Here is a 57,671-nt window from a genome sequence, read left to right as displayed (position 1 = left end):
AATATAAAACGATGTCATTTGTAGAAAGGCGGATAAGTCTGTCTTTCTTTTTTTGTTGTTCAAAATAATGGATGTCTGGATTCAAACAGACATCATTTTTTGCATGACTTCTTCCTGTTTACCTGTGGCATGGACAGATGTCCTACCAAAGTAATGGGAGGAAACTAAAGTGGAACAATTAACAGTGGAATTATCAAATGTCGAAGTTAGTTTTTTGGATCAACTCATCTTAGATATTCCAAAATTGTCGGTCCATCAATTTGACCGGATTGGTATTGTTGGAAAAAACGGTGCTGGAAAAAGCACATTATTAAAAGTGATAGCTGGAAAAATCACGCCAAATAAAGGAACGGTTCATCGCCTTGTTGAGTTTGGTTATTTCGGACAATTGACTCAACCAAATGAAACAGAAATTAGTTATGAATTATTGAGTAAATTAGCAGTTCCCGATGAAGATATCCAGCATTTAAGTGGTGGGGAACAAACAAGAATGAAATTAGCCCAATTATTTTCAACTTATTACGAAGGACTGCTTATTGATGAGCCAACAACTCATTTAGACCATTCTGGGATTGAGTTTTTAAAGGAGCAGTTGAAGTATTACTATGGTTCGCTTATTCTTGTTAGTCATGATCGGCAATTACTTGATGAGATCGTAACAAAAATTTGGGAAATTGAAGATGGACAAATCACGGAATACACGGGAAATTATTCGGACTATGTGAAGCAAAAACAATTGGAAAGACAGCAACACCAAGAAGAATATGAAAAATTTAAGAAAGAAAAAAAGCGTTTGTTAAAAGCTGCGGAAGAAAAAATGAAAAAGGCAGAGAGAGTTACCCAACCGAATAAAAAGCTTTCTAAAAGAGACGTAAAAGCCACAGCTAATCGAATGTATATGACAAAATCAAAAGACACAAGCCAAAAGTCTATACAAAGGGCGGCGAAAGCGATAGAAAAACGAGTCGAGCTATTGCCGGAAGTAAAAGCTCCACGAGATACAAAAACCCTTTATTTTCATCAGCCGGAAGCATTAAAGATGTATAATAATTTTCCGGTAATGGCGGATGAGCTAACATTAAAAGTTGCAAATAAAGTGCTTCTTAAAGATGTCAGTTTTCAATTTCCTTTAGGGAAAACGATTGCCATTACGGGGAAAAATGGATCGGGCAAGACATCATTACTAAACCACATATTAGATGACGGAGAAGGCATCATTCTTTCACCAAAAGTCGTCTTCGGTGTCTATCAACAAATGGCGTATCGATTTAAACAATCTGAAACGGTGCTAGAGTATATAAAAAATCGCAGCGATTATGAAGAAAGTAGAATTCGTGCTGTACTTCATGCAATGAATTTTACTGGGAATGATTTACGAAAAGATGTGCGTCATTTAAGTGGTGGAGAGGCAATCCGGTTAGTTTTGTGTCAACGGTTCTTGGGAACGTACAATGTCCTCGTCTTAGATGAACCAACCAACTTTTTAGATATAGACAGCATTGAAGCATTAGAAAATTTTCTCGCTTCCTATGAAGGGACAGTAATTTTGGTATCTCACGACCAGTGGTTTGTTGATCGTGTGGCTGATGTTGTGTATAAGATAGAGAAAGAACAACTTATTTTAGAAAAATGATTTATCGTAAACTCCGGAACAAGGATTTGGGTTCTTCCGGAGTTTTATTTTGATAGGGCGACTGAGAGATTAGACATTAATAAAGAGCTTCCTCATGCAAGTGATGAAAATCTATGATTATATGCCCATTAGCATCATCATAAATCATCTTTCGCCGTCTTAAATTTGAAAGTGTTCGACTAACTGTTTCACGACTTGACCCAATCATATTAGCTAATTCTTGATTCGTAAATGGTGTTGTGAGTAGTACATTTCCATTTTCTAATTTGTCACCATGGGATTGTGTGAGACGAAGTAAAAGTTTAATAATTTGTTCTCTTGTATCATTCATGATTTTTTCGCCAAGTCTTACTTGTAAATCAGCAATCAAACGGCTTTGCATCTGTAGGAGCTTCATACAAATTTCTGGGTGTTCAATTAACACGTTTTGGAAGTCTTTAATAGGTATATATAACAGCATAGCTTCTTCATAAACGACAGCATGAGCGGGATAATTTCCTTTCTCTAGAAAACCTTGATGTGGGAACATATCACCAGCTGTAAGCACATTGATAATTTGTTCTTTTCCATTGAGATCTGTTTTGTATATTTTAATTTTTCCCCAATTAATAAAGTATACATTTGTCATTGGTTCGTCTTGAAAAAATACATGTGTTCCCTTAGGTTGTGTGCGAAGCTTTGTCAAGGGGATAATAGGTTTTAATCCGGTATCGGAAACATCGTGAAAGATTTCAAATTTACGTAAAAGTTTTTCAACCATAGATTTGTTCATATGAAAAATTCCTTTCCAGAATCAAAAATAAAGGTTTAATGAAATGTCTTTATTTATATCATACCACGTTATATAAAAAGGATAAAAAGCAAGTGACAAAAATCACTGCGAAATAAAAATGGCTTGTTTACAATTAATACATGTCAAAAAAATCGGAGGGTATGACGTGTATAATCGAGATTATCATCAGAATCCGTTTATAGTTATCTGGGAACTTACAAGAGCATGCCAGCTGAAATGTCTTCATTGTCGTGCAGAGGCACAATATCATCGGCATCCACTTGAATTAACATTTGAAGAGGGTAAAAAATTGATTGATAATATTTATGATATGGCCAATCCCATGCTTGTATTCACAGGGGGAGATCCATTAGAGCGTCCTGACGTATTTGATATTGCCGAATATGCCATTAAAAAAGGTGTCCGTGTATCGATGACTCCTTCAGCAACACCCAATGTGACAAAAGAAGCAATAGAACGAGCGAAGAAAATTGGACTGGCTCGCTGGGCATTTAGTATTGATGGTCATTGTGCAGAAATTCACGACCATTTTCGAGGTACAATGGAATCATTTGATTTGACGATGAAGGCGATTGATTATTTACATGAACTTGAATTACCGCTTCAAATTAATACCGTGATTTCTAAATATAATTACAAATATTTAGATGAAATGGCGGAAATGGTAGAGAATTTAGGTTGTGTCCTATGGAGTGTATTCTTTCTCGTTCCAACAGGTAGAGGTAAAATGGATGATATGATTTCGCCTGTAGAGCATGAGCGAGTGTTACGATGGCTCTATCAATTATCAAAACGTGTTCCATTTGATATTAAAACAACTGCGGCCCAACATTATCGCCGCGTCGTGATACAAAGTAAAATGAGAGAAGATAAAGCAAAAAGTGATAAGAACCATATTTTTTATGAGGATGCTTTAATGCACGGAAAGACTGGTCAGATCGACGGGTTAGGGCGAGCACCTAAAGGAGTTAATGACGGAAATGGATTTGTATTTATTTCTCACACTGGCGATGTCTATCCGAGTGGTTTACTACCGATTAAGGCAGGAAATGTTCGCCACACACCCTTAGCAGAAATATACCGTGAATCAGAAGTATTTAAGAAATTACGAAATCCTGATAAATATAAAGGGAAATGTGGAATTTGTGAATTCCGCCATGTATGTGGTGGATCACGCTCAAGAGCATATAATGTAACAGGAGATTATATGGAAAGCGAACCATACTGTGTGTATATACCAAGAGCCATGCGCGAAAAGAAAAAGGCAGTGAAACAATAAATTAATGTGAAAACAAGTGAAGAGACGTGGTCTACTCACTTGTTTTATTTTTTAATCAGTTAGGTGAAAAGAGTATAAGGCTATGTTACATAATTCGTTTTATCTCTAAGTATGTGTAGAGTAGAAGGTTCTACTCCTCACTTATCTGCTATTTTTTGAAAGTCGTGCAGAGTGGAAGCGTCTATTCTTTACTTAATTCGCTCTTTCATCTTTAAAGGACAACCAGGTGTTGATAATGTCATCGTGACGCTCGTATGATTGTCTTCAACTTGAACATCATAGATTAATCCCCAATTCTGGATCAATGACTTCAAATAAGGCAGCTATAGCTTTTGATAGTAAAGACATCGCAAGAGCTCCATTAGCTCTGAAGTGATGTAAATCACATACAATATGTTCAAAGTGAATTGAATCATAGAATAAATGTGAGATGGCTCACTACAATGAAATTGCCCTCCCTTTATAATGAATTTAATAAAGTTAAGGAGGCTATGAACATGCGGGAAATCGAATTCGCAGTTAAAATCAATGCACCAGAAATAGAGCCCAGATTCCGTCACGCACATATTCTTGAACAGTTTGACCAGCTACCTTCAGGTCAATATATGGAATTAAAAAATGATCATGATCCAAAACCGCTTCACTACCAATTTATGATGGAAAGAAAAAATCAATTTACATGGGAGTATTTAGAAGATGGTCCAACGCAATGGCGAGTTGCCATTGGAAAAAAATAAATAACATAAAAAAGCGGATCATGAGCATTCATATGCATATGCAAATACCCCTTTTAGGCATTGCAGGGATGTTGATCTATCCATATTTAAAGGAAACATTTTCGCAGTTCTTTGAAAAATGGAATTATAACGGCATTCAAGGTATTTTACTATTTATGATTATCGTTATTTATTGGTTGTTTCCAAGAACAATGGATGAAGCTCTAGGTGTGTCTCATATTGAAATGTTTAAGTTTATTAGTTGGCCATTCTTAGCAGGAGTTCCATTAAGAGATAGTTGGGGGAAATTAAGCCAATTGGCTAAAGACATTTTTTTGTAGTCATTGGCACCATCTATACGGGAATGGGATTTCTCTATATATTTGCAGAGGATCAACTATGTAATAATTATTTAATTGTTGAGCAGCGGGCATTAGGTTGGGGTTTTTATTCATTGCTTTAAGTATCTTTCTTTACTTTGCTCAAGATAAATTAATTGATCATTCGAAGTATGAGTGATGAATATGATGATAAGAAGAAAAACAGTGGATTCTATCAAGTGCTTTGATATCCACTGTTCTTTTATCAGTTCCCGACAGAAGACTCCTACTTCAAGTGACTCGTAAGAGCACTAAGTGGTGGGTAGGTCAGTCATCGACTTGTAATAATTGTCGTAGTTCATTTGTTGCTTCTGGAGTCGATAAGAAGAGATCTGCCTCTTCAGAGTCGGTTTGAACGATAAACATAAACATACTTTTCTTATCTTGGTCACCTAACCAAAAATAAATGGCATGAGTCGGAAGGTCATCCTCATATTTTATGTATACATTATAATCAGGATCAGTTATCTTCCAATCATAGTCATCAGCTAATTTTTTTGCTGTAGTGATCGCTTTTTTAAATATTTGAATGGATTGTTTGTCAGTAAATGTGTAGAGGTAGTCATCTGTAAATTGTTCAGTATCTGTATATTTGGTTATGTTTACTTTAACGATCTCATCATCTAAGAGCGCCATCGTTTCTGATGTTGTTTCATCACAACCAATTAATAATGCCGAACAAAAGATAATGAACATAAATCCCCTTTTCATTCATTTTCACTCCTTTCTAATATATTACTTAACTCGAATTAAATACGCAATCATTTTTTTAAATTTTAATTATATTTGAACAACAAAAAAACCCCTGATATGATATCAGGGGCAAATAAAATATATGTTAAAAGAAATAGGGTCAATAAGAAAAAGATACTGTTTAATGAATTATTTGAAACATATTACAAGCGTTTGAATAAAATATTATTTTCCAAATGAATATGTTGGAATGTCATATCTTCAAGTTCGGCTAAACGAGCATAAGTCATACGATAAGAACCACATGCCTCCATAGGCGGTTCGAATCCATTTGTTATATCACGCATTTTCTTTAAAAAATCTCCTGTCACATCATGCTCGCCTTCCAGTTCTCCATTAGCGTCTCTAATTTGTTGGAGCAATTGTTCACTTGGTTCTTCTTCATATTTTTTAATTAACGGAAAGACTTCATTTTCTTCTTTTATTGAATGTTCTTCCATTTCAACTTTGAACTCATTATACACACGATGCAATTCTCGTAAATGAGGGTTGTTTGTGCCGTGAACTCGGAAAATCTTTGTAACAAATTCACCTAATGCCGGTAGCTCTTGCTTTAAATAGGCATGATGTGTATCGATAATATGATTGACAAGTTTTGATAATGGTACTTGCTCCCAATCAATAATGTCATGATCCTGTTTATTCCATTCTGTAAAAGCATGATTTAACTCAGATAAAATCGCTTCCTCATCAAGGTGACGTTCGTTAAATGTTTCTTTAAGCGGCTTACCACCACCACAGCAAAAATCAATACGATGTTTTTTAAACAAATCACTGGCCTGTGGAAATGTCTTCACAATATCTGCTGGTGTATGTTCAGCTGTAAATGTCATTTAGGTCCCCTCCATCCATGTTATAACATCATCATATTAAACATTTACGGAAAAGTCTGTGATTCATCTCACTATGTTTGAAAATTATTATTTAAACTTGACCTGCATCAATTTTTATTTTTAACAGAGACGATAAAATAAAGATAGAACAAAACAAGGAGGAATAAAACATGACAAAAGCAGTTTTTCAATTAGAACCGTTAACATGCCCAACCTGTGTTAAAAAAATAGAAACAGCATTAACAAATCAAGACGGTGTTGATATGGTAAAAGTACTCTTTAATTCAAGTAAAGTAAAAGCAGAGTTTGATGAAAAAGTCGTTGAACATGGTGAATTAGAAGCGCTAATCGAAAAGCTTGGATACGCTGTGAAAGGCACAAAAGTTTCGTAATTAAACAACTGGAGCTGTCCAACTCGCTATTTGACTGTTGGTCGCTCCAGTTTTTGTTTCTTATTGAAGCAAGTGGATTGAGCTGTACACTCGGCGCGAAATTGGGAAAATAGCCGAGATGTAACGAGTATGGCGCTCTCCCCGATGCGAACTCGGGGAAAAAGTGAAACCGCAACGAGTAAAGCTCTCTACCCGATGCGAACTCGGGGAAAAGTGAAACCGCAACGAGTAAAGCTTTCTACCCGATGCGAACTCATGGGAAAAGCGAAAACCGTAACGGGTAGAGCATCTTAAACACAAAACTTGACGATGGTCAATTCTTTATTTGCCAGGACCTTTTATGATAAAGATAGAAAGGAAGTGGTGAGGATGCAACTATTTATTAACAAATATAAAAACCAAATAACATTTATATCGTTTATCTTAATTGTATCAGCGTTTTTGATTGGTGGGGACTTTAAAAATAGCGCACTTATTTTAGCTACTGTGGTAGCGGGTGTTCCCATTGCTTTAAAGGCGTATCAGGCGCTAAAAATGAAAGCTTTTAGCATCGAATTACTCGTGACGATTGCTGTTATTGGGGCGCTTTTTATTCAAGAGTTTGTTGAATCTGCTGTTGTGACGTTTTTATTTATGTTTGGTGACTATTTAGAAGGACGCACATTAGAAAAAACACGTTCTTCCTTAAAAGAACTCGTTGATATGGCGCCACAGGAAGCGACTGTGATTCGAAATGGTGTCCATGCGACGATTCCTGCTGAAGAAGTTAATCAAGGTGAACAATTAATTGTTCATGCGGGTGGGAAGATTCCCGTTGATGGCGAAATTATTGCTGGTGAGGCTTCCATTAACGAAGCAGCAATTACAGGTGAATCAATCCCTGTCCGTAAAAAAATGAATGATGCTGTATTTAGTGGTACGATTGTCGATAGTGGTTATGTCGAATTGATTGCTGAAAAAGTAGGCGCTGATACGACTTTTGCTAAGATTATTGAGCTCGTTGAAGAGGCACAAGAATCTAAATCAAAAACCGAGAAGTTTCTAAATAAATTTGCGGCTATTTATACACCAGGTGTTGTCGGTTTATCGCTTCTCGTTTATCTATTAACGCGTGATTTGCACATAGCGATTACGTTTCTTGTTATAGCTTGTCCCGGGGCTCTCGTTATCGGTGCACCTGTGTCGAATGTTGTTGGGATTGGTAATGGGGCAAAACATGGTATATTGATTAAAGGTGGAGAAGTGATGGATAACTTCTCTAAAGTAGATACACTCGTATTTGATAAGACGGGAACATTAACGAAAGGTAAGCCAGAGGTAACAGACTATCACGTATTTGGAACAGAAGACCCAGAAGAATTATTCAAAGACATTGCACGGGCAGAATTAATTTCTGAACATCATTTAGGAAGAACGATTGTCCAGGAAGCGAAAAAACGAGGGCTAGATATATCAGGAGATGTAGATGAAGGCGAAGTAATTAAAGGAAACGGGATTAGAGCTACCGTTGATGGGCGATTATTTGTATTAGGCAACCGAAAATTGATGATGAAGGAAAACATTGCTATCACTCAAGAAATAGAAAACGTTGCCGTCGACAGAGAAAAGCAAGGGAATACGGCCATATTTGTAGCAGTAGAAGGTGAGATAAAAGCAATTATTTCTATCGCTGATGAGATTCGTGATGATGCCAAAGAAGCTATATCTGAAATGCGGCAAAATGGGGTCAAGAAAATCATTATGCTTACAGGGGATAATGAATATACAGCAAGACTTGTTGCTGAAAAATTAGGTTTAGATGCGTACTATGCCGAATTACTGCCGGAAGACAAAGTCGAATATGTAAAGCGATTAAAGGATGAAGGTCATGTAGTAGCCATGGCAGGTGATGGTGTTAATGATGCACCAGCGATAGCAACAGCTGATATCGGGGTTGCCATGGGTGAAGGTGGGACTGACATATCAATGGAAACAGCCGATGTCGTTTTAATGGCTGACCAATTAAAACAATTTTCTCATGCTTTTTCTTTATCAAAGGCAAGTATGCGTAATATGAAGCAAAATATTTGGATCGCTGTTGGGACCGTTGTACTCCTCTTGATTGGTGTATTAAAGGGTACCGTTCATTTAGCGTCGGGTATGTTTATCCATGAAGCAAGTGTGTTAATCGTTATTTTAAATGGGATGAGATTGATGACGTTTAAGCGTGATAAAAAGAAATTTAAAAATAGTAGTACGTTAGAAACGGATGAGGTCGTTCTATAAAGAAAAAGAGGTGTTTTTATGGGAGAAAAACATACTTGTTCATATCATGATCAAGAGGCATGTGTGTCGATCGTCCCGATATTTAATCATTTAGCTCAAGAACAGATGGATGAGATTATGCGTGTTGTTCAAAGTGTTTCTTTAAAAAAAGGAGAAATCTTATACCATGCTGAAGATGAATCGGATGCCTTGTATATTGTCCATCAAGGCCAAATAAAAATATATCGGTTGACAGAAGAAGGAAAAGAGCAACTCATTCGGATTCTGTTACCCGGCGATTTTACAGGGGAACTAGCATTATTTCAAGACTCGGTTCATGAGGCCTATGCTGAGGCAATGGTTGACACAGAGATATGTATGATTCAACGACAGAATTTGCATCAACTATTATTAAAATATCCGACAATTTCCCTGGAAATATTAAATGAATTTGCAAATAGACTAGAAACAGCTGAAAAACAAACGACTCGCTTCGCATCAGAAAAAGTAGAAACAAGAATCGCTCTTTTTCTTGCTGAATGTTTAGATCGACAAGGTGATGTGATGACTCCCGAGTTTGAACTTCCAATGAGTAAAAAGGATTTGGCGTCTTATTTAGGAACAACCCCTGAAACATTAAGTCGTAGATTCAGCCAATTTGAAGAAAAAGGCTATATTAAACAAAAAGGTCAAAGAAAAATAGAAATTCTGGATTTAGATGGTTTGCTGTTAGTGTAGTTTTAAATCGGACGGCGTTTCTTAGTGGTTATTTATACTTTGAGGATCTAGATAAACTAGAAGCGATTTGCTAAAAGAATCAATAACAGGACAAGGAATAATGATTCTCCTTGTCCCGTTAGCTATAAGGTTAAGTAATGATACTAATATTATTCGCTACCTTCGTGGCTAAATTGCCATCCCACTCCAAATTTGTCTGTTAGTTTCCCATAGCATTTACTCCAAAACGTTTCTTGTAGGTCCATCTCAACTGTGGCACCTTGTTTCATCTTATTAAAATAAGATTTAATTTCATCAATGTCTTTACTCACGACTGTCAAGCTAAAGTTATTACCTTGATTATAAGGCGTTCCTGGAAAAGTATCGGAAAACATCATTTCGGTACCATTGATATTTAGTCTCGTATGCATAACTAAATCTTTCGCTTCTTCTGGGAGTTTAAACTCAGGGTTTGGTGGTGCTTCTCCAAAAGTCATGATTTTTGGTTTTGCGGTTTGAAATGCATCAGCATAAAACATGACTGCTTCACGGCAATCGCCGTCAAACGTAAGATAAATATTAACAGACATTTGTTTCACTCCTTCATTTTTCACAAAGATATCGTTCATATTGTATACAACCGTATAAAAGTATAAACCAATTATTAGAATGCCAGTTCTAATTATATCTTATCATTTCATTACTGTTCTGGATAGCGCTCCTTTAAAAATGCTACTGACTGGGTAATTAACTTTTTCAAAATATCGATATCAATATCTGCCACCTTATTGATGTAAACACATGCTTTACCTGTTTTGTGCTTGCCGAAGTTCTTTAATAATGCTTCACGCTTAGAGTCTCCTGTTGCAAAATACAAGCTGAATCGTGCTTTTCGCGGGGAAAAGCCAACAAGTGGTGCCTCTCCTTCATGACCTGACTTATATTTATAATGATATTTTCCAAAACCGATAATACTTGGGCCCCACATTTTTGCTTCATAACCAGTCGTTTCTGTAAAAATGTCTAATAATTGATAGGCATCTTCTCGCTTTTTCGGACTTTCCACCGATTCAATAAACTCAATCACACTGTCATCTGTTTCTTTTGTTTTTAATTCATAGGCCACTAGCTATTCTCCTTTCTATTTGTCATACCTTATTTTTTGTATTACCAAATATAACCGTGTGAATTTGCAAAAGATTTTATCATATGCTTAGCAATCATGCCATACCGTTCGATTATATTCGTATATGAAATATTATATATTAAATCATTAAAATAAACAGATTAAATTATCTTTTTATCGTTCTAGGTAAAAATGAATCGTATGTTAAGATAGAACTAAATAAATTATAACGAATGACCACTCTGTATAAATAATGAAATTGAGGGTGATTTCATGTACATTTACCGGGCAGATGAAATTCGACAAATTGACCAACAAGCAGCAGAGCAAGGCTTTTCATTATTTTCGTTAATGGAAAATGCTGGTCGTGGATTATTTAATAAAATCATGCCATTGATTAAGAAAGATGACCGAATGATTGTTTTAAGTGGACGTGGAAATAATGGTGGTGACGGGATTGTGTTGAGCCGCTATCTACGTATGGCTGGTTACAACGTGTCACTCGTTTTCCCGCTTGGAAGACCGAAAAGCGAAACAGCTAAGCAACATTTGGATTATTACTTTATGCAAGATGAAAAGGTCGATGAATGGAACCCGAATCAAGTATACGATGTCATTATTGATTGTTTGTTAGGTATAGGGACGACATTACCATTAAGGGAGAATGTTAAACAAGTCGTTTCATGGAGTAACGAGCAAGATGCTTTACGCATTGCTGTCGATATCCCGACAGGCGTTCAAGCTGATCATGGACATGTTCCAGATGGAGAGGCGTTTTTAGCGGACTATTCGTTTTCATTACATGGCGTCAAACCATCAATATTTTTATTACCATCTGGAAAATACTTTGGCAAAACCGAGAGCGTGTCTATTGGGTTGAAGCAAGGCAGTGAATTATCAATCATAACGAAGAAAAGTGTCATTGAGTCATTTCCAAGCCGAGAGAAAGCAAGTCATAAAGGAACATTCGGTACGAGTCTAATTGTCGCTGGGACGGATCATATGCCTGGAAGTGCTGTTCTCACAGCAATTGGGGCGATACGATCAGGCACAGGAAAATTGGTAATGGCAACGACAGAGCGTGTGGCATCAGTTATTGCATCAACTGTACCAGAGGCGACCTATTTATTAAATGGCTTAGAACAAATCTGCCAAGGACATATTCCAGAAAAAATCGCTGCAGCCGGGATTGGGCCGGGACTTGAGTCACCAGAATCCGTCCAAAAAGCAACAGAAGTCTTAATGGAGAGTGGTATCCCACTCGTTGTTGATGCAGGCGCCATCCAACAGCGCAACATTTGGAATGCGAAAGGCCCTGTTATTTTAACCCCTCATCCAGGTGAATTTAGCCGGTTAACTGGATTATCAATTGAAGAGATCCAGGCAAATCGTATTGAACTTGCCTGTAACTATGCGATGCATCATCATGTGACCGTTGTATTAAAAGGAAACGATACAGTCATTGCCTTTCCAAATGGGGAAATATATATTAACCAAACAGGGAATAGTGGTTTAGCAAAAGGTGGAAGTGGTGATGTTCTAACTGGAATGATCGTCAGCATGCTTGCAACTCATGATAATTATCGAGATGCTGTAAAAAATGCGGTCTATATTCACGGCCTATGTGCTGATATAAGGAGAGAAACATATAGTGAAACGAGTATGGTTGCCAGTGATTTTCATCGTTTGTTGCCGTTAGCGTTACAGCGAATTGAAAGATATAAATAAACAAGCCAGGTTGCTAAATTATTGAGTTGCTCTCTTTTAGATAGAAAAATATTTTACATCTCTTAGAATAAACAAAATATTTGTGGGGGTGTGAAGTTGTGAAAATAGAAGATATTTATCATGAACTGCCTATTATCGAAACAGAACGGCTTTATTTAAGAAAAGTTACCGTGGCGGATTTGGATGATATGTATACTTATGGCTCAAATGAAAAAGTGGCTCAGTATGTTTTTTGGGAACGACATCAAACAAAAGCGGATACGAAAGCTTTTATTGAATATATATTGAAATGTTATGCCGCTCATCAAGTTGCCCCATGGGGAATTGAATACAAAGAAAATGGTCGGTTTATAGGTACGGCTGATTTTGTATGGTGGCAACCCCAACATCAAACAGCCGAGATTGGTTATGTTCTGTCTGAACCATATTTGGGAAAAGGAATCATGACTGAAGCGGTACATGCAATGGTGCGTTTTGGTTTTAAGCATATGGATTTAGTTCGTAATCAAGCAAAGTGTCTTGCTGAGAATATAGGTTCCGAACGTGTGATGCAGAAAAGTGGTATGACATTCGGGGGTACGTTAAGAAAAGCGATGTTCGTTAAAGGAAACCATCGTGATATCAAAATGTATAGCATCTTAAAAGAAGAATTTACTCCAAAAATTGTATAAATCGTAATTAACTCCAATTCTCATCTTATGCCGAGTAGGGGAGAATATTATTTGAAATAGAGCTCTTAAATGAGTCCTACTAGAAAAGTAGCTGCCTGTACTGCGCACGGAATCGCAATTCCCCATGACTCCGTGCAGAGTGGAAGTCTGTACTGCGCATGGAATCGCAATTCCCCATGACTCCGTGCAGATTGGAAGTCTGTACTGCGCATGGAATCGCAATTTCTCATGACTCCGTGCAGATTGGAAGTCTGTACTGCGCATGGAATCGTAATTTCTCCTGAATCCATGCAGAGTGGGAGTCTGTACTCCGTATGGAATCGTAATTTTTCCTGAATCCATGCGGAGTGGAAGCCTGCACTCCCCATGAAATCGTAATTTTCCATGAATCCATACAGAGTGGAAGTCTGTACTCCGCATGAAATCGTAATTTTCCATGAATCCATACAGAGTGGAAGCCTGCACTCCCCATGAAATCGGTATTTTTCATGAATCCATACAGAGTGGAAGTCTGTACTCCCCATGAAATCGGTACTTCTCATGAATCCGTGCAGAGTGGGGGCCTGTACTCCGTATGGAATTGGTATTTTTCCTGAATCCGTGCGGAGTGGGGGCCTGTACTCCGTATGGAACTGCTATTTCTCCTGAATCCATGCAGAGTGGGAGCCTGTACTCCGTATGGAATTGGTATTTCTCCTGAATCCACGCGGAGTGGAAGCCTGTACTCCGCTCGCAATTGTAATTTCTCCTGAATCCATGCAGAGTGGAAGTCTGTACTGCGCATGGAATCGCAATTCCCCATGACTCCGTGCAGAGTGGAAGATATTAGTTATTGAAACCTTAATGGCTTACCCAAACCCCGATTACACACCAAAAAAAATATCATATCAAAAACGATTACTTCACTTCTAAAAAATGCTTGATCGCATCACGTAAAAATTCAGCCCCGCCGGCAACATCTCGATTATAATAAGCTGCGAATCGTTCATCTGCAACATACATATCGGCTAAATTGGCATGCGCTTCTTTAGAATAATTCGGCCATGTGTACCTGAGCCAATCTTTATGTTTACGAGCAAGCTCAAGAGCTATTTCTGAAGCAGGGTCATTAGTTTGACGAGCTTTCGGTAACAACACCATAATTTCTTCACCTAGTTTTGTCCAGTTCCGGTAATCTTCTTGTGACATATTCATCATCTTCGCATGACTTGCATCCACGGTAGCATCACCATATTTCTCACGTATTTCTTTTCCATATTTCTGTTCATTTTCATCAATTAATTGCTTTTTAAAACCCGAAAACTTTTCATTGTCTTTCATCGGTACATCCCTTTCTTTACTAGCAATTGTCCTTTCGACAGTTGCAATGATTTGGTCAAGACGGGACCGCTTTTTCAATAAGTGGTCATAATGTCGTCTTAAAGCATCTATTTGATTGAAGTCTGGTTGGTGAATAATGTCCTTAATTTCCCGTAAACTAATATTTAGTTCTCTGAAAAATAAAATCTGTTGCAATAAGTCAACCTCTTCTTCACTATAAATACGATAACCAGACTCATTTACCTTGGCTGGTTTAAGTAATCCAATTTGATCATAATAGCGAAGTGTACGACCACTCACACCAGACAACTTTGCTAATTGACTAACGGTGTATTCCATTATTACCCCTCCCGACATCTATTATGTTAAACCTATACGTTGCGTAAAGGTCAAGGTAAATTATTTTGCTCGTTTGTTCGATTGTTCACTATAGCTTAGTAAATAGCAACTATGTTATGATTTAACTGTTCCTAGGAATTCCACTTAAAAGAGGTGCTGCCTAATATGGACAATTTAAAGAAGAGATACCACATCTTTTTAAACATGCTTCCTAACATCTTACAAGTTATTTTAAATGTATCGTTAGTCATCCTAGCCATTATTCTGTCCTTTCTCTTAATTATGGAACTGATTGATTTTAGCCATATTCTCCTTGCTAATGAAAAAGCTGACTATAACCTTTATTTAGCAAATATATTAATCTTCTTCCTATATTTTGAATTCATTTCCATGATCGTCAAGTACTTTAAAGAAAATTATCACTTTCCAATGCGTTATTTCCTATACATTGGTATTACTGCGATGATTCGGCAAATCATTGTCGAGCATGAAGATGCGATGAAAACATTGTTCTACTCACTCGTCATATTGATTCTTATCATTGGCTATTTTATTATGAATGTTACACCACGACAACGGCCAGAAGGGAAATAATATTCCAAGTATTAAAAAGTTCATTGGCCATTATTGAAAACAATCATGGAAAAAACGAACATGATGAACATGCTCGTCCCTATAACTAAATATTTTCCTGTTTTAAAGCGTCAATAATGTTTTCCTTTTTAACTTTTGAACTGGCATAAAGCATCGCAGAGCCGACAATGATAAAGATGCCAATAACGACTGCAACCAGGTTGAGCCATGGCAGTTCAAATTTATATGAGAAGGAATGTTGTAATGAATAAAACATGAGTAACATGACACCAATGCTTAAAGGAATACCGTAAAGCAGCGCCTTTAAACCGTAGAAAATACTTTCGTAATGAATCATTTTATTAAAACTTTTCGGTGTCATTCCAACCGACTTCAACATAGCAAATTCACGTTTACGTAGTGAAATACTTGTTGATATCGTATTGAAAATATTGGCGATCGAAATGGCAGCGATTAGTATAATAAACCCATAAGTAAACACCTTTAATACGAGAATCATCTGTTCTTCCTGTTGTCTTGCTTGATAAGCGTTAAACATCGATACTTTTACTTCAGTCATTTTTTCGATATTGTGTTGTGTAGAGACAGGATCATTGCTTTTAATAAATAGTGAGTTTTCCATTTCAATGGCGTTTTTTACATCGGGTTTGATCTGCCTTAAAATTGCTTCAAAATCTGTACTTGAAACAAAAATATTCAAATTTGATAATGGTGCATGAAGGACTCCCATTGGTGTTTCATCTGTTAATGTAGCAACATCCACTTGACCGATTGGAAATTCTTTTTCCTGTTCCCAATCATAAAAATGCAAAGCAATTGAATCACCAACGTTTGTATGGATAGCCTTTGTAATGACTTTTTTTCCAGTACCATAATCATGATGTGGAATTGTATCAATCACTATCGCTTGTATCTTTTGATCTTGTTTCGCAAAAACATCAGATGATACACCAATTTTATCCAAATATGTTGCAAAGCTTTTTTCATCTAGTCCGTAAAGGTTGATAAAATATCTGAACGTGTCTTCTCCAAACTCATTCAAGTCCTCACGTAATTCTTTAGGCAACTGGTCTTTTGTTGCTGTCGCATTAAGAAAAGCACTCTTTATTTCACTAAGTTCTGTTATTTCGTCAATTTTTTGAATGGAATCATATAATCGTGCCCATTGTTCAGGTGTTTGTGCACCTTGTCGTATTTGAAGGTCAAAATTAATACCGTCTTGTGCTAGTGTAGCGGTTTTTTGTAAATTATCCGTAAAAAAAGAGACAGATAAAAACAAAATAATACTGATGACTAATGAAAATACGGTCGCCTGGTAGCGACGTTTATTTCGTTTTAAATTTTTCAAGCCAATTTCGGCTTCGATGCCAAAAATTTTACGGACGAATCTAGATGTCTTAACCTTTTTGGGCGTTAATTTAATATCTTCGGATTGCCGAATCGCGTCGATTGCTGTCATTCGTGATGCTCTCTTAGCTGGTATATATGTTGAAATAAAAATCGTTAAAATTGAAATCGCACATGCCGTTAAAAGTGACCATGGTGTAACGGTAAGCTCTAGACCAGTGTCTATATTAATGGCTTCGCGTAAGATCGGATTAATAAATTGAAAGGTCGCCCAAATGCCACCAATTCCTGAAATGACTCCAATTGGTATACTAACAAGACCAATGACAGCACCTTCAAAGAATACGGAATTTCGTTTTTGCTTTTTCGTCGCTCCAACACTCGATAGCATACCGAGATGGCGTGATCTTTCCGCAACTGAGATGGCGAATGCATTATAAATAAGGGATATAGATCCAAGCATAATAATGCCTATAATAATCGCTGAGAAAGAATACAATGTAAAGCGAAGTGTATCATCTTTAATAACACCGTAATAACGTAATAATTCCATATTAAATGTTAAGGATGGGATATCATTTTTTTTAGCAAACGTTTCCGCCACATTAAATAAAGCTTTGCTCATTTTGCTTACAGTTATGGCGGCATTTACAGTCGATGTTTTCTCAAATTGATCTTCATTCGCATAGGATAGGACTGTTATGCCAGGTGACCAAGCTGGTTCCCATTTCGGTATTTCCATAATGCCAACAATGTCATATGTTTTCGTTAATTCGTTTGTTAAAATTTCGGTTATTTTATTATTAGATTCATGTAGTGAATCTTGTTGAGTTAAATAATGTTCTTCTGAATCCTTAGCATTCGGCTCCATTCGATGACCGATATCAAGAGTTAATTGGTCACCGATTTTGTATTGAGTATCGGAATGTGTTAGGACCATTTCAGAAATGATTACTTCCTGATTATTTTTTGGTAAACGCCCATTTAATAATTGAAGCGGATAGTTTTTAAACCCTTGTTGATCTAATCCAAGTACATATAAGTACGGTTTATTTTCACTTTGACTCTGTTCAAACGGCGCATAGCCGATCTCTTCCATGATGAAAAGGTCATCGGTTAATTCATCTTTTTTTATTTTTTCAAGCTGTTCTTTATCGACATTTTCATATAATACATGCCAGTTGCCTTGGCTTTGTATAGCATCTCTCTGTAGTAGATTCATAAATGATGCGATCAATGTTGAAACGGCAGTAAGCATGGCAACAGAAATAATGACACCGATGATTGTAACGAGTGTTCGACGTTTATTTTCTTTTAAATGTCGAAGCGTTAATTTATTCACGATATTCACGGGCGAATCACCTCATCAGATGCGATTTTTCCATCTTTAATTGTTATGATGCGGTCAGCTTGTAGCGCGATACGTTCGTCATGTGTGATAACGATTAATGTTTGTTTATAAATGTTATTAAACATTTTCAGTAGTTGAATGATTTCTTGACTATTTTTACTGTCTAAGTTACCAGTCGGTTCATCTGCTAGCATTATGGCTGGATGATTCATCATAGCTCGCCCAATCGATACACGTTGTTGCTGTCCGCCAGACAATTGATTTGGCAAATGATTTAAGCGATTCTCTATCCCTAACTTTTCTACTATTTCTTGAAAATGATTTGGATTTACTTTTTGATTATCTAACAGAAGCGGTAATGTGATGTTTTCTTTTACAGTCAACACGGGAATTAAATTAAAGAATTGATAAATGAGCCCAATTTGCCGCCTCCGAAAAATCGCTAATTGCGTTTCATTTAATAGATAAATATTTGTATCATTAATAAATACTTTGCCAGATGTCGGTTTGTCTACCCCACCGAGTAAATGTAAGAGGGTTGATTTACCTGACCCAGAAGGACCAATAATAGCGATGAACTCTCCTTTCTTAACAGAAAAGGACACATCATCTAATGCTTTTATCGCTGTATTTCCTTGACCATATACTTTTGATAAATGTTCTATTTTTAAAATATCCATTCATACGCCTCCATATTTGATTGTTATCCTTATTTTAAAAAGGTAACATGACTTTCCAGTGACTCTAAAATGACAATTTAGTCACTTTAGAATATGTACTTAACGATTGAGATAAAAAAAGCACATCGCTCTGATGCGCTATTCATCGATTTGTTTATAAAATTTAATCGTAAATGTTGTTCCTTGATTGAGCTTACTATCTACCTCGATATCCCCAAGTTGTTTTGTAATAATACGATGCGATAAAGCGAGCCCAATCCCTACACTATCTTCACTAGCCGATGAACCTTTATAGAACCGTTGAAATAAGTATGGAAGTTCGTTTCTTGGAATGCCTTTACCTGTATCGGAAATGATAATCTCCGTAAATAATGCATTTACTCCGTATTGTATCGTTAGTTTTCCATGTTTAGGTGTATGTTCGACAGCGTTTTTTAATAAATTTATGAGTGCTTCTCTCGTCCAATTGAAATCTCCTGTAAAATGAACAGGTTCGTTTTCACTCTGAATCGTCAATTGAATCTCTTTTAATTCGATTGGAATGAGTAAAGGCTGTAGCGCACTTTGGAGTACATCTTTAACTAAAACTTGCTCCTGTGTAAAATAGGCCGTTCCAGCATCAATTTTAGAGAGTTTTAATAGGGAAGTAACGAGCCACTGAATACGCTTTAATTGTGTTTGAATATGCTTAGTAAATTCTAACCGTTTATCTCTTGGTAGATGCTCTTCTTGTAATAAATCAGCCATCATCATCATGGACGTTAGTGGTGTTTTTAGTTGGTGGGAAATATCAGAAATCGCTTCTGTAAGATGGACTTTATCTTGCTGTTCTTTCTGATGATGTTCCGCTAGCATTGTCGTCACTTTGTAGATATCACTTTTTAAAATGCTTAATTCACCTTCGTGATGATCACGAACATCTAATGTATATTCACCATGACTGATTTTTCGTAGATAGTGAGACAGCTTGTTAATTTCTTGGTAGCGCCATTTAGTAAAAATGAATGTACAAATGATTAATAAACTAGCAACAATAAAGGTGAAAAGAGCCGCTAACGGTGAAATGAATAAAACGCCGATTATTCCTACAGTGGTTACTAGTCCCATAATTAAGAGTAGCACTTGGATTTCTTTATTCCGTAACATTTATGCATCACCAACTTTGTAACCAAGACCACGGATTGTTTTAATAAGTGTTGGCTTTTGTGGATTGTCTTCTAATTTTTCACGTAATCGTTTAATATAGACTGTCAATGTATTATCGTTTACGAAATCCCCGCCAACATCCCAAATCTGTTCCAATAATTGATTGCGTGTTAAAACTTGTCCAAGATGTGTAACAAATGTCAGAAGTAATCGGTATTCTAAAGCAGTTAAGATGACCTCTTCTCCATCTTTAAACACTTTACCTTGTAAGGTGTGAATCTGTACATTGTCTATTTGAATCATCGTTTGCTGTGACTGTTTATGATAGCGCCTTAAAACAGAACGAATTCGAGACATTAATTCGCGGAGTCGAAATGGTTTTGTAATGTAATCATCCGCACCTAGATCCAACCCCATAACGACGTTGACTTCATCATCACAAGCCGTTAAGAAGATGACGGGTATATCGCGTTTTTCTTTTACTAAGCGACATAGGTCATAGCCATTTCCATCAGGCAATGTAATATCAAAGAGACAGAGATCAAATTGATGGAGTTCATTGTCTATGCGTTGTTTTGCAGATTGAAAGTCATAACAAATAACTGTTTTATATTGTTCTTGTTGTAATGAATATTCTAAGCCTGTTGCAATTGTTTTATCATCTTCAACGAGTAATATTTGCATTTCGCTCATCCTCATCTGAATCAATACTTGTTCTTATTATAAACGATTCATAGCAGAAGGGAACAGCGTCACCAACGTCATTTAAAACATATAAAAAATAACAATATAAAAAACCTATGTCAGCGATAAAGTGACATAGGTTTTTGTTAAAATAAATCGATCGGGTTAGCTTAACCACCCTGCAACCCTTCAGTAATGCCGAGTAAAATAATACCTAACATGACGAACCCAATCATGATGTACTGTTTCTTCGTGAGAATTTCTTTCAAGAAAATACGTGATAAGATAACAGAAAAAATACCATGTGCTGCGATAAGTGGTGCGGCAATGATAGCGTTACTTGCCATAGCAAAGACATAGAAAAATTGACCGACCGTCTCAAGAATAGCAGCGTACCCTTTATCCCTCTCTTGAAAAATCTTAAAGTCTTGTTTTTTTATCAGCTTCACATAAACATATGAAAGAATAGCACAAATGAGAAAGGTAAACTCATAGGCGAGTAATGCTGAATCTTCACTAATTAATTTAAGTTCATCGAGGTAGATACCGTCTGCAAATGTACCGAGTCCATCAATTAAACTATAAAGAATCGGGAACGTAATCGCTAAAACTCCAATTTGGTATTTTTTATCAATGACGACATTTTGTGCATGTAATTCTTTTTCTTCGTCCCGTCTTTCTAAAACAGCAAGACCAATGACTCCTGCTGTAACGATTATGATTCCCGCAATATCAAGTGGATTCATCTCTCTTGGGAAGAAGATAAATAATAGAATCGCACTAACGGCTCCCGAAGAGTTCTGTACTGGTGCTGCAATCGATAACTCAATATAGCGCAGTCCGACATAACCGATTGTCATTGATAAGATATACATTGCTGATACGGGAAAATAACGCACCATATCAAATGGATCAAATGTAATATCTTTTACGATCATATAGACGACCGCATGAACCCCCATCACTAATCCAACCATCGTCACAATTTTTAAGTGACTATACGGGTCGTTACTATCTGTTCCTTTCTTATAAAAAAGGTTCGCACCACCCCATGCTAGGGCTGTAAGTATTGCAAATATAAACCACATATGATTGCTCCTTAGATAAAAAGTATAAACATAACGAGTGTTTAAAATGCGATTCTATTATATACCAAATTAGTTTAATAATAAAATACCATTATTAATAATGGATGTAACTTTCACTTTGTGACCATAATTTTAGTAGCCACCACTTGTGTGAAATAACCTCAGAACATAATATAATTAACAATACTTAGGAACACAAAAAAATGTATAGCCTGTAAGTTATAATAAATATTAACTAAATAATTGTTAATTTTATATGTTTTTTAGTGAAATAAAAAGGGTTTTGTAAAATTAAGGCGAATATTATAGGTATAAAGAACTATTACATATGGACTTTAAAGCAATTTTCTTTAGAATGGAGTGTTTAATGTGAAAACGATTGCTCATATTCGAGAGAGTGATAAGGAAATCCAAACGGTGGAGGAGCACTTATTACAAGTAAAACAATTAGCAGAAGAGATTGGAGCAAAAATAGGTATTAGGCATATAACTGGTTTAGCTGGATTGCTTCATGATTTAGGGAAATACTCAGAGGACTTTAGAAACTATATCATTGAGGCGGTAAATAATCCAGATCAACCACCTAAGAGAGGTAGTGTCGATCATTCAACTGCTGGGGGAAAATTATTATATGACCTTTTTCATGATGATTCTAAATCATTTAAGGGACTTTTGTCTGAAATCGTAGGAAATGCTATTATATCGCATCATTCATATATCCAAGACTATCTAACTCCTGACCTTGAATCAGTATATTTAAGACGAGTAAGGGATAAAGATATCCCAGAATTTCCTGAAGTCATACGAACTTTTTTTACTAAAGTGATGGATAAATTGGAGTTTAACGATTATGTTAATAAAGCTGCTAAAGAGCTTGGCATGTTACTAAATAAAAGCAAAGAATCACCGTTTAAGCAAATCATGTTTATTACAAAATATGTTTTTAGTGCACTTATTGATGCGGATAGAACAAACACAAGAATTTTTGAAGAAAATGTAGAAAAACGAGAGCAAAAGGAGAATCATATAGATTTATTTGGACTGTACTATGATAGGCTGATGAAGAAAATAAATTCTTTTCAAACAAGTAAAGATTCGTCGCATCCAATTAATAGACTAAGAAATAAAATGTCAGAACAATGTGATGAATTTGCGGAAAGACCGAGCGGTATCTATACACTGTCTATTCCTACTGGTGGAGGAAAAACATTAGCAAGTTTAAGATATGCATTAAAACATGCAATGATACATGGGAAAAAGCGAATAATTTATATTATACCCTATACGACAATTATTGAACAAAATGCAGAAGAAGTAAGAAACATCCTACAAGATTGTTCGAATATTTTAGAACATCACTCAAATGTTATAGAAGATTCTAAAGAAGATGATGAATTCCAACTAGGAAACGAGAAAAAGTTAAAATTAGCTAAAGATAATTGGGATTCACCAATAGTCTTTACTACAATGGTTCAGTTTTTAAATGTTTTTTATGCAAAAGGTTCAAGGTATATAAGAAGATTACATAACTTAAGCGATTCGATTATTATTTTTGATGAGGTACAAAAAGTTCCGACTCATAGCATCTCCTTGTTTAATAATGCGGTTAATTTTCTTGAAGAAGTGTGTCATAGTAGTATCCTTTTGTGTACAGCAACACAACCTGCTCTGGATTATGTTGAACATGAATTAAACATTAAACCAAATGCGGAAATAATTAATAATCTTGATGAAGTTGTAGATAAATTCAAGCGTGTTCAAATAATAGACAAGGCAACAGATGAAGCTATTGACCAAACTAAGCTTGTAAGATTTATACTTGAAAAAACGCAAGAAGTAAGAAGTATGTTAGTAATTTTAAACACAAAACCAACTGTCAAAGCTTTATATAATCAATTATGTGATGAACTAGATGAAAGTATACCTATATATCATTTAAGCACTTCAATGTGTGCGGCACATAGAAATGATGTTTTGAATGCAGTCAGGGCTCGTTTGAGTAGAGGAGAGAAAGTAGTATGTATAAGCACACAGCTTATTGAGGCGGGCGTTGATATTAGCTTTGATTGCGTTATTCGTTCTTTAGCTGGGTTAGATTCGATTGCACAAGCAGCTGGTAGGTGTAACAGACATGGTGAACATAGCATTCAAAATGTTTATATTATCGATTATTTAGAAGAAAAACTAAATCGCCTAAAAGAAATTAGGCAGGGGAAAGACATAACGAAAAGGATATTAAAAGATTTAAAATTTAGTAAAACATCACATGATATTTTGTCAAAGCAAGTCATGCAAAAGTATTTTAAAGAATACTACACCGACTTTGAAAGTGATTTGGATTACTCTATACCCAAGTTACAAAAAAATATGATTGAGTTATTGATGGGACCTAGGAAAAATTCTTATTTTATGGAGTACAAAGGAAAACATGGGGGATACCCTCCCTTATATATAACACAAAGCTATTATACTGCTGCGGAAAACTATCAAGTGATCAAGAACATGGCAGATTCAGTTATCGTGCCTTATAAGGAAGGAAAAGAATTAATTTCCGAACTTAATGGTGACTTGAAGATTGAGGAATTAAACAATATTTTACGTCAAGTACAACATTATACAATTAATCTTTATGAGTTTGAAAAAGAACAATTAAATAAACATGGTGGCATTGTTTCATTTTTTGATGGAAAAATTCTTGCATTAAAAGATGGTGCTTATAGTGAGGAGTATGGATTAAATACGAACAATGACAGCATGCTTGAAGAACATATATTTTAAAAAGAATGAACCTATCTCAACAAATTTTAAGATAGGTTCCCAAATAATATAATATATTTTTCAATCCGCGCTCTGTTGAAGCGACATGTTACATTATGATATTTTAACACAAAAGAATAGTTTTATTTACATTCATATAATATATTATTTACATAGCGAAGGAATGATGTGTACAATTATATTTAAATAATTGAAAGGAGGTGATCATAATGAGAAATAGTATTCAGTTTGAAGTGTATGGTAATTACGCTTTATTTACAGACCCTCTTACCAAAATGGGTGGTGAGAAACTCTCGTATCAAGTGCCTACCTACCAGGCCTTAAAAGGGATAGTGGAATCCATTTATTGGAAGCCGACCCTTTTGATGATTATAGATGCTGTCAGAGTGATGAACCCTATACGGATGGAGTCTAAAGGAATAAGGCCGCTTAATTATGGTGGTGGTAATACGTTAGCCCACTATACTTATTTAAGAGATGTGCGATATCAGGTTCAGGCTCATTTTATATTTAATCCACACAGACCAGATTTGGCGTATGACCGTAATGAACACAAGCATCACAACATACTTAAGCGATCACTTAAAGCGGGAGGGCGTCGTGATATTTTCTTAGGAGCAAGAGAATGCCAGGCTTATGTTGAACCGTGTGTTTTTGGTGAGGGGAAAGGTTTTTATGATAACTACGGGGACATTCACTTAGGAACGATGGTTCATGGTATTAATTACCCAGATGAAACTGGAAGAGACAAGATGGAAGTTAGATTGTGGAACCCAGTTATGAAAAATGGAGTCATTACATTTATCCGTCCTGATGAATGTGATAACATTCGTCCTCTCAAAGAAATGAAAGCGAAATCATTTGATGAAATAACAACGGCTGATCAATTATCTAGAGAAATAGGAGGTGAATAATGAGTGAGCTGGTTACTTAACCTATATAAAACATACGAATTAAATAAAGATTATGTAGGGAAGATTGAAAAAGATTATGCAGACAGGGAGTTCACATTAATACCAATTTCTCATACAACACAAAATGCACATATTGAAGTGTCTGTGACAGTGGATGGTCATTTTCACTCTGCAACGGTTATTGAAGATAAAGCAGAACAGAATACATTAATTCCTTCTACAGAAGATTCATCCAATAGAGCCGGTTCAAAAATAGCTCCTTATCCCCTCCATGATAAATTAAATTATGTTGCAGGTGATTATGCACAATATGGTGGGGCAAAAAAGGAACCTTTTGAGCATTATATAAATCAGTTAAGAGATTGGGTGAATTCTCGGTATAGTCACAGTAAGGTAAAAAGCATATATAAATACCTATCAAAAGGTCAATTAATAAAAGATTTAGTTGAAGAAAAAATATTGTTTTTGGATGAGTCAGATCACTTAATAGAAAAATGGAATAAAAAATATGAACCATTACATGGAACCAAGCCTGCTATTTTTTCAGCAGTAACAGGAAAACAGGAAAGTGCATTTGTTCGATTTAATGTTTATTCTCCTTCAGAAGTTCTTGAAAAGGTTTGGAGAGATGAGGAAGTATATAAGTCATTTGTAAACTACTATAATGATTTGTTAGAAGATGAAGACTATTGCTTTGTAACTGGAAAAGTGTTGCCTGTTACAGAACGACATGCCAATAAAATAAGACATGCGGGAGATAAAGCAAAGCTAATTTCCGCTAATGACAAAAGTGGTTTTACTTTTAGAGGTAGATTTAACCATGCGAATGAGGTAGCAAGTATTAGTTATGATGTATCACAAAAAGCTCATAATGCTCTTAAATGGCTTATTCAAAGACAAGGAAAAGTAATTGACAATCGGGTGTTTTTGGTTTGGGGGAATGAAGAAGTCGATGTTCCATCAGTAGCGGAAGATGCTTTTGACATATTTGGTGATGTAGAGAATGAAGAGGCAATTATATCTCACACAAATCAAGCATTTGCTAGACAAGTTGCAAAAGCGATTGATGGATATAAAGCTAATCTAGATTATAATACAGATGTCAATATTTTAATACTCGATTCTGCAACTACAGGTAGGTTAGCAATCCTTTATTATCGTGTTATGGATATGGAATATTATTTAGAAAGGTTAAAGAAGTGGCATACAAGTTGTGCTTGGCTTCATCGCTATCGAAAAGTTAAGAATAAGCATACTGTACCGTTCTTTGGTGCACCTTCACCAAAAGATATTGCCTTTGCTGCTTATGGACCAAAGGCTAGCGAGAAAGTGGTAAAAGGGTTAGTTGAAAGAATGTTACCTTGCATAATTGATGATGCAACAATCCCTACAGATATTACAAGGAGTGCTTTAAACCGTGCATCAAATCCGGTATCTATGGATAGATGGGAATGGGAAAAAACATTAAGTATTACGTGTGCATTAATTAATCGAGAGGAGGAACAAACATTGGCTTTAGATATTGAAAACAACGATCGAGATTATTTGTTCGGACGTTTGTTAGCAATTGCAGATGTGTTGGAAAGAAGTGCATTAGGAACAGAAGAAACACGTGCCACCAATGCACTCAGATACATGAACTCTTTTTCTAGACACCCAGAAAGAACGTGGAAAACAATTCAAACTAGTTTACAACCTTATCAAATGAGATTAGGAACGAGAGGATTATACTTTTCAAAACTCATGGATGATGTAGCATCTCGAATAGAATATGATGATTTTAATAATAAGCCTTTATCAGGGAAATATTTATTAGGATTTTATAGTCAACGTCATGAACTCTATCAAAAAAAAGAAAAAATAAATGAAGGAGAGAAAGAAAAATGACAATTTTAGATCATAAGATTGATTTTGCAGTTGTATTATCTGTAACCAAAGCAAATCCAAATGGAGATCCACTTAATGGAAACCGCCCTAGACAAAATTATGATGGTCATGGTGAAATATCTGATGTAGCATTAAAGAGAAAGATTCGTAATCGATTACAAGATATGGGAGAATCAATTTTTGTACAGTCAAATGATAAAAGAGTAGATGGTTACACGAGTCTTAGAGAACGTGCTCAAGCTAATCCGGAACTTAATCAGAAAAATTTATCGAATGATGAATATGCTACAATCGCTTGTAAAGAATGGATTGATGTTAGAAGCTTTGGTCAAGTGTTTGCATTTAAAGGAAAGGGAAAAGGTGGCGGTATTTCAGTAGGAGTTAGAGGTCCCGTATCCATTCATACGGCTACAAGTGTTGATCCTATTGATATTACAAGTATGCAAATTACAAAAAGTGTTAATTCAGAACCTAACGAAAAGAGAGGTTCAGATACTATGGGAATGAAACATCGTGTTGATTTTGGAGTATATGTTTTCTACGGTAGCATCAACACGCAACTTGCAGAAAAAACAGGATTTACTAAAGATGATGCTGAAAAAATAAAGAAATCCCTTGTTACATTGTTTGAAAATGACGCTTCTGCTGCGAGACCGGACGGAAGTATGGAGGTTCACCGTGTGTTTTGGTGGGAGCACAATTCAAAATTAGGCCAATATTCTTCTGGAAAAGTACATCGTTCGCTACAAGTTAGATCGAAAGTGGAAGACCCGAAAACGTTTGATGATTATGAAGTAACTTTGGAAAATCTAGAGGGGTTAAAAGTAGAAGAAATTAATGGATTATAATGATGAAACTCACTATCTCATGTTGTCGGGTATTCAACACTTTCAATTTTGTCAACGTCAATGGGCCCTGATCCACATTGAAAATCAATGGGAAGAAAATGTTAAAACAGTAGAAGGCCAATATGTTCACAGAATAGCTGACCAGCCTTTTAAGAGAGAGAAAAGGATAAATAAATTAATCGTAAGGGCTATGCCAATAAAGTCGAAATCTCTTAGAATTAGTGGAATATGTGATGTGGTTGAATTTGTTGAAGATCTAAATGGTGTTGAACTTTTTGGGGAAGAGGGGAGATTTCTCCCCTATCCCATTGAATATAAACGCGGTAAACCAAAAACACATGACTCTGACATTCTTCAACTAACAGCACAAGCCATATGCCTGGAAGAAATGCTATTATGTGATGTGAAAACAGGGTATCTTTTTTATAATGAAATAAAACAAAGAGTAGAGATCCCTATTACAACAGAAAGAAAAGAAAAAGTCAAATTAGTAGTATCTGAGATGCATGATTATTATACGCGGAAATATACACCTAAGGTTAAACCAGGTAAGCATTGTAGGAGTTGTTCTCTTCAGAATATTTGTTTACCAGAACTTATGAATAGACAATCTGTACAACAGTATATTGAAGGAATGCTAAAAGAATGAGAAAACTATTGAATACATTATTTATTACACAGCCGGATGTATATTTATCTTTAGATGGTGATAATGTTGTTCTTTTAAAAGAAAGTAAGAAAATTGGTCGATTACCTTTGCATAACTTAGAGTCTATTGTTGCATTTGGGTACACAGGTGCAAGTCCTGCATTAATGGGTTATTGTGCTGACAAAAACATCTCCATAACATTTTTAACGATGAATGGGAGATTTCTTGCGAGAGTTATTGGTAAAAGTAGAGGAAATGTAATCCTGAGAAAAAAGCAGTATCGTATTTCTGACGACGAATTTTCTTCCGCAACGGTAGCACGTAATTTTATTTTAGGCAAAGTATTTAATAGTAAGTGGATTTTAGAAAGAATGACTAGAGATCATACGTTAAGAGTTAATGTTGAACAGTTTAAGGATACGTCTCAACAATTATCTTCTATTCTTCAATCCATTAGGACATGTGATGATCTTGATAATCTACGGGGGTGGGAGGGTCAAGCGGCAATAAATTATTATAAGCACTTTAATCAGATGATACTACAGCAGAACGATAATTTTTATTTTCATGGTAGATCAAGGCGCCCACCGCTAGATAATGTTAACGCTATGCTATCATTTGCATATACTTTGCTAGCCAATGATACTGCGGCGGCATTAGAAACTGTAGGGCTTGATGCATATGTAGGTTTTTTACACAGGGAGAGGCCCGGTAGAGCATCGTTAGCTTTAGATGTAATGGAAGAACTGCGTGGAGTCGTAGCGGATAAGTTTGTCTTATCATTAATCAATAAAAAGGTTATAAATAAAAATCACTTTTATAAAAAACAAAATGGTGCGGTAATTATGACAGATGATGCTAGGAAAAAGTTTTTATCTGCTTGGCAAAAGAAGAAACAAGAAAAGCTAACACATCCGTATTTAAAAGAAAAAATAACATGGGGACTTGTACCATATGCACAATCACTTTTATTAGCTCGTTTTTTACGAGGTGATTTGGACGAATATCCTCCATTTATGTGGAAGTAGGGATAAATTGTTAGTCTTAGTAACTTATGATGTAAATACGACTAGTAAAAATGGTCAAAAAAGGCTTCGAAAAGTAGCAAAGATATGCCAAAATTATGGGCAAAGAGTTCAGAATTCTGTTTTTGAATGTCTTGTAAACTCTACACAATATGCTACCCTTAAGATAGAACTTACTAATATAATAGATGAAAAGAGGGATAGCCTTAGATTTTATAGATTGGGAAACAATTATCAAGGAAAAATAGAGCACATTGGAGTTAAAGAATCTATTGATCTAGAAGAACCCTTAATTTTCTAGTGCGAATAAGAGGTGCACATGAAAAGTTTAGGGGATTCGCACCATATTTTAACAAAAAAACGGTGTTTTTTGTTCCTTTTATACACTTTTTTATTCTGAAATAAAAGGAAATGGCGAAAAGAAGGGAAAAAGTTCGGCTTTTTTATCCTAATTCGACTAAAAGTAACCTTTTTCGCCGTCGCACTCTACATGAGTGCGTGGATTGAAATTACAATTTGAACAGATTCTGCATTTCCAAGTTTCGTCGCACTCTACATGAGTGCGTGGATTGAAATTAATCCTAAGCCATCAGTTATGGCCACATTACAAGTCGCACTCTACATGAGTGCGTGGATTGAAATAGGCACAGGCGTATATACAGGTTCTTTTGGTAATGTCGCACTCTACATGAGTGCGTGGATTGAAATGTCAATCTTATCAACTATTTCATTTTTGTATTTCTGTCGCACTCTACATGAGTGCGTGGATTGAAATTTCTATCGTGAAGTATCCAGTGTAATCATCAATGTCGCACTCTACATGAGTGCGTGGATTGAAATAAAATGTTCATAAACCGAATTATAAAGTGCTTTAGTCGCACTCTACATGAGTGCGTGGATTGAAATATGTCTTGCGTAGCTAGTTATAAATGCACCCATAGGTCGCACTCTACATGAGTGCGTGGATTGAAATTACCTTTATACCCATAACATATGTCAATCATATACCGTCGCACTCTACATGAGTGCGTGGATTGAAATAATTATGGCTTCAACAATTAAATCTATTATTTTAAGTCGCACTCTACATGAGTGCGTGGATTGAAATTTTTAACTGGTACACCGGGAGTTATTGATGCAACTCGTCGCACTCTACATGAGTGCGTGGATTGAAATCTATTGGGGTATTTTATGGTCTGGTTTATCATCGTCGCACTCTACATGAGTGCGTGGATTGAAATCTTAATTAATCTTTTATAATCATCGGATACATCAAGTCGCACTCTACATGAGTGCGTGGATTGAAATTTTAATTCTAGGTAACTAGCGTGCGAAAACGCCGTCGCACTCTACATGAGTGCGTGGATTGAAATTGTACCTGTCGCGAACATATCTTGTTGCTGTGGCGTCGCACTCTACATGAGTGCGTGGATTGAAATTTTACCTATTTCAAACCCGAGCGAACCATCTTCTGTCGCACTCTACATGAGTGCGTGGATTGAAATTTCTGTCTGTCCTTTGCCCCACATTTGAGATTTGGTCGCACTCTACATGAGTGCGTGGATTGAAATGAGTCAAATAAAGGCGCAATGGAACGCTTGGGCGTTGTCGCACTCTACATGAGTGCGTGGATTGAAATACCGCAAATGGTGCATGATACGTTTTCCGGAACTGGTCGCACTCTACATGAGTGCGTGGATTGAAATTTTGCTCCACCCCAATTTCAGCCTTGTGCAATACGGTCGCACTCTACATGAGTGCGTGAAATTTGCAAGCTCCCCCAATTATATGGCTCTAGTCCTTGTCGTACTCTAAAAAATTATCTACTTCCTTCTCTATGTTTTTCGCTTATTCTAATAATCACTTCAACAAAATAAGCCTTAAGTCTTAGTCAAAATATATCTCAAGCTCGTTATCAAAAAACATCGCGCCCTTTACAATGAAAGTAAGCTAAGGAAAGGGGGCAAAACAAATGAAAAAATTTATCCTATTTGTTGGTGGTTTAGTCGCGTTAATGCTTTTAATCATTAACCTTGGTCCAATGGTATTGTTAGGTGTCGGTCTTTGGTTACTATATGTCGTCTTTAAAAAATTCGTCAAGAGCGATTCCCTAGTAGGAAAAATGGGTTGGGTCGTTCTCGGTTTACTTGTGTTAAGTTTTACAGTTGCTAATGTATACGCAGTTGTCGGGATTCTGGCTGCATACGTATTATACTTAATCTTTAAAAGCTGGAGAGACGATAAGGACGAGCCCGTTGTTAAAAATATAGATGATACAGATCCATTTACTAACTTTGAGCGTCAATGGGCAGATTTAAACCGTTAATTTAATATAAATAAATTTAATAAGGAGAGATATATGATGACAAATATTTTTACACGGATTAAAGAGTCGATTACAGCAGATTTACACGATTTACTAGATAAAAAGGAGCAGAAAAATCCGATTGCCGCTTTGAATCATTATTTACGTCAGAGTGAACGGGAAACTGAAAAAGTCCGTCACTTAATTTCAAGGCAGTATCGTTTAAAAGATGAATTTTCACGTGAATATTTACGTGCACAGGATATGGCTGATAAGCGTTTGAAACAAGCTGGTATTGCAGAAAAAGCAGGGGAAGAAGAGATGTATGCTTTTGCAATGAGAGAATATCAGGAATATCAAGCGCGTGCTGAACGCATGAAAGCATCTCGAGAAGAAGCGCAGCAACAACTTGATTTATTAGAACGAAAATATGAAGAGATGAAGCATAAGCTAAAAGATATGCAATTGCGCCGTATGGAGCTTATGGGTCGTGAAAATATTGCACGGGCAAGCCATCAAATCAATCGGGTCATTCATGATACGTCAGATAAACATTTTTCTCGATTCTATGAAATCGAACGGTATATCGAGGGTTTAGAATATCAAGTTAATCGTGCATATGATCGAAGCACATTTGATAGTAAGATGGCGCAATTAGAGAAAGAATTAAACGAGAAAGAACACGATGTCGTAGAATGAAAAAAATGATATACTAAACAGGCGTATATATATACGTCTGTTTTAGCTTGTGCATAAAATCTAAGTGAAGGGAGGAGCCTCTATGTTTCAACGTTTATCGACGGATATTTTTAATTGGATATTGATAATAGGGGTTATCCTCCTGATTATTGAAATGTCTTTTTTTCATGGTGGTATGATTGTACCTGCATTATTCTCGGGCGCGATGGTTTATTTTGGTTGGAAAAATTTTTCTCAGTTATGGGGGAAAGTTATTTTCTGGATTGGTTTAATGACACTTTTTTTCGAACTGTTAAACATGTTAGCTGTTCGTTTTTTAATTATCGTTGGTATCTTACTTTTTATTTATCATTATATTATTAGAAAAGATGATGTCACTTATATTAAACCCGAACCAGAAGAGCGTGATAGTGATGAATTATTATTGAAGATTGAACCATTGTTTGACCATCAGTTTTTTGGAGAACAACGGACAAGTGAAACGCCATATAAATGGCGTGATATTAATATTCATAGTGCATTTGGTGATCGTGTCATTGATTTGAGTAACACATTTCTTCCAGATGATACAGCTGTTATTTCGATACGTCATTTAGTTGGTAATATTGAAATATACGTCCCTTACGAAGTGGAAGTGTCTATTCATCATAGTTCAGTTTTTGGTCGTGTTAATATTTTTGATTATCACCATCGAAAATTAGTGAATCAAACGATTGCTTATGAAACAGAAGGCTATCAGACATCGTATCCGCGAGTGAAAATCATCACCTCGGTCATCTCTGGAGATATTGAGGTGAGACGGATATGAATATAATATTAAGACATATGGTTTCAACCATTTTATATAGTTTATTATTAACCATCGGAATTGGTGGTGTCGTCTTTATTGCCTTTCCTATAAAAGATTGGTCGCTTATTTGGACGATGAAAATATTAGACCTACCGTTTTTATTCTACGTATTAAGTATTCCTGTTGTGGCAGGAGGCATCGTTGGCTTATCGACTGGTTGGTACTGGAGACAGCGTCTAAAATATTTAGATAAAGAACTTGCTCATCTTGTAAAAGGTCATAAATTATCTAGTGATTCCATTAATTATCCTGAATTAGAAACCATCACAGAGCATTTAAATCAATTACAATTAAAAATTAGAGAGCAAACTGAACACTCACAACGTTTAGCGACAGAAAGAACACAAGAACGAGAGAAAAGCTTACAAGAAATTGTCGCCCAAGAACGTAATCGACTAGCACGTGAGTTACATGATTCAGTGAGCCAACAATTATTTGCGGCTTCTATGATGATGTCAGCAATTAACGAAACAAATCCGCCAAAGGATCAAACGATGAAACGGCAATTACAGATGGTTGAAAAGATGATTCATCAATCTCAACTTGAAATGCGTGCTCTTTTATTACACTTGCGACCTGTTGCTTTAAAAGGGAAGTCCCTTCAAGAAGGCTCTGAGGAACTATTAGTTGAGTTAACACAAAAAGTGCCACTTCAGATTAACTGGAAAATTGAACCGTTTCATGCTGACAAGGGGATTGAAGATCAACTTTTTCGTATTTTACAGGAATCCATTTCGAATACGTTACGACATGCGAAGGCATCTTCTTTAGACGTTTTACTTATAAAACGAGATGACTTAATTATTTTGCGGATTGTAGATGACGGGATTGGCTTTAATATGAATGATATCCGCGCAAGTGCCTATGGTTTAAATAATATGCGGGAACGTGCGAGTGAATTAGGGGGCAACTTTAAGGTCGTTAGCTTGCCAGATGAAGGGACACGTATCGAAGTAAAGATTCCAATTATTAATCAGGAAGGTGACTCACGTGATTAAAATTTTATTTGCTGACGATCATGAGATGGTGCGAATCGGTGTATCTGCTTATTTATCATCCCAAACTGATATGGAAGTGATTGCCGAAGCTGATGATGGTGGAGATGCTGTCCGTTTGGCATTAGAGTTAAGACCAGATATCATTTTAATGGATCTTGTCATGAAAGAGATGGACGGGATTGAAGCCACAAGGCAAATAATGGAACAATGGCCTGAAGCAAAAATTATTGTTGTGACTAGTTTTATAGATGATAACAAAGTATATCCTGCGCTGGAAGCCGGTGCAAAAAGCTATATGTTAAAAACATCAAAAGCAAGTGAAATCGCTGATGCCATCCGTAAGACTTACCGTGGGGAATCGATTCTTGAACCTGAAGTAACAGGAAAAATCATGTCTAAAATGCGTGAAAAGCAAGTGGACCATTTACACGACCAACTAACAGATCGGGAAATGGAAATTTTACTCTTAATCGCAGAGGGGAAAACAAATCAAGAAATCGCTGACGAATTGTTTATTGCTCTAAAAACAGTGAAAGTCCATGTCAGTAATATATTAGGTAAATTACAAGTGCAAGACCGAACCCAAGCGGCTATTTACGCTTTTAAACAAGACCTTGTTTAATAGAAAAATAAATTTGCGCATAACAAAAACATCGAAAGAATGGACTACGATTTCTTTCGATGTTTTTTATTCTAAAGGACCTATCCTTCGATATCTCGCTTCCTATAACCAATATACCCAATCAATATTAGTGCGACAGCCACGATACTTAAGCTCATAATCGGCAACCAATCCATTTCTTCAACAGGAATCTCTGGAATATACCCGTAAGGCGATAGTTTTCCGACCCAATCCGGGAATTGAAATAGTCCGCCTAAATAAATAACAATAAAGGAATATAATAAATAGAACCAGATTATACTTGTTAACTTTGGAAGAAAGCCGATTAATAGTGCAGCAAAGCCGATCATGACAAGCATGGCGGGATAGTAGACAAGTGCCGCACCATAGATCGTTCCGAATGCCATACCTTCATCCATGACCGCGTTTGCAGCAGACCAAAGACCGATAGCTGCAAGGGAAATCATCACGAATCCATTCACGATCGAAATGATTAGATAGCTTGTCATGAGTTTATGACGTGAGACAGCTTTACTAAGTAAATGCTCCATGCGATTCTTTTTCTCTTCGCTTCTTAGTTTAAGCATCGCCATTAATGTTGGAATTGTTGCAAGGATAGCCATAACAATCATCAACATCGGAATAAATTGTTCTGTTAAGTTTGATCCTTCATCGGCAGCTAATAATTGTTTTAGCATATCATTCCCTTCAAAAAAAGATTCCAAATCGCCAAATACTGAACCGTAAGAAAGTCCTAATACAAACATCCCAATCGCCCAAGCAATGATTCCATTACGTTGTAGTCTAACAGCTAACCCAAGTGGGCTTTGTAAAAATCGAGATGCATATTTTCTCCCTGGTTTTGCTGGGAAAAATCCCGCTTCTAAATCGCGGACGGCATTTAAAAAATGAGCGAGCAAGATTAAGAGAACTGATACACCTAATGTCAACCAAATCGGCCACCAATTGTTTGCTGAATAGGCTTCTGTTTTTGTAATCCAACCTAAAGGGGAAAACATGGATGACGTACCATCACTTACATCGCCAATCGCACGAATGAGATAGGCGATGATTAAAACAGCAATCGAATAACCAATCGTACCACGAGAACTCTCAGAAAGTTGGGCGAAGACTCCTGTCACACCTGCGAAGAAAATCCCAGTTACTCCTAAAGCAGCACCATATAATAAAGACCCTTCTAAATTCATACTATCTATTCCAAGTGCATATAATCCAAATCCATTAATAAGCGCCAAAACCACATTTATTATGACTAACATTAATAATGTTGCATGAATATTAGCTAAGCGTCCAGTTGGTAAAGAGCGAATCATTTCTAATCGGCCATCTTCTTCATCTGCTCGTGTATGGCGCGTGACAAGCAAAATACTCATGAGCCCAACAACGACAGATGTTAATAATAACATTTGATGTGTTGTCATGGCACCGATTGTGTAATGTTCTAAAACACCTGGTCCTACCATTGCTGTCATGGCAGGGTTTTCCATTGTTTCTGCCATGACATCTCTTTCTTGTTGAGTCGAATATAAATCTTGAAATGCAATTGGCACCATTAATGTGAAAAAAGTAATGCCAATGAGCCATAAAGGCATCCGGATACGGTCACGCCGAATGATTAATTTAGTTAGAAAACCTGTGTTTTTGTAGAGTGGACTAGCCATTAGGATTCTCCTCCTACCTTTGTGTCGTCTTTATTTTCATAATGTCGCATAAATAAATCTTCTAAAGTAGGAGGAGCACTTTCTAGTTTGACAATACCAAATTGGCTCACATGCTTAATAATTGTATCGAGTTCTTCAGTATCAACCTGGAAGGAAATTTCCTGATTTTTATTTTGTATGTCATATACACCTTTGATTTCATGCAAAGTTTTCAACGGTTGTTTTGTTTTAATTGTTAAGTTCGTACGCGTTAAGTGGCGTAATTCATCTAGTGTACCTGTTTCAATGATTTTCCCCTGCCGAATAATGCCGACTCTGTCACATAATTTTTCTACCTCGGATAATATATGACTGGAAAGAAGCACACTTTTGCCTGCTCTTTTTGCATCCATAACGCATTGCTGGAAAACCTGTTCCATTAACGGATCTAACCCTGATGTTGGTTCATCCAAAATATATAGATCAGCATCAGATGAGAAGGCAGCAACTAAAGCCACTTTTTGCCTATTTCCTTTTGAATATGTTCGGCTTTTTTTCGTTGGGTCTAAATCGAACATTTGAATAAGTTCTTCACGCCGGCCTCTATTGTTGTTGCCACGAAGTTTTACAAATAAATCAATGACTTCTCCACCTGTTAAATTAGGCCATAAATTCACATCACCAGGAACATAGGCAATCCGTTTATGAATCTCAACAGCATCTGCCCAAGCATCTTTTCCAAAAATTTTTGCCTCGCCTTCCGTTGCTTTTAAAATACCGAGCAATACACGGATTGTTGTTGACTTTCCAGCACCGTTGGGACCGATGAAACCATACACTTCCCCTTCTTTTAAATCAATATTAACGCCGTCCAGAGCGGTGAACTTTCCGAATCGTTTTGTTAAGTTCGTTGTTTTTATGACAGACATATACCCAAACTCCCTTTCCGTAGGTAATTTATGAAATATTACACTATATATATTTCATAATATACAAATACAGAGTTGTTATCAATAGTTTGTGAAATATTTTTATTGTTTTATTACAAAACATTTATTAAACTAATGATGAGGTGAAAGAAATGAATGGTTTTGAGCGTCGGCGGGAAAGAAAGAAAAAGGATATATTAGAAGCTACACTTGAATTATTTATGAAACACGGTGTAAGAAAAGTTTCGATTGCAGAAATTGCCGATAGAGCATCGGTTTCACAAGTGACAATATACAATTATTTTGGTAGTAAGGATCAACTCATTTATGAAGTCATTATTTACTATGTGGATAAAATATGGGGAGAATATGACCGTTTATTTAAAAGTAAGATGCCTTTTCCTGATAAGATAAAAAGGATTATTTTTGATAAAAAACAAGTAGCTAATCAGATTAGTGGAGAATTTCTTGAATACATCATGGAGGAATATTCAGCTGGGAGTAATTATATCGAAAAAGTGTACCAAGAAAAGGCTCTTCCACAATTTATGGAATTGTTTGAGGTAGGAAAGGCACAGGGATATATAGACCAATCGATTTCAAATGAAGCGATATTATTGTATATAAAAATGTTTAAAGAATACATGCAGCAAGAAGATGTTATTCAAAACATCTTGCCCATAACAGAAGATTTTACAAAGCTTTTCTTTTTCGGCATTGCAGGTAAAAGTGAGGACACATCATGCAAATGAAACCCAGGCAGTGGTTTAGTGACCTTGCCTGGATTTCCAGATTTTCTAGTTAGACGGTAGGGTGTTTTTTGAGTCGGTATGTATAAAGATAATAGACTAAAAACGGCAATGATATGAGCCCCATGATTAAATTAGGTATCATAAAGCTAGCTACTTGATCAATGTCTGTGTAATTAAGGAAGTCAGGCATCGGTACTTTAAATAGGGCTAGTAAACTTAAAGAAAAATTATTGAAAAAATGAATAAGAATCGGTAGCAATAAATTATTCGTCTTTAAATAGATTAATGATAAAAGTAGTCCAAACATAAAGGCCCCAATATAATCAACATGTAGTATAGCAAAAAGTACATTCGTGATGATGAGACTAACGATGATATTCGTTTTTTTGGCAATACGTTTTAAGAAGAATCCTCGGAAAATAAACTCTTCAGCAATTGGAGCTACTAAAGATGTGCTTAAGATTACGCCGAGTATTTGTAAACCTGTGGCACTCTCATATTCTTTGTTTATCTCAACAGCAAAAGATAACTGTTTCTTGGCAAATTCAGGTGCAATAATAGAAAATAGATACGTTTGAATCCAAAAGAAGGATAATGAAAATAACATAATTGTTAATGTGATAAGCAAGAGTGACGGCATTTTCTTAGTCACTCCTGACCATGAGATGACATCTTTTAAATGCATGTCATGTTTTTTCATTTGAATGTTAAACCAAAACAAAGGAAAAAGAACAAATATAATGAGTGTTGCTATCATCTCAGCGGACATATTACTTTCAAGATTTAAAATAGACAGTGTCCCACCTAAAATAATAAAGGCAATCACTAGATAAATGATAAAGCTTCTTAATTTCATTTCCTCAAACATAATCATCCCCCCTGTTGTTGAGTGTTTTTTTTAATGAATTTCGGCCATGTGAAGTATGTAATGATGCGCGTTACTTTTTCTAACGGACCATAACGGAATTTTTCTAAATAAACCTACCTAGCAAATTTCCTGCTCCCAAAATAATTAAGATATTCCCCAAATAAGTAAAGTTTTAGCTTTTTAATTTATAAAAAGGAGTAAGAATATTCCTATGATACCATAAACAAAGAGAATATCTCCATCCATGAGTATCGCTAAAGCAATTATCGATTTACACGATGGTGAAATTGATGTTCAATCACAACGTGGTGTCGGAACAACGGTGACGATATTATTGGATAAAGTAGATCCGAATAAATAGTTATGGATGACAATCCTTTATATAACTCCAAACTGTCAGACTCTGTTCACCATTCGGTGTAAAATAGTTAGAATTTTATGGTACACTTGCTTTAATAGATGGTGAGGGAGCGTTTACAATGAAGGAAGTGGAACCGCAGAAACAACCACGTATGTCTTTTTTTCTAATTATTTTACTCGTGGTGATCCTTTTAAATACGTTTGTTTTCCCTGCTTTTACGAACTATTCGATTAAGGAAGTAGACTATGGCACATTTTTGCGCATGGTAGAAGAAGGGAAAGTCTCTGAAGCAGAAATTAAAGAAAATAATATTGTTTTCACATCTGTTGAGAAAGGGGATCAAACATATCAAACAGGTGCTGTTGACGACCCACAATTGGTTGAACGACTATATGAAGCAGACGTGAAATTTACGAAAATCATCCCAAAGGAAAGTTCACCGATTGTCCTGTTTATTTTATCTTGGGTCGTACCAATTATTCTATTTATTATTATTGGTCGGTTTATTGCTAAACGAATGCGTAATAATATGGGCGATATGCGCAGTACAATGACATTTGGAAAAAGTAATGCGAAAATCTATATTGAATCCGAAACAGGAAAATCATTTGATGATGTTGCTGGGCAAGATGAAGCGAAAGTAGCTTTATTAGAGATTGTCGATTTTCTACATAATCCGAAAAAGTACAAAAAAATTGGTGCGAAGATGCCTAAAGGTGTTCTTCTTGTCGGGCCACCCGGAACAGGGAAAACGTTATTAGCTAAAGCGTTAGCTGGAGAATCAAAGGTCCCGTTTTTCTCGATTTCAGGGTCCGAATTCGTTGAGATGTTTGTTGGTACGGGAGCAGCTCGAGTTAGAGATTTATTTCAACAAGCACAAGAAAAAGCGCCCTGTATTGTTTTTATTGATGAATTAGATGCAATAGGGAAAAGCCGTGATACAGGATTCCCCGGTACAAATGATGAACGAGAGCAAACACTCAATCAATTGTTGGCAGAAATGGATGGATTTGATGCCGATCAAGGGGTGCTTATTTTAGCAGCAACAAACCGTCCGGAAGTTTTAGATAAAGCATTATTACGCCCGGGGCGCTTTGATCGGAGGGTACCAGTTGAGCTTCCAGATATTAAAGGGCGTGAAGCAATCTTAAAGGTTCACGCTAAAGGGGTAACCTTACATGAGACTGTTAATTTACAAGCGATTGCTCGTGCAACACCAGGAGCATCAGGTGCCGATTTAGCAAATATTATCAATGAAGGTGCTTTACGTGCTGTTCGTCAAGGAAGAGATGCAGTATTACAAGATGATTTAGAGGCTTCTATTGAAGTCGTCGTTGCAGGTTATCCACGAAAGAATGCTGTCATACCGACACAAGATAAACTAAAAATCGCTTATCATGAAATTGGTCATGCGATTGTTGCAGCAAAACAAAGTGATTCCGCACTTGTTCATAAGATTACAATCGTTCCACGAACATCAGGAGCACTTGGGTTTACAATGCAAGTGGAAGAAAATGAGAACGTATTAATGACGAAAGAGCAAGCGTTGAGCAAAATAACAACATTTATGGGTGGCCGAGCTGCTGAAGAATTAGTTTTTGATACCGTTACTTCAGGTGCAGCAAATGATAGTGAGCGAGCAACCCAAATCGCTCGTGCAATGGTTACTCGTTTCGGTATGAGTGACACGTTCGATATGATGACATTAGAGACGGTTAATAATCCATATTTAAGTGGACAGACATCTCTAACCGTTTCAGCAGAGACAGCTGCTAAAGTTGATGAAGAAACGCTGAAAATTATTAAAACATCCCATGAACAAGCAACCCAGATTTTAAAAGAAAACATGAAAAAGCTACATGAGTTAGCTGAATATTTGTTCCATAATGAAACGATGTCTGGGGAAGAGTTTACGAGAATGTTGGAAAAGAAATGAAGAAACACCCGATGGAAATGTTTCATCGGGTGTTTCTTTTTAGAAATCTTGACTCGTACTCGTATTATCAAATGCTTGCGTAGTTCCACCTGTTGCCCCTTGTGCTCCTTGTAATGTGTTTGTTAACGTACTAGTAACTTCTTGAATACCTGTATTATTCATCATATTTTGGAATTGCTTACCCATTTGTTGGAATGTTCCATTTTGAATTCCTCTTGTTATACCGTAAACAGCAGCGCCCGCTGCACCAATTGTTAAGAGCGTTGTCATCATTCCACGACGATTATTCATATGCCCACACTCCTTTTCATATTTTTAAATGAATCTACGCAATCTTATTGTTTTATAGCTCAGCGAAAATATTCCGTATAATATTTTCCAATCATATTTTTTAATAAAAAAAGACAAACTATAACCGTAATATTGATTGGAAGGAATCTGAACATGAAAAGTTATTTAGTGCAATTATGGAATATGATTGACCCACTTTATTTTCACTGTACACGCTTATGTTATGTACCAGACTTATCTCAAGAAAATACAATTTTAAGGGTGCGGCCTACTTGTTATAAAGGTTCTCCAGTAATATTAGAAGATGGCACAATGATAAGAAAAAATGATATGCTCTTAAAAATCCACCTACACAATGTTCGGCTCGTTAGTGAACTTCGCTTAATGGAAAGTGATATTCAAAAAGCTTTACATTTATATCGAACGATTCGGAGTTCGTTGTATCATTTAGCCGATTTCATGAAAAAAGAAGAGAATCGCAAAACGAAAGCAATCATCGGTATTACGATGTTATATCGGGGAGCAGATCGTTTAGGATTTGAAGTTTATCCCATTCAAAACCGCTATTATCGCCATTTTAAAAAATATACTTTCTTACCAATTAATTATTTGTCAAATGCCTCCCTCCCTAAAGACCCAGTCTATTTGTTTATGTCAAGGAGTACGTTGGAAAATCAGTATATTAGAAGCTAAGTACTGTAGAGTAGCATAAAATTTTGTAGTAGGATGTAGAGCGCATAATGTAAAAAGGGGCTTGCCCTCCCCCTTTTAAAATTATGAAATCGAAAGCTTATGAAACGCAATTTCAGGGCGGCTCCCGATACGGATATTAACACCCGTTTGTCCGAGACCTTCACTAATATAAAATGAAGCATTATGCATGCGGTGTAAACCTTTAATAATATTTTTCCGAGGGAGTTTCCCCATTTTAGCGAGATGGAAAGCCTTTGGGTAACAAATTTGTCCACCGTGAAAATGTCCAGCCATCAAATAATCAAATGAATAACCTTCCATTTCAAGTACAATATTCGGGTCATGTGTGAGTACAATATTCTTTCCAGGCTGAATCTTTTTATACGCTTGTGCAATATCGCTATGGTTCGTACTATAGTTATCAATCCCGATTATATTAATATTTTTTCCGTCAACAGATATGGTGCGACTCTCGTTTTGTAAGACAGGGCAGTTATGTTGTTCAAGGACATCAATTAACTTTTCAAGTGAAGATTTTTTTAATACGTAGTCATGATTACCTAGAACTGCATACATGCCATATTTAGGATTTATATTTTGAAGGACTTTTAAATACGGAATGAGTTTAGGGATACTTTTTTTACGATCTAGAAAATCACCAGTAAGGGCGATTAAATCAATTTGTTTATTTTCTAACTTTAGGGCTAAATCATTAGGTGTCAGGGAAATGTTTTCCATGTGAAGGTCTGATAAATGCAAGATTGAGAACGAGTCTTTCGAATTATTGTCCGTTAAATCAATATGATTGATGTTAATATCTGCTGTATTTTTTTTGGCTTTATATAAAAGAAAACTAATAACTAATAAACTAAATAGAATAAAAAACAACATAGATATTCCTCCTCGGTAGGATTATAACACGGCTTTATGAGGCGTTTCATTGGTAATATTTGTTTGAAAGGAGTGAAATAAATGTCAACCGAAAAACGTGTCCTTTTTCTTCCATTTATGCGCATCGCTTCAGGACATCATCAAGTAGCTAATGCCTTGTTAGCGATGTTAAAGCAAATACAGTGCTCCACTCAATGTGAAAAAGTTGATATTTTATCATACAGTTATGGAAATTTAGAATCTGTCATATCGGAAATCTATCTAGCATGGATTAAGTATCTGCCTCATTCCTATCATTGGCTATACGTTCGATCTTCTGTACAAACAAACCGGAAAGAAAAGCAAAATACGTTATACGGGACATTTTTTCTCCCCTTTTTCAAAAAAATGTTAAGAGAAAAACAGCCTGATATTTTATTTTGTACACATGCCTTACCATCAAACATTGCTAACCGTTTAAAACAAAAAGGCAATTGCCATGCGATTATTGTGAATGCCTATACTGATTTCTTTATTAATCGTGTCTGGGGATTATCAGAAGTGGATTTCCATTTTGTACCATCCCAAATGGTTAAAGATGAGCTTCTCCGTAAAGGTGTGTCGCAGGATAAAATTTTTGTTACGGGTATTTTAGTTCATCCAGCCTTTCGACAGGGACGAGCTCCACTCATTCAAAGAAAAAAACAAATCAAAATGCTTGTATCAGGAGGTAATTTAGGGATTAATATGGTGGATCATTTGTTTAAATATAATGGAGACAAGCTCCATTTTTATATCCTTTGTGGAAAAAATAATGCTCTATATCAAAAGTTAAAAAATGAAAATCATTCTCATATCACACCCATTTCGTATATATCATCACCACAAAAAATGTCATTATTATATGATCAAGTCGACGCTGTTTTAACAAAGCCAGGAGGGGTTACGATTAGTGAATGTTTACATAAGAAAAAACCAATTTTCGTTTATCATGTTTTGCCCGGTCAGGAAAAGATCAATGAACAACAATTATTAAAGTTAGGGCTTATCATGCCGATTAATTTAGATGACAATCAATTTGAGGAACAAATTATAAATTATTTCAATGATCAACAGGCTCAGAAAAACTATCTCTCTCATGTGGAAAAATATCTTGCAAGTCTCAAACAACCCCCACTTTCATTACTATTTTGATTGTTTCAGTATGGTATTGGGAATGTTTGTAAATAATAACCATAAAAACAATTAAAGGGTGAAGAATTTGATTAAATTACAAACACCACTAGAAGGTAAGAAAGCTGTTTTTGGCCAAGTGGAGCAAACTTTACGGAAACATGGGTATGTTCTCTGTGGGAACTGGGAATATGATAAAGGAAAATTTGATGGTGTTTTATGGCGAGAGGGCGGCGAAACAATCTATATTCGTTTACCATTTACGGTTATAGAGGGACATCTTGATAGTCCTGATGCATTTATTCAATTTAGAACACCATATGTGATTAAGCATGTCGTTCATGTCGGTCTCGATCGAGATGAAAATTCCTTGCTTGCTGCTACAGGCTTTAGTCAATTTCAAGAACCACTAGATAGAGACGGCAATATTAGGCATGAACAGCAATGGGAAGATATTGGTATGAGAGCAGTTCAGTTTGTATTAAACGAAATTCCTTTACATGCTTAAGTGGCTATTCGAGTTGTTTGTGGTTGTTTTAATGATAAACAAGTGCTTGGTAAGATAGTAAGTTATATGTTATTGAGTGCATCAATGTGATCTAGTTTCGCTCGTGTTCTATGAGTTACCCACGATTGAGTTGTTCAATGTGAGCTAATTTCGCTTAGATTCTTCTGGTTACCCACGATTGAGTTGTTCAATGCAAGTTAAGTACGCTTAGATTCTTTGAGTTGCATACGATTGAGTTGTTCAATGCGAGCTAAGTACGCTCATACTCTTCGGGTTACCTACGATTGAGTTGTTCAATGTGATACAATAGCCCGGCACAATATAGTGAATTAATATTAGCCAATCATGCGGATAAAAGTTTGTTTGCGTGTTGCAATGCTCTATAAGCACCCTCATGCAAGTGCCTTCATGCCTCCATATCTATTAATACCTTTTGGCCATCCAAAAAGGAGCGCTATAAGTCAATTTTAGACTTATTAGACGCTCCGTGTATTTTTCTACAATAATTCAATAATCTAAGCATTAACAATTCTTCGGTAAGCTTGTTCCATTTTTTCACGGCCTTCAGAAATGTGTGGGTGGAATTGGATGGTTGCTTCGTTACGAATCGTTTTGACTTGTTCAGTTGCTTGCAGTAAGCGATAGTCGAGATCTGCTTTACCTGCAACATGCTTTTTAGCAATGGATAAGCCAGCTACAGTCCCTTGTGCTCTTGCCACTTTAGCACTCTCAATTCCCGTAATGTTTCCTGCAACATAAACCCCATCAATCGGTGTCTCCATTTTTTCATTATGAACAGGAACATGACCACCGAGTTCTTCTAAGTATTGGAATGGAAGACCTACAACAGAAGCAAGTTCAGCTAGTGGGTATAGTCCACCGGCAATACAAACAAAGTCAACTTCGATTCGTCTTTCCGTTCCTTTAATTAATTTCCCATCAGCAGTTACATCAAAAACTGTGACCGATTCAACACGGTCTTTCCCGTTAATTTGCGTTACAGCTTTACGTAAATGGATCGGCATGCCCCACATTTTAACCCCACTTTTTGGATAAAATTGTGTCGCGACTTTACGTACGAAATCCGATTTAGTAAACCGGCTACCAAAACGTAAGAATGCTGATGGTGCAAGATGAGCAATTCGACTGAGTCCATCCATAACTTTTTTTGGGTGAGCATGCTCTTTAGTAACTGGATTCATTGCAGGTAACATCATGCTATGAAGGTTAACACCTGCTAATTGTAATTCACGAGCAATGGCCGCCGATAAGACATTGACACCGATGACCACGCCTTTTTCACCAACGCGTACTCTGTGTACGTTTGTCATAACTTGTGCAGCTCCAATAGACATCACACCTGGTAATGTCCATCCAGGTACAGGAGCAGCCGTTTCAGCGGCTCCTGTAGCAATCAGTACATTTCCCGCTTCAAAATTTCCCTTATTCGTATGTACAACAAATCCGTCATTTGCTTTTTCAACATGATGAACAGATACACCACAACGAATATCTGTATCTAATGATTCTGCTTTGTTCATTAGGCGTTTCGTTTCTTCAATTCCATTCCACCATTCACCAGTTGGTTCCTCATGTAATTGCCCAAGTAAGCGCCCACCTGGTTTGACAAATTCATCGATAACAAGAACGTGCACATCCCATTCACGGCAAGCGATTGCCGCAGATAAACCAGCAGGACCGGCACCGATTATAATAACATCATACATTGTTACACCTCTCCCTTCTTATCTTCTTGTTGTTCGATAAACTCTGCATACGTACGAGGTAGAGTATCATTTACTGTTGAAACAAGTGGCGATGGTAAGACACGCCCACTTTTCACAACCATATTATCTTTGACTTCTGTTAAGCAGGCGCGAACACCCGGCTCATCGTTAACATTGACACGGCATTCAAAACAGTGTCCAATATTACAATAAATTCCGCGAGGCTTACCACTTTCTTCATGAACACGTAATGTGCGAACACCATTTGCTAGTAATGCAGAGGCAATCGTGTCCCCTTCGTATCCAGTATATGTTTGTCCATCAAATGTAAATGTAATTTCTTTTCTATCAGACAACTTCCCTAGAACAGGGTGATCAACGATTCTTCGGTTATTTCTCATCTTGCTTCCCCCTTAACGTTGATAAAGATACCGGGCGCACTGGTGGTTGAACTTTTAATGGAATATCATGACCTGGCTTTTCTCCAGTAACTTGTTCCATTACAGCATCTACAGCCGGTCTACAGGTGCGTCCACCACAATAGCCCATGCCTGCACGTGTCCGCAATTTAATTTCCCGAGCAGTACATTGATGTTTTTTTGCTGTGTTTTTGATGTCTTCTAACGTCACTTCTTCACATCTACAAATGGTAATATGATCCATACGCAATATCCCCCTATTGTAATGGCTTTCATTTTTATTTTAAAAAAGATTGACATCTTATTTAATGCTATTTTAACATATATGATAGAATTGATTTAATCTTTTATATAAAAATTTTTATAAAGTCTTTTAAAAAATATATTTCAGCTAGCAAAGGGGATATGAAGATGGCTCAAAGAAGACATGCAGAGGTAGCGATTATTGGCGGCGGAATTATGGGAAGTGCGATTAGTTATTATGTTGCAAAAGCCGGTTTGGACTGTATGCTTATTGAAAAAAATGATATTGCCAGTGGTACATCATCTCGTTGTGATGGGAATATTACGATTGTTGATAAGGACCCCGGCTTCGATAGTAAAATGTCGCTCGTTAGTCAAGAACTGACGGTTGAATTAAAAGATGATTTAAATCTACCATTCGAATATAGGGAATTAGGTAGTATTCTTGTCTGTGATAATGATCAGGAAATGGAAGCGGCAGCTGAATGGGTTGACATTCAGAAAAAAGCAGGACTAAAATTTAATTTACTAGATCGTGAAGATATTCGGCAAGAATCGCCATACTTCGCTGATGATATTCCTGGTGGTTTAGAATGTGAGACAGACTCTTTAATTAACCCCTATTTATATTGTTATTCATTAGTGGATCGAGCGAAAGAATATGGATTGAAACTGTATACACAGACAGAAGTAACAAATATTAAAAAAGAAGATGACTTTATTATTGAAACGACAAATGGTACCTTTACAGCTAAAAAAGTCGTAAACGCAGCTGGCGTCTGGGCACCATATATCGGAGAAATGCTTGGAATAGACATCCCGATTGTTCCCCGTAAAGGGCATATTATGGTCGGGTCACGCCAAAAGCCAGTGATGATGCGAAATGTGATGGAATTCGGTTATTTAATGAATAAATTCCAACGCGAACGTATTGCAGATCCAGAAACATTAAAATACGGTGTTGCTTTAGTACTAGAACCTACTGAAAGTCAAAACTTTTTACTAGGAAGTAGTCGTGAGTTTGCTGGCTTTGATGGACGTGTTAATATCAATGTTGTCAACGCGATGGCAAAACGTGCTCTACGGTTCTTCCCGAAAATGGATGATTTTAATATGATTCGCGCTTATACTGGTTTTAGACCATGGACAGAGGATCATTTACCAATTGTTTCTCCAGTAGAAAGTATCCCAGGATTTTTCATCGCAGCGGGTCACGAAGGAGACGGGATTAGTTTAGCGACTGTTACTGGAAAAATAATCGAAGAAATGTTAACAGAAAAAGAAACAATTATTCCAGTTGATCCATTACGATTTGACCGCTTTGAAAAGGTTCCAACTGCATAATAAGTGCGTTTTAGAAAAGGGGATGTTTATCCCCTTTTTGTTATACAACAGCAAAGTAATGGATTATTTGTAAAACATATGATAATGTTAACTACATGTAAAAAACAAAATTTTATTTCTTTTTTCGCTTAATATCTATAATTTTGTGAAAGGGATTATGTTTTATTAAATTTTTAAAAGCGTTTTCGTCATGGAAATAAACACAGTGAGATAGATGATTATTTTTTTGTTTATGAAGAAAACCCTTTCATCATATGTTTTATTAAGATAAAGCGGAAAAGTCTGACACAAAGGAAGAGATGAATGGATTATCAAGTTTTTATTTCGTTAGGGATTTATATGTTAGCGATGATAATGATTGGCTTATGGGCGTATAAAAGGACATCCAACTTATCAGATTATATGCTTGGCGGAAGAGAATTAGGTCCTGCCGTAACAGCGTTATCAGCTGGAGCATCTGACATGAGTGGTTGGATGGTCATGGGATTACCAGGAGCCATGTATGCAACTGGTATTGCTAGTGCTTGGTTAGCCATCGGTTTAACAGTCGGTGCTTACTTTAACTATATTCTTTTAGCACCTCGTTTAAGAACGTACACAGAAGTTGCTAATGACTCTATCACAATTCCAGACTATTTAGAGAACAGGTTCAATGACTCATCTAACATTCTTAGACTTGTCTCTGGAATTGTTATTCTTGTCTTTTTTGCTTTATATGCATCAGCAGGAATGGTTTCAGGTGGGAAATTATTTGAGAGTGCATTTGGATTAAGTTATGAGATGGGATTATTTGTAACTGTTAGTGTTATTGTTATTTATACCTTATTTGGAGGATTTATTGCTGTTAGTTGGACAGACTTTGTCCAAGGTGTCATTATGATTCTTGCCCTGGTCATAGTTCCAATTGTTGCTTTTACAGAAATAGGTGGACCGACGGCAATGTGGACTGATATTAAGCAAATTGATCCTTCTCGCTTGGACTTATTTAAAGGAACGAGTGTATTGGGGATTATTTCCTTTATTGCGTGGGGATTAGGGTATTTCGGACAACCCCATATCATTGTTCGATTTATGGCAATCAAAAATATTAAAGATTTAAAAGTAGCACGCCGCATTGGGATTGGTTGGATGGCCATTTCTCTAATCGGTGCGATGCTTGTAGGATTAATCGGGATTTCTTATTTCAATGATCGTCCAGGACAACTCGGTGATCCAGAGACCGTCTTAATTGTTTTTGCAAACGTTTTATTCCATCCATTTGTCACTGGATTTATTTTAGCAGCGATTTTAGCAGCAATTATGAGTACGGTATCATCACAATTACTTGTGACATCGAGTGCTTTAACAGAGGACTTTTATCGTACATTTTTGAAAAAAGATGCGACAGATAAACAACTTGTTTTAGTAGGTCGTCTATCTGTTTTAGTCGTAGCGATTATCAGTTTAGTACTCGCTTATACACCAAATGATACGATATTAGATATTGTTGGTAAAGCATGGGCTGGATTTGGTTCGTCATTTGGACCAGTTATTTTACTCAGTGTCTATTGGAAGAAAATGACGAAATGGGGTGCCTTAGCGGGCATGGCTGTCGGTGGTCTGACTGTTATTATTTGGATCACAACTGGATTATCAAAAGTTATTTACGAAATGGTTCCAGGCTTCTTCCTAAGTTTGTTAGCAGTCATTGTTGTTAGTTTATTAACGACAAATGATGATCCAAAAGTAGAAGAACAGTTTAATGAAATGGAAGAACAACTGGCAAAGAATATGAAATAAAAAAAGAGCATTCATCATTGGTTATTACGATGATGAATGCCTTTTTTTTGTTGTATAACACTTGTGAGCTAGATATTCGTATCTTTTTGAAAACGCTGTATAATGAAATATAAGATATTATGGGGAAGTGATTTTCATGCCTGTCATTCAGGTGAACGGAATTAAGCTTTTTTATCAAGAAGCAGGAGATAAAGCAAATCCGCCCTTATTGTTATTGCATGGATTAACGAGTCATCATCAACGTTTTAAGCGTGAAGTGAATGTTTTTAAGAAAGATTATCATGTGATTGTTGTCGACGCCCGTGGACACGGTAACTCAGATAGACCAGATGAGTACACATTAGAAGACCACATAAGCGATATCATTGGCTTAATGGATGCGCTTGAATTAGAGAAAGTACATCTATTAGGTGTCTCAATGGGAAGTTATATCGCTCAAGGAGTGGCTATCAAACAACCACATCGTGTCGGGAAGATGATACTGATTGGAGCAAAGGCTCATGGACAAACATCATCTATGTCTCAATTGTTTTCTGAACATGCTGAAGAGTTACAGGGAATGTCTTTCGAACAACAAATGAATCGACTAGCGAAATATATGTTTTATGATTTACGAGCAGTCGGTAGATGGCTTCATGATACTGAGAATCGAGAACTGACATTGTCGGCTAAAGAACAACAAGTTGCTCGGAAAGCATTAACAGGATTTGACTTCCGTCCCAATTTATCCGAAGTCAAAGCTGAAACCCTTGTTATTAGTGGAACATATGATGGATTAAATCCGCCAAAAGACGGTCGTGAAATTAGTGAGCTTATTCCGCGGGCAACATTAATGGTATTTACAAAATCCGGCCATGCCCCACATGTTGAAGAGCCTGAGAAATTTATCCAAGTCGTATCGGAGTTTTTACGAGAATAGATTATTTACCATAATTTTTTTCAATATCAGCATAGATATAAAATTAAGGCGATGATTTTACATCATTAGAATATCACATCATATAGCCAATTCTCATTATGATAGAGGTAAATATCATTTAATTTTGGAGAGGGGTTAAAATGTGAAAAAGGCTTTACTCTTAGTGTATGATGATTATGCTGATTTTCAAATAGGTCACTTGTTGTTTTTTCTTAAAAAGAAAGGGCATTATCATGTCTTGACGGGTTCTGTAGAGGGAAAAGATGTCGTTAGTTTAGGTGGATTATCTGTTAAACCAGACTTACCGTTATCAGGTATAAATATAGAAAAATTTGATTTAGTTATCTTGCCTGGTGGTGATACATTTGATCCATTATTAAATAACGAGGCATTAATCAATTTCTTGAAAATAGTTTATTCATTAAGTATCCCCATAGCTTCCATATGTGGTTCGGCTGTTTTATTAGGGAAAGCAGGGTTACTTAATAATAAAAAATTTACTTGTAATGAACATACATTTAATCAATATAAAGAACATTTTTCAAATGCAACGTATACAGGCGAACGAGTTGAACTGGATGGCAACGTGATTACTGCGAAAGGGAGTTCTTTTTCTTACTTTACAATTGCAGTTGGAGATTTTTTAAATTTATGGAGGAACGAAGAAGAAGCGCGTCATGCATTGGCATTTTGTAAGGGAGAATAATAAGTACTGAAATTGAAATGAATTTTTATAGTGTCATTATGCTTATCCAGCTCAAAAAAATATATTTAATTTAAGCTAAGCTAGGAGGTACATCATGAATAAAATTAAACAAGGAAATAATCAGTTTTTTATTGGTGAAAACGAAGAGCAACCATTAGCTAAGATTACCTTTATCCCTAAAGAAGATACATTAGTTGTCAATCATACATTTGTCTCAGAACAATTAAGAGGACAAGGCATTGCTAAAAAGCTTGTTGAGGAAGTATTACAGTATGCTGAAAAGGAAAATAAAAAGATTGTTCCTGAATGTTCATATGTAGACGTTTTTAAGCGGCGCTATCCAGAACATCGCGACCTATTTGTTTAAACGTGCTATAAACATTCACAGATTTCTTCAAAATTTATAAGAAAAGTACTGGAAAAAATAAATTAACATGGTATCTTAGATATAGTAAATGAAATATTAATCTCATGTGACTGAGTTGAATCAGGCATGGCGATACATGTAGCAAGCAGTTAATATGGCTTGTTTCGTATCCCATGCCTTTTTTCATTAATAAAAATAAAACTAATGGAAAGGCTGTTATTAGCCCATACTCTATATATTGGAAGGATGACAACAATGTTTAAAAAGTGGTTTAAAAAGGAAGAAACAAAACAATTAGAAATATATGCTCCATTAAGTGGAGAAGTTGTGCCACTAGAAGATGTACCTGACCCTGTATTTGGTCAAAAAATGATGGGGGAAGGTGTTGCAATTTTACCAGAAGATGGTCATGTTTTTTCTCCTGTTGATGGGGAAATCATTCAAGTGATTAAATCAAAACATGCGATTGGTATGCGTGCCCAGGATGGAACGGAAATCTTAATTCATGTTGGATTAGAAACCGTCGAATTAAAAGGAGAAGGATTTAATGTTCATGTCGAGAATGGTGATACGGTAAAAACGGGTGACCCAATCATGACATTCGATCTTGAATTTATTAAACAGCATGCGAAAGATACTATCACACCAATTGTTATTACAAGCAGTCTTAATGATACAAATAAAGAATATACAATAACAGATGCGGAGGAAGTTAAAGCGCCCGATTCGATTTTGCTAACGGTTAAGCAACAATAAGGATGTGGTCTCATTGCGCATTACAAAAGTATTAAATAATAATGCGGTCATGATAAAACAAGATAAACAGGAAAAAATAGTTATTGGGTCTGGTGTTGGTTTTCAAAAAGGTAAAAATGATTTAGTTAATTTGAATAAAATTGAGAAGATTTTTGTCTTGGAGGAAAATGAAAAGTTTGAACAATTACTTAAGCGGATACCAGAAAAGCACTTCATCATATCTGAAAATATTATTGCTTATGCTGAAGAACAACTACAAACTAAATTAAACAGTCACATCCATTTAGCGCTTACAGATCATCTTTCGTTTGCGATTGAAAGAGAAAGACAAGGTATCCAGCTCAGAAATAAGCTGTTATCTGAGATTAGAGTGCTTTATCGAGAAGAATTTGAGATTGGTCTTTGGGCAATTCGGCATATTAAAGAACAACTCGAAATTGATATGCCGGTTGATGAAGCGGCATATATTGCACTTCATGTTCACACGATGAAAATTAGGGGAGGTGATTTGCGCGAAACAGTTAAATTAACAACTATCGTCGGTGAGATTGTCCATTTGATAGAGAAAGGCCTTAAAATCAATATTTCCAAAAATGATTTAGCATATGAGCGTTTGATTACGCACCTTTATTATATGTTAGATCGTGTTAGTCAGTCTGTCTATGCGCTAGATAAGGATATGTTAGATATGATTAAAAAGAAATTTCCTGAATCATATCGTTGTTCGAAAGAGATTGCTGAAGCAGTTTCTCTCAAATATAACATTGCATTGCCCGAAGAAGAGTTAGGCTATATTACGTTGCACATCGAACGAATTAAAAATGTTTTGGCCTGATTTTAGTATATTTATTTTAAATAGGGAGGAATTAAAAATGATGAAGTATCTGCAACGTCTAGGTCGCTCGTTAATGTTACCTGTTGCCGTATTACCGGCTGCAGCTGTTTTAATGGGGATAGGGTATTGGATTGACTCTGATGGTTGGGGAGCAAATAACCTATTAGCTGCCTTTCTTATTAAATCAGGAGCCGCAATTATCGACAATATACCTATCCTTTTTGCAGTAGGTATCCCAATTGGTATGGCTAGAAATAAAGATGGGTCCGCAGCACATGGTGCATCTGCACTTAGCGGGCTTGTGGCGTTTTTAGTTGTAACTACATTACTTTCAACAGAGACAGTTGCTTTATTCCAAAACACAGATCCTGAAAATGTTAATGCGGCATTCGGTCAGATTAGTAACGCATTTATTGGAATTTTATCTGGTATTATTGCTTCACATATGTACAATCGTTTTCATCATGTTCAATTGCCTGATGCTTTAGCATTCTTTAGTGGGAAACGACTTGTTCCTATTATGACATCTGTCATGATGCTTATCACTTCAGGAATTTTATATTTCGTATGGCCATTTGTCTATTCTGTTCTTGTAAACTTTGGAGAATCTATTAGTGGATTAGGTGCTGCTGGAGCAGGACTGTATGGTTTCTTCAACCGTTTACTTATTCCGACAGGACTTCATCATGCATTAAACTCGGTATTTTGGTTTGATGTTGCTGGAATAAGTGATATTAATAAATTCTGGTCTGGTGAGGGTGTTAAAGGTGTAACCGGGATGTATCAAGCAGGATTTTTCCCAATTATGATGTTCGGTTTACCAGCAGCCGCTTTGGCGATGTATCATACGGCCAAAACAAAACGTAAAAAACAAGTTGCTTCTTTAATGTTAGCAGCTGGGTTTGCTGCCTTTTTCACTGGAGTAACAGAAGCAGTTGAATTTTCATTTATGTTCTTAGCTCCAGCGCTTTATTTTGTCCATGCTATTTTAACAGGGTTATCTTTAGCAATCGCAGCATTCTTTCAATGGACAGCAGGCTTTACATTTAGTGCCGGTCTTGTAGACTTTGTACTCAGTTCACCATTACCATTAGCGAATAAACCGTATATGCTTCTCGTTCAAGGGCTTGTTTTCGCGGTTATTTACTATTTCTTGTTCCGTTTCTTAATTACGAAATTTGACTTGAAAACACCAGGAAGAGAAGAGGTTGAACAATTAGATCCAGATGCACACGGAGAAGCTGAAACAGGAGAAAACCGCTTCAAAAACATGGCCGTTCAAATTTATGAAGGATTAGGTGGCGACGCAAACGTTACCTCTGTTGACTATTGTACAACTCGTCTCCGGGTAGAAGTAAAGGACATGAGTGAAGTTGATGAAGCAAAAATCAAAGCGACTGGTGTTCCAGGCACACATATCGTTGGAAAAAATAGTATCCAAGTGATCGTTGGAACAAATGTACAGTTCGTTGCAGATGAAGTTAATAAACTTCGTAAATGATTTGGGAATAGGTTTGAAAAGGAATGCTCTTTAAACATGAGCATTCCTTTTTTATTAGACAGTTATGAGTGTCTGTGTTGAATCTTTGAATTATATATAACGTGGCTATTTTTCGTGTAATTAAATAATATTTACGCAATCAATGCAACCTAAGTCCAAGCTATTTCTCAGAGTTGTATACCATTACTGCATTCAATGCAACCTAATTCCCGGCAAATCCTTAGAATTATATATCATTGTGTTCAATGTTATCTTACACCTTGCATTTACCCAATGACAATCCGTTTTTGTAATGAATTAATTGTCGATAAGATACTTAAACTTGTTAAGTAACTTGTTTTTGGATTGGTAGGCGAAGGATTATTCTTTAAGCGAATCATGAACTCACCGAAATCGCCTCTACCTTTAATTGTATGGATATTTTTATCAATCTGTGGGTCGGCAATGATTTTTACTTTTGTTTTATCAATCCCCAATCCAGCTAATGATAGGGTAATCGCGACGTTCGCATTTTTTGGGAATTTTTCAATGGCAGACTTAGCATTTCCGGAAAAAACAATTTTTTCATATTCAACTTGCTCTTCTAATAAAGCGTGGGCAGGTTTACGGGTTTCAAGGACAACTTCATTTAATCCGTCCAACACTTTCCCCGCTTGAATCATATCGAGCCCTCCAATTGCTCCTGGAGGTAAATATAATTTCGTACGATTTGTTTTTGTTAAGTTATCCAATTGACCTAGTAAATTCACATCAACAAGTGCCCCTACACTAATTAACAACATATTTTTATTTTTGAGCACGATGGGGGCGTATTGTTGTGCTGTTTTAACATTTGCACATTCTATGACCAAGTCGACATCTGACCGCAAAAATTCTTTAACACTGTAAAAAGATGTAAAATGAAAGGTCTTTGCTAATTTTGGAAGCTCATGTCTAGCTTTTGGCCTCTCATCTAAAACCGCTGTTATTTTACAATCTGGGATGATACCTTTTATATTAATGTTTTCAAGTAGGAATCTACCAATCGTTCCTGTGCCAATTAATCCTAATTTCATTATGGTTGCTCGCTCCTCTCAACATTTAGTCCTATTATATCAATCTTAATCAATTAAGATGATAAAAAAGCTAATTCATTATATAATAAGATTGAAAGTTATAATAATTTAGGAGGGATTAAGATGGTAGAAAAAAGAAAGCCACAAACAAATATTCTCGTCGATTATGAAGAAAAAATGTCACGTGAACAAGCGGCGTCTCTCCTTGAATCCATTGCCGCAAAACTGAAGAATGAAGGTTCTTTTACATTACATGTAGGCGATCAATCTCAATTAGTAGAGCCTTCTGATACGGTTACATTAGAAATTGAATTAGAAGAACGAAATGGAAAATATGAACTAGAATTTGAATTAGAATGGAAAGAAGGACAAGACAGGAAACAAACATTACGTATAGATTAAAAAGAAAAACGCATACGAGGTAATAACGTATGCGTTGTTTTATTTTTAAATAAGCTGCACCATCAAATAAACAAAAACAGTTAGTATGGTAAAAAACATGGCGAACATTGACCACATAATAAGTTGTTCAACCATTTTCTTATTTGAATACTGACTGCGCATCCCTTGCATTGGTGAGATACGCACC

At 36.2% G+C, this 57,671-nt stretch carries 57 protein-coding genes and 1 CRISPR repeat array; of the genes, 36 read left to right on the top strand and 21 right to left on the bottom strand.

Translation table 11 applies throughout. From position 1 onward, the window contains the following. Positions 1 to 169 precede the first annotated feature (169 nt). On the top strand, positions 170 to 1,633 hold the full coding sequence (locus tag VIG73_RS11485; protein ID WP_331642099.1) for an Msr family ABC-F type ribosomal protection protein: 1,464 nt from the start codon (positions 170 to 172) through the stop codon (positions 1,631 to 1,633). A 76-nt stretch (positions 1,634 to 1,709) separates the two neighbouring features. Here the strand turns inward: VIG73_RS11485 and VIG73_RS11480 are convergent, their stop codons facing one another. Beyond that, on the bottom strand, positions 1,710 to 2,405 hold the full coding sequence (locus tag VIG73_RS11480) for a Crp/Fnr family transcriptional regulator (RefSeq protein WP_331642097.1): 696 nt from the start codon (positions 2,403 to 2,405) through the stop codon (positions 1,710 to 1,712). Positions 2,406 to 2,523: 118 nt separating this feature from the next. Between VIG73_RS11480 and VIG73_RS11475 the strand changes: the two genes are divergently transcribed. After that, on the top strand, positions 2,524 to 3,705 hold the full coding sequence (locus VIG73_RS11475) for a TIGR04053 family radical SAM/SPASM domain-containing protein (RefSeq protein WP_331642095.1): 1,182 nt from the start codon (positions 2,524 to 2,526) through the stop codon (positions 3,703 to 3,705). Between the two features lie 188 nt (positions 3,706 to 3,893). Here VIG73_RS11475 and VIG73_RS11470 read toward each other — a convergent pair whose 3' ends face one another. After that, complete coding sequence (locus tag VIG73_RS11470; RefSeq protein ID WP_414648407.1) at positions 3,894 to 4,010, bottom strand: iron-sulfur cluster assembly protein; 117 nt, start codon at positions 4,008 to 4,010, stop codon at positions 3,894 to 3,896. Positions 4,011 to 4,202: 192 nt separating this feature from the next. On the opposite strand from VIG73_RS11470, the gene VIG73_RS11465 reads away from it, so the two are divergent. Together VIG73_RS11465 and VIG73_RS11460 are read left to right on the top strand one after the other, a co-directional pair. Beyond that, on the top strand, positions 4,203 to 4,442 hold the full coding sequence (locus tag VIG73_RS11465; protein WP_414648406.1) for a DUF2249 domain-containing protein: 240 nt from the start codon (positions 4,203 to 4,205) through the stop codon (positions 4,440 to 4,442). Positions 4,443 to 4,474: 32 nt separating this feature from the next. Further along, the gene (locus tag VIG73_RS11460; protein WP_331642091.1) at positions 4,475 to 4,762 is read left to right on the top strand and encodes a hypothetical protein; all 288 of its coding nucleotides are present in this window, start codon (positions 4,475 to 4,477) and stop codon (positions 4,760 to 4,762) included. A 306-nt stretch (positions 4,763 to 5,068) separates the two neighbouring features. On the opposite strand, the gene VIG73_RS11455 is transcribed toward VIG73_RS11460, so the two are convergent. Both VIG73_RS11455 and ric read right to left on the bottom strand, forming a co-directional pair. Beyond that, positions 5,069 to 5,512 (bottom strand): hypothetical protein, encoded by a 444-nt coding sequence (locus VIG73_RS11455; RefSeq protein WP_331642089.1) that lies wholly within the window; start codon positions 5,510 to 5,512, stop codon positions 5,069 to 5,071. A 185-nt stretch (positions 5,513 to 5,697) separates the two neighbouring features. Beyond that, positions 5,698 to 6,387: an iron-sulfur cluster repair di-iron protein gene (ric, locus tag VIG73_RS11450; protein WP_331642087.1), complete on the bottom strand. Its 690-nt coding sequence runs from the start codon at positions 6,385 to 6,387 to the stop codon at positions 5,698 to 5,700. A 170-nt stretch (positions 6,388 to 6,557) separates the two neighbouring features. Between ric and VIG73_RS11445 the strand changes: the two genes are divergently transcribed. From VIG73_RS11445 to VIG73_RS11435, 3 genes are all read left to right on the top strand, one after another. Further along, entirely contained in the window at positions 6,558 to 6,779 is a 222-nt protein-coding gene (locus tag VIG73_RS11445) for a heavy-metal-associated domain-containing protein (protein ID WP_331642085.1), read from the top strand. A 369-nt stretch (positions 6,780 to 7,148) separates the two neighbouring features. Beyond that, on the top strand, positions 7,149 to 9,044 hold the full coding sequence (locus VIG73_RS11440) for a cation-translocating P-type ATPase (protein WP_331642083.1): 1,896 nt from the start codon (positions 7,149 to 7,151) through the stop codon (positions 9,042 to 9,044). 18 nt (positions 9,045 to 9,062) lie between these two features. Beyond that, positions 9,063 to 9,761, top strand: a complete 699-nt coding sequence (locus tag VIG73_RS11435; protein WP_331642081.1) for a Crp/Fnr family transcriptional regulator — start codon at positions 9,063 to 9,065, stop codon at positions 9,759 to 9,761. 149 nt (positions 9,762 to 9,910) lie between these two features. Here the strand turns inward: VIG73_RS11435 and VIG73_RS11430 are convergent, their stop codons facing one another. Both VIG73_RS11430 and VIG73_RS11425 read right to left on the bottom strand, forming a co-directional pair. Continuing rightward, positions 9,911 to 10,330, bottom strand: a complete 420-nt coding sequence (locus tag VIG73_RS11430; protein WP_331642079.1) for a VOC family protein — start codon at positions 10,328 to 10,330, stop codon at positions 9,911 to 9,913. Between the two features lie 110 nt (positions 10,331 to 10,440). Next, positions 10,441 to 10,866: a DUF1801 domain-containing protein gene (locus VIG73_RS11425; RefSeq protein WP_331642077.1), complete on the bottom strand. Its 426-nt coding sequence runs from the start codon at positions 10,864 to 10,866 to the stop codon at positions 10,441 to 10,443. 273 nt (positions 10,867 to 11,139) lie between these two features. Here VIG73_RS11425 and VIG73_RS11420 point away from each other — a divergent pair, with 273 nt between their 5' ends. Both VIG73_RS11420 and VIG73_RS11415 read left to right on the top strand, forming a co-directional pair. Beyond that, a complete protein-coding gene (locus VIG73_RS11420) occupies positions 11,140 to 12,594 on the top strand; it encodes an NAD(P)H-hydrate dehydratase (RefSeq protein WP_331642075.1) in 1,455 nt (484 codons plus the stop codon). A 98-nt stretch (positions 12,595 to 12,692) separates the two neighbouring features. Further along, on the top strand, positions 12,693 to 13,265 hold the full coding sequence (locus VIG73_RS11415) for a GNAT family protein (protein ID WP_331642074.1): 573 nt from the start codon (positions 12,693 to 12,695) through the stop codon (positions 13,263 to 13,265). An 897-nt stretch (positions 13,266 to 14,162) separates the two neighbouring features. Here the strand turns inward: VIG73_RS11415 and VIG73_RS11410 are convergent. Next, a complete protein-coding gene (locus tag VIG73_RS11410; RefSeq protein ID WP_331642072.1) occupies positions 14,163 to 14,924 on the bottom strand; it encodes a MerR family transcriptional regulator in 762 nt (253 codons plus the stop codon). A gap of 165 nt (positions 14,925 to 15,089) precedes the next feature. Here VIG73_RS11410 and psiE point away from each other — a divergent pair, with 165 nt between their 5' ends. Continuing rightward, the gene (gene psiE, locus VIG73_RS11405; RefSeq protein ID WP_331642070.1) at positions 15,090 to 15,518 is read left to right on the top strand and encodes a phosphate-starvation-inducible protein PsiE; all 429 of its coding nucleotides are present in this window, start codon (positions 15,090 to 15,092) and stop codon (positions 15,516 to 15,518) included. An 85-nt stretch (positions 15,519 to 15,603) separates the two neighbouring features. Here the strand turns inward: psiE and VIG73_RS11400 are convergent, their stop codons facing one another. The 5 genes from VIG73_RS11400 to VIG73_RS11380 all read right to left on the bottom strand — a co-directional run bounded on the left by VIG73_RS11400 (position 15,604) and on the right by VIG73_RS11380 (position 21,814). Further along, a complete protein-coding gene (locus VIG73_RS11400; RefSeq protein ID WP_331642068.1) occupies positions 15,604 to 18,216 on the bottom strand; it encodes an ABC transporter permease in 2,613 nt (870 codons plus the stop codon). Then, positions 18,213 to 18,896 carry an ABC transporter ATP-binding protein gene (locus VIG73_RS11395; RefSeq protein ID WP_331642066.1) on the bottom strand — a complete coding sequence of 228 codons (684 nt, stop codon included), beginning with the start codon at positions 18,894 to 18,896 and terminating at the stop codon, positions 18,213 to 18,215. The genes VIG73_RS11400 and VIG73_RS11395 overlap by 4 nt, the downstream gene beginning before the upstream one ends. A gap of 138 nt (positions 18,897 to 19,034) precedes the next feature. Further along, on the bottom strand, positions 19,035 to 20,042 hold the full coding sequence (locus tag VIG73_RS11390; protein ID WP_331642064.1) for a HAMP domain-containing sensor histidine kinase: 1,008 nt from the start codon (positions 20,040 to 20,042) through the stop codon (positions 19,035 to 19,037). Further along, positions 20,043 to 20,726: a response regulator transcription factor gene (locus VIG73_RS11385; protein WP_331642062.1), complete on the bottom strand. Its 684-nt coding sequence runs from the start codon at positions 20,724 to 20,726 to the stop codon at positions 20,043 to 20,045. Between the two features lie 170 nt (positions 20,727 to 20,896). Next, positions 20,897 to 21,814 (bottom strand): DMT family transporter, encoded by a 918-nt coding sequence (locus VIG73_RS11380; RefSeq protein ID WP_331642060.1) that lies wholly within the window; start codon positions 21,812 to 21,814, stop codon positions 20,897 to 20,899. Positions 21,815 to 22,183: 369 nt separating this feature from the next. On the opposite strand from VIG73_RS11380, the gene cas3 reads away from it, so the two are divergent. The 12 genes from cas3 to VIG73_RS11320 all read left to right on the top strand — a co-directional run bounded on the left by cas3 (position 22,184) and on the right by VIG73_RS11320 (position 35,389). After that, entirely contained in the window at positions 22,184 to 24,592 is a 2,409-nt protein-coding gene (cas3, locus tag VIG73_RS11375; protein ID WP_331642058.1) for a CRISPR-associated helicase Cas3', read from the top strand. Between the two features lie 209 nt (positions 24,593 to 24,801). After that, positions 24,802 to 25,506, top strand: a complete 705-nt coding sequence (gene cas5c / locus VIG73_RS11370) for a type I-C CRISPR-associated protein Cas5c (RefSeq protein WP_331642056.1) — start codon at positions 24,802 to 24,804, stop codon at positions 25,504 to 25,506. A gap of 3 nt (positions 25,507 to 25,509) precedes the next feature. Continuing rightward, complete coding sequence (gene cas8c, locus VIG73_RS11365; RefSeq protein ID WP_331642054.1) at positions 25,510 to 27,393, top strand: type I-C CRISPR-associated protein Cas8c/Csd1; 1,884 nt, start codon at positions 25,510 to 25,512, stop codon at positions 27,391 to 27,393. After that, complete coding sequence (cas7c, locus tag VIG73_RS11360) at positions 27,390 to 28,241, top strand: type I-C CRISPR-associated protein Cas7/Csd2 (RefSeq protein ID WP_331642052.1); 852 nt, start codon at positions 27,390 to 27,392, stop codon at positions 28,239 to 28,241. Before cas8c ends, cas7c begins: the two co-directional genes overlap by 4 nt. Further along, entirely contained in the window at positions 28,231 to 28,890 is a 660-nt protein-coding gene (gene cas4, locus VIG73_RS11355; RefSeq protein ID WP_331642050.1) for a CRISPR-associated protein Cas4, read from the top strand. Before cas7c ends, cas4 begins: the two co-directional genes overlap by 11 nt. Next, the gene (cas1c, locus tag VIG73_RS11350; RefSeq protein WP_331642048.1) at positions 28,887 to 29,918 is read left to right on the top strand and encodes a type I-C CRISPR-associated endonuclease Cas1c; all 1,032 of its coding nucleotides are present in this window, start codon (positions 28,887 to 28,889) and stop codon (positions 29,916 to 29,918) included. The genes cas4 and cas1c overlap by 4 nt, the downstream gene beginning before the upstream one ends. Positions 29,919 to 29,925: 7 nt before the next feature. Next, positions 29,926 to 30,216, top strand: a complete 291-nt coding sequence (gene cas2 / locus VIG73_RS11345; protein ID WP_331642046.1) for a CRISPR-associated endonuclease Cas2 — start codon at positions 29,926 to 29,928, stop codon at positions 30,214 to 30,216. A 177-nt stretch (positions 30,217 to 30,393) separates the two neighbouring features. Further along, a CRISPR array of direct repeats spans positions 30,394 to 31,621; the repeat unit is 32 nt; unit sequence GTCGCACTCTACATGAGTGCGTGGATTGAAAT. A 266-nt stretch (positions 31,622 to 31,887) separates the two neighbouring features. After that, positions 31,888 to 32,241 carry a flagellar basal body rod protein gene (locus tag VIG73_RS11340; protein WP_331642044.1) on the top strand — a complete coding sequence of 118 codons (354 nt, stop codon included), beginning with the start codon at positions 31,888 to 31,890 and terminating at the stop codon, positions 32,239 to 32,241. A 36-nt stretch (positions 32,242 to 32,277) separates the two neighbouring features. Continuing rightward, positions 32,278 to 32,919, top strand: a complete 642-nt coding sequence (locus VIG73_RS11335) for a PspA/IM30 family protein (protein WP_331642042.1) — start codon at positions 32,278 to 32,280, stop codon at positions 32,917 to 32,919. Between the two features lie 82 nt (positions 32,920 to 33,001). Continuing rightward, complete coding sequence (gene liaF, locus VIG73_RS11330; RefSeq protein WP_331642040.1) at positions 33,002 to 33,727, top strand: cell wall-active antibiotics response protein LiaF; 726 nt, start codon at positions 33,002 to 33,004, stop codon at positions 33,725 to 33,727. Further along, entirely contained in the window at positions 33,724 to 34,767 is a 1,044-nt protein-coding gene (locus tag VIG73_RS11325; RefSeq protein ID WP_331642039.1) for a sensor histidine kinase, read from the top strand. Before liaF ends, VIG73_RS11325 begins: the two co-directional genes overlap by 4 nt. Further along, the gene (locus VIG73_RS11320) at positions 34,760 to 35,389 is read left to right on the top strand and encodes a response regulator transcription factor (RefSeq protein WP_331642038.1); all 630 of its coding nucleotides are present in this window, start codon (positions 34,760 to 34,762) and stop codon (positions 35,387 to 35,389) included. Before VIG73_RS11325 ends, VIG73_RS11320 begins: the two co-directional genes overlap by 8 nt. A gap of 80 nt (positions 35,390 to 35,469) precedes the next feature. On the opposite strand, the gene VIG73_RS11315 is transcribed toward VIG73_RS11320, so the two are convergent. Both VIG73_RS11315 and VIG73_RS11310 read right to left on the bottom strand, forming a co-directional pair. Then, a complete protein-coding gene (locus tag VIG73_RS11315; protein WP_331642036.1) occupies positions 35,470 to 37,071 on the bottom strand; it encodes an ABC transporter permease in 1,602 nt (533 codons plus the stop codon). Then, complete coding sequence (locus VIG73_RS11310) at positions 37,071 to 37,979, bottom strand: ABC transporter ATP-binding protein (RefSeq protein WP_331642034.1); 909 nt, start codon at positions 37,977 to 37,979, stop codon at positions 37,071 to 37,073. The genes VIG73_RS11315 and VIG73_RS11310 overlap by 1 nt, the downstream gene beginning before the upstream one ends. A 152-nt stretch (positions 37,980 to 38,131) precedes the next feature. Between VIG73_RS11310 and VIG73_RS11305 the strand changes: the two genes are divergently transcribed. Further along, complete coding sequence (locus VIG73_RS11305; protein WP_331642032.1) at positions 38,132 to 38,731, top strand: TetR/AcrR family transcriptional regulator; 600 nt, start codon at positions 38,132 to 38,134, stop codon at positions 38,729 to 38,731. 49 nt (positions 38,732 to 38,780) lie between these two features. Here the strand turns inward: VIG73_RS11305 and VIG73_RS11300 are convergent, their stop codons facing one another. After that, on the bottom strand, positions 38,781 to 39,599 hold the full coding sequence (locus VIG73_RS11300; RefSeq protein WP_331642030.1) for a type II CAAX endopeptidase family protein: 819 nt from the start codon (positions 39,597 to 39,599) through the stop codon (positions 38,781 to 38,783). Between the two features lie 479 nt (positions 39,600 to 40,078). On the opposite strand from VIG73_RS11300, the gene ftsH reads away from it, so the two are divergent. After that, positions 40,079 to 41,896 carry an ATP-dependent zinc metalloprotease FtsH gene (gene ftsH, locus VIG73_RS11295; RefSeq protein WP_331642028.1) on the top strand — a complete coding sequence of 606 codons (1,818 nt, stop codon included), beginning with the start codon at positions 40,079 to 40,081 and terminating at the stop codon, positions 41,894 to 41,896. Positions 41,897 to 41,935: 39 nt separating this feature from the next. On the opposite strand, the gene VIG73_RS11290 is transcribed toward ftsH, so the two are convergent. Then, complete coding sequence (locus VIG73_RS11290; RefSeq protein ID WP_331642026.1) at positions 41,936 to 42,187, bottom strand: hypothetical protein; 252 nt, start codon at positions 42,185 to 42,187, stop codon at positions 41,936 to 41,938. A gap of 153 nt (positions 42,188 to 42,340) precedes the next feature. Between VIG73_RS11290 and VIG73_RS11285 the strand changes: the two genes are divergently transcribed. Next, positions 42,341 to 42,880 (top strand): YkoP family protein, encoded by a 540-nt coding sequence (locus VIG73_RS11285; protein ID WP_331642024.1) that lies wholly within the window; start codon positions 42,341 to 42,343, stop codon positions 42,878 to 42,880. An 81-nt stretch (positions 42,881 to 42,961) separates the two neighbouring features. Here VIG73_RS11285 and VIG73_RS11280 read toward each other — a convergent pair whose 3' ends face one another. After that, a complete protein-coding gene (locus VIG73_RS11280; RefSeq protein WP_331642022.1) occupies positions 42,962 to 43,771 on the bottom strand; it encodes a metallophosphoesterase in 810 nt (269 codons plus the stop codon). 81 nt (positions 43,772 to 43,852) lie between these two features. Between VIG73_RS11280 and VIG73_RS11275 the strand changes: the two genes are divergently transcribed. Further along, the gene (locus VIG73_RS11275) at positions 43,853 to 44,944 is read left to right on the top strand and encodes an MGDG synthase family glycosyltransferase (protein WP_331642020.1); all 1,092 of its coding nucleotides are present in this window, start codon (positions 43,853 to 43,855) and stop codon (positions 44,942 to 44,944) included. A gap of 67 nt (positions 44,945 to 45,011) precedes the next feature. Further along, a complete protein-coding gene (locus VIG73_RS11270) occupies positions 45,012 to 45,431 on the top strand; it encodes a YugN family protein (protein WP_331642018.1) in 420 nt (139 codons plus the stop codon). Positions 45,432 to 45,946: 515 nt separating this feature from the next. On the opposite strand, the gene VIG73_RS11265 is transcribed toward VIG73_RS11270, so the two are convergent. The 3 genes from VIG73_RS11265 to VIG73_RS11255 are packed head-to-tail and all read right to left on the bottom strand — an operon-like array spanning position 45,947 to position 47,821. Next, a complete protein-coding gene (locus tag VIG73_RS11265) occupies positions 45,947 to 47,158 on the bottom strand; it encodes an NAD(P)/FAD-dependent oxidoreductase (protein WP_331642015.1) in 1,212 nt (403 codons plus the stop codon). Between the two features lie 2 nt (positions 47,159 to 47,160). Then, positions 47,161 to 47,559 carry a (2Fe-2S)-binding protein gene (locus VIG73_RS11260; protein WP_331642013.1) on the bottom strand — a complete coding sequence of 133 codons (399 nt, stop codon included), beginning with the start codon at positions 47,557 to 47,559 and terminating at the stop codon, positions 47,161 to 47,163. Continuing rightward, positions 47,549 to 47,821: a (2Fe-2S)-binding protein gene (locus VIG73_RS11255; protein ID WP_331642011.1), complete on the bottom strand. Its 273-nt coding sequence runs from the start codon at positions 47,819 to 47,821 to the stop codon at positions 47,549 to 47,551. The genes VIG73_RS11260 and VIG73_RS11255 overlap by 11 nt, the downstream gene beginning before the upstream one ends. A gap of 167 nt (positions 47,822 to 47,988) precedes the next feature. Here VIG73_RS11255 and VIG73_RS11250 point away from each other — a divergent pair, with 167 nt between their 5' ends. The 8 genes from VIG73_RS11250 to nagE all read left to right on the top strand — a co-directional run bounded on the left by VIG73_RS11250 (position 47,989) and on the right by nagE (position 56,027). Then, positions 47,989 to 49,164, top strand: coding sequence for an FAD-dependent oxidoreductase (locus VIG73_RS11250; RefSeq protein ID WP_331642009.1), 1,176 nt, complete (start codon positions 47,989 to 47,991; stop codon positions 49,162 to 49,164). A gap of 303 nt (positions 49,165 to 49,467) precedes the next feature. Next, positions 49,468 to 50,943, top strand: coding sequence for a sodium/proline symporter PutP (gene putP / locus VIG73_RS11245; RefSeq protein ID WP_331642007.1), 1,476 nt, complete (start codon positions 49,468 to 49,470; stop codon positions 50,941 to 50,943). A gap of 136 nt (positions 50,944 to 51,079) precedes the next feature. Further along, positions 51,080 to 51,862 (top strand): alpha/beta hydrolase, encoded by a 783-nt coding sequence (locus VIG73_RS11240; protein ID WP_331642005.1) that lies wholly within the window; start codon positions 51,080 to 51,082, stop codon positions 51,860 to 51,862. A gap of 142 nt (positions 51,863 to 52,004) precedes the next feature. Continuing rightward, complete coding sequence (locus VIG73_RS11235) at positions 52,005 to 52,568, top strand: DJ-1/PfpI family protein (RefSeq protein WP_331642003.1); 564 nt, start codon at positions 52,005 to 52,007, stop codon at positions 52,566 to 52,568. 94 nt (positions 52,569 to 52,662) lie between these two features. After that, a complete protein-coding gene (locus VIG73_RS11230; RefSeq protein ID WP_331642001.1) occupies positions 52,663 to 52,935 on the top strand; it encodes a GNAT family N-acetyltransferase in 273 nt (90 codons plus the stop codon). Positions 52,936 to 53,190: 255 nt separating this feature from the next. Beyond that, entirely contained in the window at positions 53,191 to 53,691 is a 501-nt protein-coding gene (locus tag VIG73_RS11225) for a PTS glucose transporter subunit IIA (protein ID WP_331641999.1), read from the top strand. A 13-nt stretch (positions 53,692 to 53,704) separates the two neighbouring features. Beyond that, positions 53,705 to 54,526: a PRD domain-containing protein gene (locus VIG73_RS11220; RefSeq protein WP_331641997.1), complete on the top strand. Its 822-nt coding sequence runs from the start codon at positions 53,705 to 53,707 to the stop codon at positions 54,524 to 54,526. 37 nt (positions 54,527 to 54,563) lie between these two features. Next, positions 54,564 to 56,027, top strand: a complete 1,464-nt coding sequence (nagE, locus tag VIG73_RS11215) for an N-acetylglucosamine-specific PTS transporter subunit IIBC (protein WP_331641995.1) — start codon at positions 54,564 to 54,566, stop codon at positions 56,025 to 56,027. Positions 56,028 to 56,293: 266 nt separating this feature from the next. Here the strand turns inward: nagE and nadX are convergent, their stop codons facing one another. Beyond that, positions 56,294 to 57,082, bottom strand: a complete 789-nt coding sequence (gene nadX, locus VIG73_RS11210; protein ID WP_331641993.1) for an aspartate dehydrogenase — start codon at positions 57,080 to 57,082, stop codon at positions 56,294 to 56,296. Between the two features lie 123 nt (positions 57,083 to 57,205). On the opposite strand from nadX, the gene VIG73_RS11205 reads away from it, so the two are divergent. Then, the gene (locus VIG73_RS11205; protein WP_331641991.1) at positions 57,206 to 57,484 is read left to right on the top strand and encodes an amphi-Trp domain-containing protein; all 279 of its coding nucleotides are present in this window, start codon (positions 57,206 to 57,208) and stop codon (positions 57,482 to 57,484) included. The last annotated feature ends 187 nt before the right edge of the window (positions 57,485 to 57,671 follow it).

Origin of the sequence: Cerasibacillus sp. (genome assembly GCF_036516575.1) — a bacterium.
Lineage (GTDB): Bacteria > Bacillota > Bacilli > Bacillales > Amphibacillaceae > Cerasibacillus.
This window is presented reverse-complemented; position numbering and strand designations above follow the sequence as displayed.

Excerpts from the sequence above, each read along its gene's own strand:
- VIG73_RS11260 (WP_331642013.1), bottom strand. The coding sequence starts at position 47,559 with ATGAGAAATAACCGAAGAATCGTTGATCACCCTGTTCTAGGGAAGTTG.
- VIG73_RS11430 (WP_331642079.1), bottom strand. The coding sequence starts at position 10,330 with ATGTCTGTTAATATTTATCTTACGTTTGACGGCGATTGCCGTGAAGCA.
- VIG73_RS11205 (WP_331641991.1), top strand. The coding sequence starts at position 57,206 with ATGGTAGAAAAAAGAAAGCCACAAACAAATATTCTCGTCGATTATGAA.
- nagE (WP_331641995.1), top strand. The coding sequence starts at position 54,564 with ATGATGAAGTATCTGCAACGTCTAGGTCGCTCGTTAATGTTACCTGTT.
- nadX (WP_331641993.1), bottom strand. The coding sequence starts at position 57,082 with ATGAAATTAGGATTAATTGGCACAGGAACGATTGGTAGATTCCTACTT.
- VIG73_RS11410 (WP_331642072.1), bottom strand. The coding sequence starts at position 14,924 with ATGGAATACACCGTTAGTCAATTAGCAAAGTTGTCTGGTGTGAGTGGT.
- VIG73_RS11250 (WP_331642009.1), top strand. The coding sequence starts at position 47,989 with ATGGCTCAAAGAAGACATGCAGAGGTAGCGATTATTGGCGGCGGAATT.
- cas4 (WP_331642050.1), top strand. The coding sequence starts at position 28,231 with ATGGATTATAATGATGAAACTCACTATCTCATGTTGTCGGGTATTCAA.
- VIG73_RS11315 (WP_331642036.1), bottom strand. The coding sequence starts at position 37,071 with ATGGCTAGTCCACTCTACAAAAACACAGGTTTTCTAACTAAATTAATC.
- VIG73_RS11395 (WP_331642066.1), bottom strand. The coding sequence starts at position 18,896 with ATGGATATTTTAAAAATAGAACATTTATCAAAAGTATATGGTCAAGGA.
- VIG73_RS11455 (WP_331642089.1), bottom strand. The coding sequence starts at position 5,512 with ATGAAAAGGGGATTTATGTTCATTATCTTTTGTTCGGCATTATTAATT.
- VIG73_RS11340 (WP_331642044.1), top strand. The coding sequence starts at position 31,888 with ATGAAAAAATTTATCCTATTTGTTGGTGGTTTAGTCGCGTTAATGCTT.
- VIG73_RS11390 (WP_331642064.1), bottom strand. The coding sequence starts at position 20,042 with ATGTTACGGAATAAAGAAATCCAAGTGCTACTCTTAATTATGGGACTA.
- VIG73_RS11265 (WP_331642015.1), bottom strand. The coding sequence starts at position 47,158 with ATGTATGATGTTATTATAATCGGTGCCGGTCCTGCTGGTTTATCTGCG.
- VIG73_RS11475 (WP_331642095.1), top strand. The coding sequence starts at position 2,524 with ATGGCTTGTTTACAATTAATACATGTCAAAAAAATCGGAGGGTATGAC.
- VIG73_RS11445 (WP_331642085.1), top strand. The coding sequence starts at position 6,558 with ATGACAAAAGCAGTTTTTCAATTAGAACCGTTAACATGCCCAACCTGT.
- VIG73_RS11380 (WP_331642060.1), bottom strand. The coding sequence starts at position 21,814 with ATGTGGTTTATATTTGCAATACTTACAGCCCTAGCATGGGGTGGTGCG.
- cas5c (WP_331642056.1), top strand. The coding sequence starts at position 24,802 with ATGAGAAATAGTATTCAGTTTGAAGTGTATGGTAATTACGCTTTATTT.
- VIG73_RS11310 (WP_331642034.1), bottom strand. The coding sequence starts at position 37,979 with ATGTCTGTCATAAAAACAACGAACTTAACAAAACGATTCGGAAAGTTC.
- VIG73_RS11440 (WP_331642083.1), top strand. The coding sequence starts at position 7,149 with ATGCAACTATTTATTAACAAATATAAAAACCAAATAACATTTATATCG.
- ric (WP_331642087.1), bottom strand. The coding sequence starts at position 6,387 with ATGACATTTACAGCTGAACATACACCAGCAGATATTGTGAAGACATTT.
- VIG73_RS11255 (WP_331642011.1), bottom strand. The coding sequence starts at position 47,821 with ATGGATCATATTACCATTTGTAGATGTGAAGAAGTGACGTTAGAAGAC.
- VIG73_RS11435 (WP_331642081.1), top strand. The coding sequence starts at position 9,063 with ATGGGAGAAAAACATACTTGTTCATATCATGATCAAGAGGCATGTGTG.
- cas1c (WP_331642048.1), top strand. The coding sequence starts at position 28,887 with ATGAGAAAACTATTGAATACATTATTTATTACACAGCCGGATGTATAT.
- VIG73_RS11300 (WP_331642030.1), bottom strand. The coding sequence starts at position 39,599 with ATGTTTGAGGAAATGAAATTAAGAAGCTTTATCATTTATCTAGTGATT.
- ftsH (WP_331642028.1), top strand. The coding sequence starts at position 40,079 with ATGAAGGAAGTGGAACCGCAGAAACAACCACGTATGTCTTTTTTTCTA.
- cas7c (WP_331642052.1), top strand. The coding sequence starts at position 27,390 with ATGACAATTTTAGATCATAAGATTGATTTTGCAGTTGTATTATCTGTA.
- VIG73_RS11480 (WP_331642097.1), bottom strand. The coding sequence starts at position 2,405 with ATGAACAAATCTATGGTTGAAAAACTTTTACGTAAATTTGAAATCTTT.
- VIG73_RS11325 (WP_331642039.1), top strand. The coding sequence starts at position 33,724 with ATGAATATAATATTAAGACATATGGTTTCAACCATTTTATATAGTTTA.
- VIG73_RS11225 (WP_331641999.1), top strand. The coding sequence starts at position 53,191 with ATGTTTAAAAAGTGGTTTAAAAAGGAAGAAACAAAACAATTAGAAATA.
- VIG73_RS11290 (WP_331642026.1), bottom strand. The coding sequence starts at position 42,187 with ATGAATAATCGTCGTGGAATGATGACAACGCTCTTAACAATTGGTGCA.
- VIG73_RS11305 (WP_331642032.1), top strand. The coding sequence starts at position 38,132 with ATGAATGGTTTTGAGCGTCGGCGGGAAAGAAAGAAAAAGGATATATTA.
- VIG73_RS11465 (WP_414648406.1), top strand. The coding sequence starts at position 4,203 with ATGCGGGAAATCGAATTCGCAGTTAAAATCAATGCACCAGAAATAGAG.
- VIG73_RS11275 (WP_331642020.1), top strand. The coding sequence starts at position 43,853 with ATGTCAACCGAAAAACGTGTCCTTTTTCTTCCATTTATGCGCATCGCT.
- VIG73_RS11460 (WP_331642091.1), top strand. The coding sequence starts at position 4,475 with ATGCATATGCAAATACCCCTTTTAGGCATTGCAGGGATGTTGATCTAT.
- VIG73_RS11240 (WP_331642005.1), top strand. The coding sequence starts at position 51,080 with ATGCCTGTCATTCAGGTGAACGGAATTAAGCTTTTTTATCAAGAAGCA.
- VIG73_RS11420 (WP_331642075.1), top strand. The coding sequence starts at position 11,140 with ATGTACATTTACCGGGCAGATGAAATTCGACAAATTGACCAACAAGCA.
- putP (WP_331642007.1), top strand. The coding sequence starts at position 49,468 with ATGGATTATCAAGTTTTTATTTCGTTAGGGATTTATATGTTAGCGATG.
- VIG73_RS11230 (WP_331642001.1), top strand. The coding sequence starts at position 52,663 with ATGAATAAAATTAAACAAGGAAATAATCAGTTTTTTATTGGTGAAAAC.
- psiE (WP_331642070.1), top strand. The coding sequence starts at position 15,090 with ATGGACAATTTAAAGAAGAGATACCACATCTTTTTAAACATGCTTCCT.
- VIG73_RS11280 (WP_331642022.1), bottom strand. The coding sequence starts at position 43,771 with ATGTTGTTTTTTATTCTATTTAGTTTATTAGTTATTAGTTTTCTTTTA.
- VIG73_RS11335 (WP_331642042.1), top strand. The coding sequence starts at position 32,278 with ATGACAAATATTTTTACACGGATTAAAGAGTCGATTACAGCAGATTTA.
- VIG73_RS11385 (WP_331642062.1), bottom strand. The coding sequence starts at position 20,726 with ATGCAAATATTACTCGTTGAAGATGATAAAACAATTGCAACAGGCTTA.
- VIG73_RS11285 (WP_331642024.1), top strand. The coding sequence starts at position 42,341 with ATGAAAAGTTATTTAGTGCAATTATGGAATATGATTGACCCACTTTAT.
- liaF (WP_331642040.1), top strand. The coding sequence starts at position 33,002 with ATGTTTCAACGTTTATCGACGGATATTTTTAATTGGATATTGATAATA.